Here is a 50,095-nt window from a genome sequence, read left to right as displayed (position 1 = left end):
GAATTTCCCTGGTACATTGTCCTTTTGAACCGTTCTAAAAGACAGGGAGGGCAATGTTCCTTAGTACATCGTCCTTTTGAACCGCTCTAAAGGACAAGCTGGGCGGGATTCCCGGGTAGCCAGATACAAAAAACATATTAATGAAAAAATATTTAAAATTTATACTATCTTATAATTCTACAAACATTTCCTTACAATCATTAAGACCTGTCCTTTAATTACTAGAATAAAAAAGCATCTCTTATAAAAGAAATGCCTCGAATTAAAAGAATTATGCCTAAATCGTTAGACTTCATATACAAATGCATTTTTTTGCTCTGTATTACATAGTAACTTTCAAAAGTAATATTATGTGGAAGTAGGTTGCTTTACTTAGAAAGTTACAGAAGAAAGGTACAAATTCCAAATCCTTAAATATAAAAACTTCAATTTGTTCATCTTGTTTTCGATATACTTCTAATATTCGCTGGTTTCCATTTATACACTAGGGTTTATTTTCTGTTAGATATGGACTTTGAAGTAGCATTAAGGGATTTTTATGATTCGGTTTTTTCTATTTTGGGTCCATATTTATTTTTTTAATAAAAATCAATTCTTCTCTCAAAAGATTAAAGGGACCAGAATATCAAAGTCTTGTGGAGATATACATCCAGTAACCTTCTAAGTCCCTTTGATCCATTTAAAAATAATAAAATATTCAATTCCTTATTAAGGGATTGGAAATTTCAATAAATTCAGGTCGTATTATTTTATTACAACTCTGTGTGCTTTGAAAAAGAAACTTGTTAAAATTAAGAGGAAACCGTTTTTCAAAAATATCCTTCGATTGTGAACGAGCAGTTCTATCTATACAATTTTAAATATTTAAAAGATCATCAAACTTTGTGATAACCTTATCATATTCCCCTACTTGTCCGAATCCATATTTAGCATATACAAATGGAATTCCAGCATATCTAGCTGCATTTAAATCTCCTTCTGTATCCCCTACATAAATGGGAGAAATTAAATTATTTCTGTTTATAATTAATTTAATATTTTCCCCTTTTGTAAGTCCGGTTCTTCCCGGATTTTCGTAATCAAAAAAATATTTTTCCAGGTTATGATATTCATAAAAAGATTCTATGTATCCATCTTGACAGTTGCTTACGATAAAAAGCTTATATTTCTTCGATAAAACGCTTAATACATACTCGACATTAGGATAAAGTTTTCCTCCTTGTTTCTGCAAATATCCCATTTCTAAATCACAACACTCCGTAACCACCTTCATGCGTAATTCCTCGTCTAGATAAGGAAACAGTTGTTTGCTAAGGTCTTGCAATTGTAATCCCATGGTGTCCTCTAAATCAGTGCGTGTTAATTCTCTTTTTATTTCACTGTAATTTTTAATACAACGATTCCATGCAAAAAGAACAGTGTCTATTGGATCCCAAATAGTCCCGTCTAAATCAAAAATTATACTATCCATAATAAATTCCCTCTCTCCCATGAATCTTCCAATAATAGAATAAGTAAATATAAAAAATCTCTTCTTATGGAGCTTTATTCTATGATTATATACTCGTTCTGGTTAAATGCAATTGTCACCTAACACTTCAGCAACAAACAAATTCACCTTGCTTGAAATACTCCTTTACTAAATTGCATACTAGCATAATAATAACTTCAATAAAAAAAGCGACAATCCTTCTTTAATCACTACGGTTTAAAGTAATGTTTTTGAACCTTTCTTAGTTTGGAAACTGGACTAACAGCTCAGTAAATAGAAATAGCACAATTAATCGGAGCAAATAACAACAGTATATTTTTCTTTCAAAATAAAGTGTAAATACATTATTCTAATAGCCACTACTAATTTTTTCTGTTCTGTTAATATTTCCGAATTCTCCATGAAACATTCTAATTCTTTCGTTTCTACTTTACCAAAAATGGCTAACGACTCATAACCTAAGCCAATGTTATTATGTATTATCTGTATGCCAGCTTCAAGAACTGCAAGTCGAAATACCAATCTTTAATTCTTGTTACATACCCATATGCCAATTTTACACCATTCGTCTATTTTTATTTCCAACCTGACAATGAAAAAAATTCAACGCAAGGATTGGTTGATTCTTTATATAACACTAAAATATTTCTAATTTTCAAAACTCCTTCAAATGATTCCTTTCCGTAAAAGGATAATAACCTTTAAAAGAACAGACTGGATGATTGAAATTCCATATTATGCAAATAATATTTTTATCATCAGAAACTAATTTTTAAGGAGGTTAACATGAATATTATTAAAGATATGAGAAAGAACGGAACCTTATTTGGTGCTTTCTTATTAGGTATTGGACTGATTGGTATGCTAGATGGAATCATCTTTCACCAAATCCTCCAGTGGCATAGCATGTATATGTATACAAACCGTTTTAATCAAATTGTCAGTGATGGGCTTTTCCATTTACTTGTGACAATTGTGATCTTTTGGGGAGCCCTTGTTTTATGGAAGACCAGTCCGAATGATCAAAGTAGTTTAGTATTCATTAGCGGTTTACTCTTCGGAGGTGGATTATTTAATTTTATTGAAGGAATCATTGATCATCATATTTTGCGGATTCATCATGTAAAACCTGGTCTATATCAGGATTTTTACGACCTCGTATTTGATATTGTTGGATTAGCCATGATTTTAATTGCAATAGCGCTTTATAGCATTGGCAAAAGAAAACAAATCCCTGTTGCAGCTGTTAGATAATTCACTATTTAATCCCCTATAACGGCTATTTTATTATGGAAGGGAATAGAAAAATCAGCTTGCCCGCAAAGGTGTAAGAAAAGATGATTTCATTCATTTTTTTCTTAAAAGAACACCCTTTTTCAAGCTAGTGAAAGCTATTTTTTGCCTAGAGAGAAAATAGCTTTCACTAATGTCAATAAAGGAAAAGAAATTTAAATCAATTGTTTTCTTCAATGGACCTTTTAATATTCTCCTTTAATTACAAAAAATGATCCCCGAATAGTTCCAGCCAGTTTAGACTTCTGCCTAGCAAACTTAAACTTACCCTCTAACTCTTTTGGTACCTCCATCCCCTCAGAAAGTTTAAAACCTACGGCCCGTTTCTTCGGGTCATCAATTGTGTACATAACGTTAACACTAAGACCATCCTCATAAAAGACGTATGCCATTTTGATATTTTCCACTTGGAAACTGGATGTTTCTAAAGGCTTGGCAGCAAATTCAATATCACGTTCTTCCTTCAAAATTCGGTTCACATAATCAAGGGTCTCCCTGCTTTGGCTAGCCGGTACAACTGTAAATTCATGCTTGTATTTGTTCATATAGTAACGGGCTTCATTAGCACGTAAACCAGCAAGCGCTTCTGCTACAGGTGAAGACTCTAACCCTACCGTAGACACATTTTTAAAATCAACGATATAAGACAATTTTATCTCTCCTTTTATTTATTTTCTCACAACTGGAATCCATATTTCGCCAAACACTAAGCCGTTTTTCTGCCCCATCTCAACCGTTGCATTTGGCCCGCCCACATAGGCAACATCCTTTACTTCTCCCAAGACTTGGCCAAAGGCAATGCCAGTTAGTTTATTACTCAACTCTTCCGCTGTTTTCGCTTCTCCTTTTACAACTAGGTATTCTCCTTTAGGAAATTGGATAACTCTGGAGGCTTCTGGTACGGAGGCATCTGTCATGACGCCTGCATAATGCATCATCTTATTATTCACTGCTTCGTTCACGGCAAAAATATAATCATTTGTGGCAACAGCTTTTAACGTTTCAAGCCTCCCATCTTGTTTGACGGATTCCCAAAAGTCTGCCTTTTCTTTAGTTATGCCAGCATAGTCTGTGTAATCGCTCTTTAGCTCTGTTCCAATACCTAATACAGTAAAGCTATCTTTTTCTTCTAGAGTATAATTTGTCATTTTCAAAACCTTCCTTTTTTTGTATTAATCAAATGACTTTTCTTATTCATTTGATGGTTATATAATAACGTTAAATCATGTCAAAAAGTGATACTGTTTAGGAGTGCCAATGAAAAAAGTTGAACGTATTAATATTATCATGCGATATATCAACAACCGCTCGCATTTTACCATTTCTGAAATTATGCGAGAATTTAACATCTCCCGTTCTACCGCTATTAGAGATATCAGAGAAATCGAGGCAATGGGGATGCCACTTGTCGCTGAGGTTGGAAGGGATGGTGGATATTTTGTCATGCATAATTCTGTCCTTCCAGATGTTCGTTTTACTGACAATGAGGTTAAAGCTCTTTTTATTGCCTTTATGGCCACAAGAAATCAACAACTTCCTTATCTTAAAAGTCGTCATTCTTTAGCGGAAAAATTACTTGGCCTCATCTCAGAAAACCAGCAAGAAGACCTTGTCATTTTAAATCAAATTTTGCTTTTTGCAGGGACCAACCCAAATAATCCCGACTTACTTGATTTATCAGACCTCCCCCATCCCATGTTAGAAAAACTCATCCAAATCCTTCTTATGGATAGATATGTATTGCTTACAATCGAAAAGGATAAAGTAATAAACTCTTATCCCATTTATATATTGCATCTATACCAAGAAAAAAGCCTTTGGATGATTGAAGGTTTCGATCTAAAGGAAGAAAAAAAGGAAATTTTTCCTGTTGATCAGATCATCAATGTTCATCCCTGCCCACTGAAAAAAAGATTAAGTAAGAATAAGATATTAGAAAAAATAAATCAGCAGGAAAAAGTTATTAACCTAATCCTTGAACTTGGACCAAAAGCGATTGCCCAATTCAAAAAGTACCATCCATTAAATGTCTCAATTTCCTATACGAATCCTTATCAAACGACAGCCATTCTAGAGACTTTTATTAATGTTGACAATCTCGAGGAATTGAACGAAATGACAAATTGGCTGCTTTTTTTAGGTAGAGATATCAAGGTAAGGAAAATCCCAGAAAAAGTTTTGGAGGAAGTACAAGAAAGATTACACTTGTATCACCCATGATTATTGACTTTTCCTGATATTTCTATACCATAATCTTTTCTATTTTATTAGTAAAAGTTCCTGCTTACTAATAACTATTTGCATAGATTTGAAGTGAAGATGTTATAATGGCCATAATTTTTCTTATGTGGTCAGATAAGAGATACATCAGGTGCAGCTTGTGCTCATTTTGTAGAAAGATATCCAAATGAAATGCCTATGGATTTCAATGTTCTTTCTATGGCACTACTAGCAAAAGGTATTTATCATCGGTTTATTTTTGACTGAAAACTATAAAGTAATTGGCACCTTCGAAACTAGGCGGTGCCAGTTTCCGAAATCTTATTGTCTACACAATTAGGGCATCTGAATTCTTTAAAACTGTGTTGGGAGTAAATAAACTATATTTCTTTTCATAGCTTGAAAGCAACCTATTTATAATTCTAGTTCAAAGCTTTCGTACTCTCTTCCTTTCTCGTCCAATTCATTCTTAACTTTAATAAAACCTAAACCTTCAAACATTTTTCTGGAAGCTTCGTTATAAGTATAAATCTTATTAACTTTTAACTTTTTCCAATTCAGTTCTTTTGCTCTTTGAATTAACAGAGCTATAACTCGTTTACCATATCCCTTTCCTCTAAAGTCTTGCTCACCTATGACAATAGGTACCATTTCTCTTGATAAGGTAACATCTCCAATGGGAAGCCATTCTTCGTTATGACATATCTCAATCATATACAATTCCCCCACTTGGCTTAGATGACTATACATTCTACTAATAGTATGTATGTCATACGGTTCGGTACCATCACCCTCAGAAAAATATAAAACCTCTTTATCTTGATACCAAGGGATTGCGCAATGAACATCTTCATGATGTTGAACTGAACGAATTTGTAATTCCTTGTCTTTTAAAATTTTCATTTCTTACTCCCTCACTTAATTCCGTATATCTTGCCTATCTAATGTCTGTTATTAATCACTTTTTACAATTCTATTTGATCTCCCTCATTATCCTTTATTTAACGTTATTAATTGACTCATCTCTCACCTTGTTTTTATAAAATTATTCTTCTACTGTTATTTTTTCGCTCTATTTGTTCTTAATCCTCCTTCCATAAAATTCAATATTTAACACAACGCAAAAAAAGACTTTCAACCCTTAAAAGAGCAAAGACTTCTTTCTACTTAAATGAATATTTAATCATTATCAATAGAATACACTTCTACTTAACCATACAGATTTCCCCTTTATCATCAAACGCATGTTTAAAATCAAAAGCATATGGAGTTGATCCCTGCTGAATATAATAGTTGTATCTCTTGAATGCCTCATTCCATGAGACATCACTTACCCTTTCTGACCACCACAATACATATGGAAGGTGCTTTTCCTTATATGGCAACATCCACTTTTTCCTATCCTGCAAAGCTTTCCTATGTTTACCTGTATAAGTAAACTCATATAATGATTGGAGACTTTTCCATACGGTTAGTGTAATAATAGGAAAACCTTCTTCCTCTACTAGTTCTTTTGGAAATGTAACTCTATTTGAAGAGAATATATCTATAAGTTGACCTGAACTAGATGCCTGAAGATATATGTCATTTCCTACTTCAAAAAATTCACGAGAGGCTGGGTGATCATAGGCTTGTTTTAACCTTCCAACCGTATAGATTGACACTAAAGCCACAAAGAACACCTCCATATATATTTTTTTACCTATATATATTCATGGGATAAAGGTTAGTATACCTGTTTTTTATGCAGGCACTATTAGCGAGGTTTTAACAGAAGCAGCAAAAGAAGCCAAATCATTCAACCTCTCTTTCTATTCATTTGTTTATTCCTTTTTCATCACCCACTATAGTAGAATTATGACCCATCATCATATGAAGTTAGTTATTCGCATGTTTAGATTCTCTTTATGAAACATCATACCAGAACCACAGATTATGAAGAACGAAAACTCTTTTTGGGGAAGAGAATCAGGTCTCCAATTAATATATCCTTTTTCGGATAACTTCTCTCCAATCTCACCTAAATCCACAGTCTTTAAGGACTATTTATATCAGTTAAGTTATTATTGGTAAAAACAGGAATGACTCCTTAGTCATTTTCCAAATAATTATGTGTGCTTTAACATCCACATTAATAAGCTATGCAGTAACATCTAACCTACCATTCTCTATCGTTATAAAATCTAGTAGACATACGGGAGCTTGTTGAGGTGTAATTAAAACTGAAGGAGCTTCTTATAAAAGAAAAGTGAACGACATATAAGATGAAAATAATCAGACCGGAAAGTTGGTCTGATATTTACTTTTCTATCATTTTTTTCGCAGGTGAATTCTTTTTCAAACTAAAATCATAATGAGTTGCATTTTCGTATTTCGGATCTAAATAACTGGATTTTTCATCACTATTTGAAGCATTTTTGAACTTAGAAAAAGACGTATACTCTTCGTCTTTCCAAACCCAGATGCCAGCTTTTCTACTTTCTTTATGAAATATATTTCTTTGTAATATATTATTTTGATTGGTTTTAAAATAATTCACGATAAACAACCTAGATGGTCCAGCAGTCATGATATTTCTTTCAATTACATTATTTTTAGTATCATGTTGTAATAAAATCTGTCCCCCTTCTAGCTTCTTCGTGTCATTCCGATATAAAATATTTTGAGATATAATAGAATTTTTGGTCCCTCCGCGCTCCTTATCATAACCTCCAATCGATATTCCAGTATAAAAATTATTATAAATGGTGTTGTTATTTATATGAATATTATCAGCATACTTTCCGGCATGTTCTGAGGTTGCTTCTATTCCAATATCGCATTTATAAATCGTATTCTCTTCAATGGCTATATTTTTTCCACCATCTACGTAAATACCGCCAGCACTATAATCCTTTCCGTAGGCTGGATTACCGTAAGAGGAAATTTCATAAACGTTGTTATTTTTCACCACACCATTACGAACATAATCCACATTTTTATCTTTAGAGACGCCTTCATATCCAATCAAGTCAATCCCGATATTATCACTTCGGCGAACTTTGTTATTTACAACTTTGAAACCGTCAATATTTCCATTAAGCACAAGCGATTCACTTGAACCAAGTTTTAAATCTTGCACCGTATTATTCACAATCTTTATATCTTTCATTGAGCCGGTACCGTATACAGCGATTCCGTGCCCATTCCCTTCATCGGCATGAGTTTCAATATGTTGGACATGGTTATTTTCTAAAACAATATGTTTGCTATTGCCTGTCACATAAATTCCCATTACTGTTTCATTGGTTAAATTAGTAGTCAAATCCTGTATCATTAATCCGTGAATCGTTACATAGTTTTTATTATGTATCGTCACCAAGGCGGTATTCCCCTCTACATCTTTTAGATTCTTTCCACTGAGGGCAACCTTTTCCTCTTTATAAGCTTTAAAGATAACTGGTTTTGACTTTGTGCCGCTATGTTTCACAACAAGCTTTTCCTTGTAAGTACCTCTTCTTAAGAAGACCGTTGTACCTGCTGTTGCTTCCGCGGTTGCTTTTTCTATTGTACGAAAGGGCTTTGATTTAGAACCCTCGTTATGATCATTGCCATTTAAAGCTACATATAAAACCTTATCCTTCTGTGCATGAATAATAGCGAAAACGAAAACACCAAGTATAATACCTACAGACAAAAGGACAATCATTATTTTTTTCATTCCATTATTCCTCAATTATTTTCAAAAAGTAGTGTAAGTAATGAAACAATATCCTAATCTTAGTAAAAAGAGATTGAAACGAAAACATTTCAATCTCTCTTCTTTTATATCTTTATGATCTCATTCTTCATCCATGAATGGATATGAAACTTCTGCAGTTGGCGCAAAGTTTTCTTTAATAACACGAGGACTTGTCCAACGAATCATGTTAAATACAGAACCTGCTTTATCGTTGGTACCAGAACCGCGAGAACCGCCAAACGGTTGTTGATCAATCATCGCACCAGTTGGTTTATCATTGATATAGAAGTTTCCAGCTGCACCAGATAATCGGCGTTCTAAGTAAATAATCGCTTCACGATTCTGAGCAAATATTGCACCTGTTAATGCATAGATAGAAGCTGTATCTACAGCATTCAATGTTTCTTCTAATTTATCATTTTCATATACATAAATCGTTAATACTGGTCCAAAAATTTCTTCAACCATAGTTTTGAAGTTTGGATTGGTTGTCACAATAATGGTAGGCTGTATGAAATATCCAACAGAGTCATCATACGTACCACCTGCAATAATTTCTGCTTCTTCAGAAGCGGCAGCGTAGTCGATATAGCCTGTAATAGAATCAAAGGCTGCTTTATCGATGACAGCTCCCATGAAATTTCTAAAGTCTTGTATATCCCCTACTTTAATTTTCGCAGTTTCTTCTACTAAACCAGATTTCACTTCTTCCCAAAGACTAGCTGGAATATAAGCACGGGATGCAGCTGAACATTTTTGGCCTTGGTATTCAAAAGCACCACGAACAAGGTTCGCTACCACTTTATCAACTTGTGCTGATTCGTGAACAAATACAAAGTCTTTTCCGCCTGTTTCCCCAATTAAACGAGGATATGATTGATAATTTGCTATGTTTTCTCCAACTGTTTTCCAAATAGTTTGGAACGTACTTGTTGACCCTGTAAAATGGAAACCTGACATACGTGGGTCTGTTAATACCACTTCTGATACTTGTGAACCACGAGAAGGCACAAAGTTGATAACTCCTTTTGGTAATCCTGCCTCTTCTAATACACGCATAAAATAGTAGTTTGATAGTAAAGAAGTGGTTGCGGGTTTCCAAACAACTACATTTCCCATAATGGCAGGTGCTACTGGTAAGTTTCCTCCAATTGATGTGAAATTAAATGGAGAAATTGCCAATACAAAACCATCTAATGGGCGATAATCTGTACGATTCCATATATTCTTCATACTACTTGGCTGAATTTGATAAATTTGATTTGCACAATCAACATCATAGCGTAAGAAATCTACTAATTCTTGTGCAGCGTCAATTTCAGATTGGAAAGCAGTTTTGGATTGTCCTAACATCGTAGAAGCATTGATTAAATCACGGTATGGACCAGAGATTAAATCAGCAGCCTTTAAGAAAATAGATGCACGATGTTCCCATGGCATATTTGCCCATGCTTCTTTGGCAGCCATTGCCGCTTCCACTGCATCGCGCAATTCTTTTTCTCCAGCTTGTGAATAGTTTGCTAAAACATGTTGGTGATCATGCGGCATAACCACTTGTTTCACTGTATCTGTCTTTATATCTTCTCCATTAATTATCACAGGGATATCAACCACGATATTAGATTGGCGTTTTAATTCTGCTTTTAATGTTTCCCGTTCCTTTGTACCTGGAGCATAGGAATTGCCTGGCTCATTCGTTAGTGTTGGGATTTTGAAAATTCCGTTACTCATTTTTCCACGTCCTCCTGTTTTAAAACTTTGATTCATAATACAAACAAAATTGTTTGTACCCATAAAGTATAACATGTATTCTATTAATGCGCTTTCTTTTGTTCCACATTAGAGAGAATTCAGATTTTTTAGTCTGATCTATCTGCGAATGGGACGTAAAAAATACATGATATAAACGATTTCCTAAACAAAAAAATGGCGTATGCCAATGGATACGTCATTTGTTATAAAACACTCAAAGTACGGTATGCTTTGTTCATCTGTTTTACCAATTCTCTATGACCGACCGATCCCCTTTACTATTTCCCTTCTTCATAAAACGTTTTACAAGTTCCTCTTCTACTTCACATAGCGAAATATCTTGATTAGCTAACAATACAAAACTGTGATATAAGAGATCACTGCATTCATTGATTACCTCTTCTTTGCTATGATTCTTCGCTGCAATCACGATTTCCCCAGCTTCTTCTATCACTTTTTTTCCAATCTTATCAATTCCCTTATCAAACAAATAATTCGTATAAGAATTTTCTACCTTTTCTCTTTTCCTTCCCTCTACCTCTTGCATCACCTCATAAAAGATGTTACCAGAAAAAGAGTGATTCTCCTTTTCTTTTATTGTTTGATAAAAGCAGGATTTTTCTCCTGTATGACACGCAGGTCCTTTTGGATCTACTCTAATTAAAAGGGTATCGTTATCACAATCTATTGCAATAGACTTAACAACTTGCTTATTCCCGGAGGTTGCTCCCTTGTTCCAAAGGCACTCCCTTGAACGAGAATAAAACCAAGTCTCATTTGTTTCCAATGTTTTGTTGTAAGACTCCTCATTCATATAAGCAAGCATTAAAACCTCATTTGTTTTATCTTCGACGATGATAGCTGGAATTAATCCTTTTGTAAAATCAGGCTTCACGTATATTCACTCCGTTTTCTTGACAGATTTGTTTCACTTTTCGAATGGAATAGGTGCCTTCGTGAAAAATAGAAGCAGCTAATGCAGCTGATACATTTGTTTCCACAAATACCTCTGAAAAATGTTCGAGCTTTCCACAACCTCCAGAAGCAATGACCGGTATTCTTATTTCCGATACAATGGCTTTTGTTAAAAGAAGATCATAGCCCTCTTTCACACCATCACAATCCACGCTCGTTAATAAGATTTCCCCAGCGCCCAGTTGCTCTACTTTTTTAGCCCATGCGATTGCATCAAGTCCAGTATCTTTGCGGCCGCCATGGGTCATCACATGCCATCCATCCTGGTATTTCTTTGCGTCAATCGCTACTACAATACACTGTGAGCCAAATCGAATAGCTGCCTCCTGAATAAGAGACGGATTTTGAACAGCCGCAGAATTTATCCCGACTTTATCTGCGCCTGCTTTTAAAAGCTGTGTCACATCCTCAATGGATCTTACCCCACCGCCAACTGTAAAAGGAACAAAAATATTTTCAGCAGTCCTTTTCACCGTATCTATCATGGTATTCCGGCCTTCATTGGTGGCAGAAATATCTAGAAAAATAATTTCATCTGCTCCATTTTCGGAATAGTATGTAGCCATTTCGACCGGGTCACCCATTTCTCTTAGCCCAACAAAGTTTGTACCCTTTACCACTTTGCCATCTTTCACATCCAAACATGGAATTATTCTCTTTGCGATCATTACTGACCAGCTCCCTGTAATGTAATCATGCCATCGTATATCGCTTTCCCCACAATAGCTTCCGCAATTCCAATTTCATGTAAAGCTTTAATATCCTCATCATTGCGAATACCGCCGGATGCGATAACGGTACATTGAACTTCATCGTTTAAACGTTGCAATTGTTCCAAATTGGGACCAGTTAAGGTACCATCCCGAGAAATATCCGTAAAAACAATCGTCTTCGCACCTAAATCCTCCATTATTTTTGCAAATTCAAGATAGTTTACATCTACAACCTTTTCCCAGCCTCTGGTCGCAACCTTTTCATTTTTTGCATCGATCCCAATTGCAACCTGATTACTATATTGCTTTAGTACATTGGTTAAAAATATCTTATTCTCGATTGCTGCAGTTCCAAGCACGACTCGTGATACACCAGCATCTATATAATTTTTTACAGATTGCATTGTGCGAATCCCACCACCTACCTGAATGGGAACAGAGGAGATTTGAACTAAGCGCTTTATTAACTCGTATTGCTTTGGAGCACCGAGTCTCGCTCCATCTAAATCAACAATATGTATAAGCTCTGCTCCGTCCTCCATGAACTTTTGCAATTGGATGAATGGATCATTTTCCATAACCGTTGATTGATTAAATTTCCCTTGATATAATCGAACACATTTTCCATCAATTAAATCGATTGCTGGTATGATTTTTGTCATTGTTTTCCCTCCACCCCTAAGAACATTTTTAGTAATTCCAGTCCAACTTTCCCGCTCTTCTCTGGGTGAAATTGCATTCCAAATACATTTTCTTTTTGAACAATCGCAGGAATCTTCACTCCATATTCCGTAGTTGCAACAATATATTCTGCATTGGTATTTGCCTGATAGGAATGGACAAAATATACATGCTCGCCTTCAAAATTGCTGAAGCCATTTCTTTCGTCTTGAATATGCAATTGATTCCATCCTATATGGGGCAGTATATTGTCGGTGTCGATTTTTTTAATTTGTCCAGGTATTAAATCAAGACCTTCCTTTCTACCACCTTCATACCCTTCTGAAAATAAAAGCTGCATGCCTAGACAAACACCTAAAACCGGTTTTTTACTTGCCAAATCTCGAATAACACTCTTTAAGCCACGTTTCTCTATTTCATCAATAGATGCTTGAAAGGAGCCTACTCCCGGCAAAATAATATGAGAAGCTTGTTTTAATACATCTGGTTGATCGGATACAACGGTTTGAATCCCAAGTCTGGCTAATGTATTTCGAACACTTGCGATATTCCCCATTCCATAATCGACAATCCCTATCATTCTATTATCCCCTTTGTAGAATTAACGCCTTTAATAGTTGGATCAATGGCAATCGCTTGAGATAGCGCGCGACCCAAAGCCTTAAAAAGAGACTCTACTTTATGATGCGTATTTTCTCCATACATCACTTTCGCATGAAGGGTAATCCCAGATTGAAGTGCAAAGGCTTGGAAAAATTCCTTCACTAATTCTGTATCAAAATTTCCGAGTTTAGGGTTTTGCAAGACAGCATCAAAATGCAAATAAGGTCTTCCGCTAATATCTAAGGCTATAAAACCAAGCGTTTCATCCATTGGTACATATGCAGAGCCATATCGTACAATTCCTTCCTTTGAACCGAGGGCACTTTTTATTACTTGGCCTAAAACAATCCCTACATCTTCTACAGTGTGATGACTATCAATATATAAATCTCCCTCTGCTTTCACTTCAAGCCCTATCTGCCCATGTCTTGCAAATAACTCAAGCATATGATCAAAAAAGCCTATTCCTGTATTGATTTCTACCGTTGTTGGATCATCTAAATTACATGAAATTTGAATGAATGTCTCATTTGTTTTTCTTTTTTTAGCAGCTGTTCTCACGTTTACCATTCCTCTCATCCCTATTCATTTTGCATTCTGATTTGAACTGCTCGGGCATGACCAGCTAATTTTTCTTCGGTCGCAATGGATATAATATGTTCTGCGGTACTACCTAACGCTTTTTCAGAGTAATAAAGATAAGTTGTTTTTTTGATAAAATCATCGACAGATAACCCAGAAGAAAACCTAGCATTTCCGGATGTTGGCAAAACGTGGTTTGGTCCGCCAAAATAATCTCCTACTGCTTCCGGTGTGTGTTCCCCTAAGAAGACAGAGCCTGCATTTTTTACTAAACCTAACCATGATAATGGATTTTGGACGACAATCTCCAAATGCTCAGGAGCCAATTGATTAACAAGATCAAATGCTAAGTGAAGATTCTTTACCACCACAGCTGCACTATTATTTAAAAGAGACGGCGCCGCAATTTCCTTTCTAGGTAATACAGCCAACTGTTTTGCTAGTTCAACTAATACTTCTTCTATCAACTTGTTTGAAGTAGTAAAGAGAAATGTTCGCGCATTTTTATCATGCTCTGCCTGTGCGATCAAATCCGCTGCGATATACGCAGGTGTAGCATTTTCATCCGCAATAATAGCCACCTCAGAGGGTCCTGCGATCAAATCAATTCCCACATCTCCATAAACAATTGATTTTGCAGCAGCTACATAAGCATTTCCTGGTCCAACAATTTTGTCCACCTTTGGAATAGTATCAGTACCATAAGCCAATGCAGCAATCGCTTGAATACCGCCAATCTGATAAATTTTACCCACTCCTGCAATATCAGCTGCAACTAAAAGGACAGGAGAAATTCCCTCTTCACTGTGAGCCGGAGTAACCATGATGATTTCTTCTACACCCGCAATGGAGGCCGGGATAGCATTCATTAAAACAGTGGAAGGATAACTCGCAGTTCCTCCAGGTACATAGATTCCTACCTTCTCAATGGGACGGAATAATTGACCGGAGATGATATCTTCAGACATTTCCATTATTCGTGATTGAGTGATCTGTTTACGATGAAAATCCTGAATATTAGCTGCCGCTTTCCGAAGGGATTCTATAATATTTGGCGATACCATATTCCATGCATGTTTTCTCTCCTCTTCTGAAACTTCCCACTTCTCTGGAACATAAGCATCAAACTTCTGTGCATACTTCTTTAATGCTGAATCCCCATCAGCCCTAACTTCCTTAATAACATTCATTGCCGTTTCCATTATTTCTGGATTCATCGATATTTTATTATTTGCTACTAAGAACTGCTTCACAAACTCCTCGATTGTTAATCTTGGAATCAATTTAATACCCCCTGTCCCTGCAAAGCATCAAGAAACGGAGAAATAGATGCTTTTTTTATTTTTAATGAAGAACGGTTTGCAATACAACGTGCACTTAAGGGATGAAACTCTTCTTTGATAATTAGACCATTTTCAGCGAGAGTTGTTCCCGTTTCCACAATATCGACAATGGCATCTGATAGTCCCAATACTGGTGCTAATTCAACTGACCCTTCTAGTTTGACAATATCAACAGACTCTCCAGTACTTCTAAAATATTCATTTGTGATGTTTGGATACTTTGTAGCTATTTTTCTTTTCGACATGGTCTCTTTTTTGTTTGCCACTTCCGCAAGGGCAAAACGACATTTGCCAAATGGCAATGGAAATAAATCAAATACATCCGGCTGATATTCAAGTAGAATATCTTCTCCAATAATCCCAAGATCCGCGATGCCATGTTCTACATATGTACCAACATCTACCCCTTTTGCGAAAAAGAATTGCAAATTTCCTGTTTCTACCCATAGCTTTCTGCCTTTATTTATTAAAGGCTCAACATCAAAGCAAAGAGAATTTAAATATTGTAAAAATTGCTCCTCCAGACGACCTTTTGTTAATGCAATACAAATTTTCACGCTTCTACCACCTCGAAATTTCCATTCATCTTTTTCACCAAGAGCACCTTATCATATGGGACAGATGGATCTACCTCATAGACAATTTCAACGATCGATTCTTTGCACTTACTTCGGTACCTTTCGGCAAAAGCAAGGGTATCATCTGTTGCAACAATACCAATTCTTTCTCTTTTCGAAGCTATTCCCATTTTGTTTGCAAGAATATCTACATCGAAGGCTAGACCAATTGCCGACATATTTGTTTCAAATTGATCGTACAGCTTATCATATCGACCACCGGAAAAGCATAAATCTCCATTGTCAGAAGAGTATCCTCGGAACATAATTCCCGAGTAATACGGCAAGTTTTTCACTCTGCCTAAATCCACCATAATTTCATGTATATTTACCTCTTTTAAAATAGTAATGATTCTATTTAAATGCTGAAGGATAGCAGAAAGCTTTGCATTCTCTGCCCATCTATGCTCATATTCTTTTAAAATATCAATAGAACCATATGCCCCAATCAGAAATACTAATTCAGTCGCTAAATTTTCATCCCCGTATTGGGTTACAATGGCAAATACCTCATCTTTTCGTTTGTTATGCATGGCCACACGAAGTCTCTGTTTTTCGGCTGCCGGTAATTTCAGCGATTTCGTTAGTTCCTCAAAGATATCCGTATGACCAAGTTCAACTGCATACTCATTAATATTTAATTTTTCTAATAGCTCTTTTGCTAAAAATAGGCACTCACTTTCTCCGAGAATTTCAGGAGTTTGGATTATTTCAATACCAATTTGCCGTTTTTCGATTCCTGGCTGGTCTTCTCGGAACACAGATCCTTGATATGCCCATTTCTTCTGTTTTGATTTTAATCGGACTAATGCTCTCGCTATTGCTGATGTCCAATCTGGGCGTAACACTTCGATTTCTCCATTTCGATTAAACCATTTCAGTAAATTTTGTAACTCCATTCCTACATATCTATTTGTAAAGGTGGATGCGTACTCCACCAGTGGAGTTGATATTTCAACAAACCCTCTGTTAGCAATAATGTCTCGAAATACTTCACAAACCATATTTCGATTACTGACAACATTTCCAAATTCATCTTGGCTTCCGCTAGGTAAAAACATCATTTCACTTCCTACTCATTTTCCTTTAATATATTATCACTCTAACAAACTAAAGGATTTTGTTTAATAAGAATATACCAAACAAAGAGTGTCGTCAATAATAAATGTAAAAAAGGAGTACATGGACAAAATATCCAGTACTCCTTTCCGTATTATTTTTGATGCAATATTTTATCTATTATCCCATATTCCATCGCTTCATCTGATGAAAGAAAATAATCCCGCTCAGTATCAGCTTTCACCTTTTCAAGATTTTGACCGGTAAAATTTGCAATCATTCCATTGATTTGGTCTTTTAATTTTAAAATCCTTCTTGCTGAAATATCAATTTCCGTTGCTTGGCCACGAGCACCACCTAGAGGCTGATGGATCATTATTTCACTATTTGGAAGGGCGAACCTCTTGCCTTTAGTCCCTGCCATTAAAAGCATTGCTCCAAAAGAAGCAGCAAGACCTATGCAAATCGTTTGTACATCTGGTTTTATATAATTCATGGTATCAAGTATTGCAAATCCTGCTGTCGTCGAACCACCTGGACTATTGATATAAAGTGAAATATCTTTATCAGGATCTTCAGCTGCTAAAAACAATAACTGTGCAACAACAGTATTAGATATTTGATCATTAATCTCATCGCCAATCATAATAATACGGTCTTTCAATAATCTTGAATAAATATCATACGATCTTTCTCCACGTGAGGACTGTTCAATTACATATGGAATCGTACTCAATGAGATTTCCTCCTTTTAATTATGCAGCCGCAAGTAAAGAGAAACTCATCGAACCTTTGCACATAGGAACTTGTTGATGGAACAATTTTTTATATTGTCTGATGAGGATCCGTGGCTGTTCTTGTCGTATCGATTGAATAATCGATTCACAAAACAACCTGCTTTGTTCACTCTCCGTATGAATTAACTTAAGCTCATCTACCCCATCCGTGAACTTTTTTAAATGCTGGCGTGTTCTAAATAAAGATGCTTTAATTGCGCCTTCTGTCATATTTAATTGTTCTGCAATATCACTCATTCCAAATTGAAAGATATCCTTCAACATAAATATAACAGTCTGTTGCGGAGTTAAATGGTTTACTAATAGCTCACAAATAGAATACACTTCTGGTAATATTTTCATTGGATCTGTAGATGGCTCCGATTTTAATGTTGCATTTTCTTTTGAACGTTTTCTAACTTCGTCAATCCAATGATTGTGAGCAATTTTATATAGTAATGCACGAGAAATATTGCTTTGATCTGCTTTTTGATGAATATATCTTTGATACATTTTTTCCATCGCCTCATGTGCTAGGTCCTCCGCATCCCAACCATTTCTGGTCAGCATTTGGCAGTACCTCTTTAATGCAGGATACATATTCATTAATGTTGCTATATTTTCTTCATGAATAGATGATTCAGTACCAAGCTTGGTATTCAAAGTGATCACTCCTTTTGAACCTCTATATTTTTAACGGATAATACATGTAAAAAGTTACGGGTAATATAAATTTACTCATTTATTTTATGTTCCAGTAATGGTTCATACATCATAATCGCATGATTTTCCACAACATATTCATCTTCTACTAGTTGATGCTGCTTGTTATATATTTTCCTATTTATTATATTATGCCGTACATATCCACCCCAATATGCTGGTGTAATTTGATGCTCTTTTTCATATATTTCATAGCTATATAAGGAAGGCTGTAAAGCTCTCCATTCCCCAACTAAATGTGTGTCTGTTAATGCTAAATATAGTTGAAATGGTCCTTCAGTATTGTTTTTAATTTGTAAATCTAAATAGTTATATGCGCAGGTTGCACCACTGCCAAAGGGCTGTGTACGATTGGAATCCGGGAAGACGTCATAGCTATGACGATTCCTTTCCGTAATCGTTAATGGGGTATGCAATGTCATCCAGTAGAGTAAATTAGAAAGTTGACAAAGTCCTCCGCCGATCCCTTTTTTAAAAGTACCATAGTGAAGAACCATGCCGTCTAAATACCCTTTTTTCCTCGTTGGTTTCCCGATGAGCTTCCAATACGAGAATGTCTCCCCTGGTTTGATTACAATCCCATTCAGTTGTTTAATTGCTATTTCTAAATTCTTGATTTTATTATGCTGATACCACATATCAACTCCACGTAGTTGCCTTAATAACACTGTCTGATGCTTATATACCGTATGAGGAAACCATTCGTACTGCCTTTTCTCTGCATATTTCTGCTTACCGAACATCCAAGTCAAATATCGTTTAAACGTATAATATTGTTTTCCTATAAAAATCCTGATATTTGTCCTTTTTTTAGGACGCAAACTTGTGAAATCCACCACAACCTCCCCTGAAATAGCCTATTTTTAGTACCAGATTAACAGGTCTTTCTAAACACATCAATGATATTTCTCAATTTTATGATTTTTTCGAATAACAGTTGACGAAATAAACGCATATACTGTATTATAACAGAATAAAAATAAATAAACTGTATTATATTAGATAAAAGGAGGAATTACTTTATGTTAGGAAACCCTGTTGAATTTTTCCGTAATTTGTCTAGAAAAATCTGTCCGGAATGTGGTGAGCATATCCACGAAGAACAGGCAGAGTCTTATATTATGGAGTGCGAGCGTTGTCTTGCAAAGAAAGAAGAGTAAACGTCCACGTTTACTCTCCTCTTTTCTGTAAAAAATGATCTCAATCAGCAATATGGAAGGAACCTCCCGCTATTTTTTTGTCAACCTTTCTACTATAATAAAGAGCAAACAAATATCGAAAGGAATAACAACATGACCGAAAAATTATTCTATCGTGAACCCAAAATGTTTGAATGGTCGACGGAAATAACTAGTATGCGAGAAATGAATAATAAAATTATCGTAACACTAGCAGAAACAGCATTCTATCCAACTGGCGGTGGACAGCCCCACGATATTGGGTACATAGATTCGATAAAAGTTCTGGATGTATTCGAGGAAAAAGATGAAATCTTTCATATACTTGAATCAAAACTAGAAAATAAAGTTGTCCATTGTAAAATAGATGTGAAGCGACGGATCGATCACACACAGCATCACACCGGACAACATCTTTTATCAGCAGTATGCATTGAATTGTTTGAAGCACATACACACAGTTTTCATCTAGGAGAAGTAACTGTTACGATTGATTTAGATCTTCCTGAGCTAAAAGGTAGTCAGCTAAAGGCAATTGAAGAGACAGCCAATCAATACATATATGAAAATAAAAAGGTAAAAACATATACTGTGACAGATAAGGAGTTATCTAGTATCCCATTAAGAAAAGTTCCAGATGTAACAGGTGAAATACGGATTGTCGAAATAGAAGGTATAGACTACTCGGCATGCTGTGGTACACATGTTGAACAAACAGCAGAAATAGGATTAATAAAGTTAATCAAAACAGAAAAACAACGGGGTGGAACAAGACTCCATTTTATTTGTGGATTTAGAGCAATTCAAGATTACCAGGAGAAACATAACATTCTTGCAGCACTTACTAAAAATCTGTCTACATCCAAAGAAGAAATTATCGCTCGTATAGAGAAATTAGAAAATGAAAAGAAAGAAATACAACGAAAATTAGATATCGCACAAAATGAAAATGCGAATTTTCTAGCACATGATCTATTACAATCCAACCAAGAAATAATTTTAATCCAGACTTTCTCTGAAAAGTCGATACAAGACTTACAAGTCCTTTCTAGACAGTTAATAGCAAAAACAGATAAATTAGTTGTTTTAGCCTCCCTACTCGATAAAAGATGTCTAATTCAGCATAATGGACAAAATCAATTTCATTGCGGGCAATTTGTAAAAGCCAATATTTCATCTTTCAACGGAAAAGGTGGAGGTTCTAATAACAATGCACAAGTAACTTTTACAAGTGAATCAGACATGTATGCATTTTTAGAATTAGTGAAAAATGCCGCAGAATTAAAATCCCCACAAATATAGCGGGGATTTTCCATTTATTTATTCTCTAATTTTGTAACTACTAATTCGCAAATTTCATGAGTTTCTAATGCATCTTTAGCAGATATTTTTGGAGTAGATTTATTTTTTAGGCATTGAATAAACTCATCTACAAGCTGATAAAAACCTCGTTTGTGAAGTGTCGGCTCCCAATCATTGCCAACTAGTTTTACTTCATTACGATCTTGATAAATAGTTATATCCGCTACATTTGTAGCTGTTCTTTTTTCATCAGGGCACATTACTTCCAATTTTTCTTCTGCGGTTCCACTGTCCCGGTTCATAATTCCAATTGCTGTACATTCTTTTGCTATAAATTGTACCACTGCATGATAAAGTTTGTTTCCTTCTTTTCTTCCAGAAACAACGATATCTTCAATTGGAACAGGAAATAAATATTTTATCGTATCAAGCACATGTATGTAATCATCATATACAAAAGTCCTAATATCATTTGGCAATGCCTTTCGATTTTTTTGCATAATGATCATATTAGGTTTTTGCAATTCCTTTAGTTTTTGGTAAGACGGTGCATATCTGCGATTAAAACCAACCATTAATATTAATTGCTCTTCTTCCGCTAACTCTACCAATTGTTTTGCAGACTGGTAATCATAGGAAATAGGTTTATCAACATATACATGAATGTGATTGGATAATAGCTCCTGGACGATATCAAAATGTGATTCCGTCGATGAATGTACAAAAGCTCCTTTTATTCCACTTTCTATTAGAGAATCAAGACTGTCATGTACATGATGAAAACGATATTGCGCAGAAATCTCAGACAGACGCTGCTTGTTTCTAGTAAAAAGATGAAATTCTACATCATTTCTTTCACCATATACTGGAAGATATGCTTTAGCAGCAATATCCCCTAGGCCAATAATACCTATCTTTAACATAGATTCACCCCGTTTCTGATAATTATTATTCTACAGGAAATTTATGAAAGTACGTAACCTTTTTTGTAAACTTTTAAAAGGTATCGTCACCTTTCCTCTTTTTCAACTATTTTCTAAAAACAAAATAGCCACCGCTTAGAACAGTGACTTTTTGGTGTTCCATCTTTTTTACTAAATCAACCTTATCCTCCAAAGAAGAAATCTAATATATTGGAAGCAGTAGAAGCATTTTTATTATAGAATTCAGAGTAGCCACAGTTTTTACAGAACACTACGGTAAATTGATTGTTTTGAATATCAAACATTTTAGATAATCCTGTACCTGTCATTGCCACATCTTTTTGACCAGCATCGGTGCTTCCGCATTTTATGCAGCCTTTCTTTTCATTCATGCCTTTTCACTCCTTTTATCTCTATGATATCTAATACGATTGGACATCCTTTTTAGTTTCATTATCTGTTATTACGGTATAAAAAAAAGAAGAGGCTAATCTATTAATAATAGATTAGCCTCCGGGTTCTTAATCAATGATCTTTACTTCTACGTTTCGAACACCCCATTGCTTAGCTTTTGAGTCAGATGGGATAAAAATGTCTATTCTATTTCCTTTAATCGCGCCACCAGTATCTGCTGCAGTAGCGTATCCATAGCCTTCTACATATACTTTCGAGCCTAATGGAATAACATTCGGATCAACTGAAATTACCTTTTTCTCTGGGTGTTTTTTAATATTAACCCCCGTAGCAGTGATACCGGAACATTTCTCACAGTTCGCCGTATAAGCGGTTGCTCTCATATGAATAACTTTTTTTACATTGTCAGTATTTTTATTTGCTGCCTGTTTTATTGCAGGTTTACTTTCCTTAGCGTGCTTTGTCACCACATTAGTTTTCTTTGCAGAAGAAGACTCAACTTTTTTTGTTGGATTTTCCTTAGAATTATCTTTCATATCTTCTTCTGGATAGACTACTAATTCGTCATTTGGATTAATTAAATCTGTGGTAAGTTTATTCCAGCTCATAATCTGATCCACGGAAACCTGATATTTATTTGCAATATCCCAAATAGTATCTCCGTTTTTCACTACATATGTTTCTTTATTTAATATGGTTAATTTTTGATCTGGATAAATTAAATCAGATGTTAGGTGATTCCATTTCATTAATGAATCAACATTTGTATGTTCTTCATTTGAAATGCTCCAAAGTGAATCTCCTAATTTAACATTGTATTCGGCAGCAAAAGTATTTCCAGTTATGAAGCCTGTTAGCGTAAATGCAGCGGCTATAGCTGTAAATGCTTTTTTCATTTTTTTTCCTCCTTTTGTTAGCAAACAAAATTCACTAACATGCCTCATACTAACACATGAAATTAACAGTACAATAACAACCGCATGTACATTTCATTACGTTCCTTTTTCATACAATGTAATAGTCTGTAACATTGTAATAAAAACAAATATTAAGAGAAATATAAGTGGAAACTAGACAGTGCCTATATACACAATTTAACCAATCGATAATGTAAAAAAATATTTACTCTATTATCACTCAGGCAAAAAAGCCCGCTCTATTAAGAGCAGACTCTATTCTTCCGCTATTTTTTTCAGTGGACTTTCAGCGGGTCCTTCTATTACATCCCCATGAATGGAGAATCTTGAACCATGGCACGGGCAGTCCCATGTACGATCCCCCGAATTCCACTCCACCTCACAGCCTAGATGCGTACAAGTGGTATCAACGATGTAAACATTTCCATCTTTATCACGGTATGCTCCTGCTCGTTTTCCATTGACATTTACAACAGAACCCTGATCTGCCTCGAGCTCATCAACACGCATTAACGGATATTCCACTTTTCCTTCAATTAAATGTTTAGCTACGTCTATATTAGTAGAAAGAAACGATTTCATACTTGTATTGCCAAACCTAGATGGTGCATATAGTTCTATGTAAGGATTTTCCTTTTCCAGAATCAAATCCTTTATCAAGTTAGCTGCCACCGTACTGTTCGTCATTCCCCATTTACGATAACCTGTTGCCACATATATATTGGGATGTCCATCCGTGATTTGTCCTACATAAGGTACTTTATCTAAAGTTGTTAAATCCTGTGCAGACCATCTAAATAAATAATCCTTGATGCCAAATTCCTCTTCGGCATACCTCTCCAAAGCTTGATAATATAATATAGTGGGTATCCCCTGCCCCGTTTTATGGTTTTCTCCGCCAATTAGCAGTAGCTTTTCATCGCCAAACATTGCTGTACGCAAGGAACGGGTAGGCTGTTCTGCGTTAATATACATTCCACCGGAAAATTCTTTCTCTGGTTTTATCGCAATAATATAAGATCGTTCCGCATACATTCGAGTAGGATAAAAACCCAGACCATCATAAAAAGGAAAATGGGTGCAGGCACAGACGTATTTACAATTGACAGTATGGCCACCACTTGTTCTCACTTTTAATTTTTGCTGTGTATCCACATCTGTTGCAGTCGTATTTTCAAATATCAATCCGCCGTTATCCTTTATGTATTCTAGTAATGGTTTTAAATATTTTATAGGATGAAAATGAGCTTGGTTTGTCATTTTTAGAGCTTTCTTAACTGGAAAACCTGCAGATACATGGTCCATGATTTCTCCCTTTATCCCCAGCTTTTCGTAAGCAATCATTTCATTTTTGAGTTTTATGATATAGTCGTCTGAATTAGTATAAATAATTGCATCTTCGTTTGTTAAATCACAGTCAATATTATGCTCATTTACTGTATTCCTAATAAAGGTTATTGCATCATTATTTGCCTCATAGTATAATTTTGCACTTTCGACACCCATTGACTGGATTAGTTCATCATATATTAATCCATGCTGAGCTGTTATTTTTGCTGTTGTATGGCCGGTTGTACCATTCAAAAGATTTCCCGCTTCTACTAATGCAACCTTAAATCCTTCTTTAACTAACAAATAAGCAGTTGTAATACCCGTAATCCCACCACCAACAACCGCTATATCCACTTCTATGTCCTCCTGCAATGAGGAAAACCTTGGAAAATTCATATTTTCTCTCCATAATGGTTCAGGAAACTGTGGTATATGTTTACGAAACCTTTCCTCACTTACCATCTTTTGTATCCTCCTATATGTAAACTTTTTATAAGTTTTCCCATTAATAATGAAAGTCATGTAGGAAAATCCTAAAATAAATAACTATTAATACAACGAATAGTTTTTTCTTGATTTGAAAAGCTTTAAATATAATCAAATCAAGAAAAGGGTGTTGAGAAAATGAACGATAAACATGATGAAATCTTAACGAATGCCCCTGAGAAACCAATTGTCACCATAAATACTCCTGCTGATAATGCAACTGGGAAAAAATATGCTCCTGGGGATTCCGTAAACGAATATGAGCATTTGAAAGATGCAAATACAATACTTGCAAAAGATGAAATCCAGCAACAAAATGAAAATTTATAAGAACATGCGTTAGCCAGTAAACACCCAGTTACGCTTTTGAATTAAAGATGCCATTTCCATATCTTCCATGATATAATCAAACAGATACTATATGTGGAGGTTATTTGGATTTGATTACTGTAAACAATGTAAGTTTACGTTATGGAGATCGTAAACTATTTGAAGATATTAATATTAAGTTCACCCCTGGCAATTGCTATGGCCTGATTGGTGCTAACGGTGCTGGGAAGTCTACTTTTTTAAAAATCTTATCCGGGGATTTAGAACCACAAACTGGTGACGTTCATATCACACCTGGAGAAAGACTAGCAGTGTTAAAACAAAATCACTTCGAATTTGAAGAGCATGAAGTACTAAAGGTCGTTATTATGGGGCACAAACGCTTGTATGAAGTCATGCAAGAAAAGGATGCCATTTATATGAAGGCTGATTTTACCGATGAAGATGGAATGAAAGCAGCTGAATTGGAAGGTGAGTTCGCTGAACTTAATGGTTGGGAAGCAGAATCAGAAGCTGCGATTTTACTAAAAGGATTAGGAATCGGTGAAGAACTTCACACAAAGAAAATGGAAGAACTCACAGGTGCTGAAAAAGTAAAAGTTTTATTAGCTCAAAGCTTATTCGGCAAGCCCGATATTTTATTATTGGATGAACCGACCAACCATTTAGATTTAAAAGCGATTGGATGGCTTGAGGAGTTCCTTATTAACTTTGAAAATACGGTGATCGTGGTATCCCATGACCGTCATTTCTTAAATAAAGTGTGTACCCATATTGCTGATTTAGATTTCAGTAAAATTCAGTTATACGTAGGGAATTACGATTTTTGGTATGAATCCAGTCAATTAGCACAAAAAATGATGCAAGAAGCAAATAAGAAAAAAGAAGAAAAGATAAAAGAACTACAAGCTTTTATTGCAAGATTTAGTGCGAACGCTTCTAAGTCTAAACAAGCCACATCTAGAAAAAAATTATTAGATAAAATAACCATCGATGATATTAAGCCATCTTCTCGAAAATATCCTTACGTTCATTTTACTCCGGAACGTGAAATAGGAAATGATTTATTACGAGTTGAAGGTTTAACAAAAACTATTGATGGAGTAAAAGTATTAGATAATATTAGCTTTATCATGAATAAGGATGACAAGATTGCTTTGGTAGGACAAAATGAAATTGCGAAAACGACCCTCTTTAAGATTTTGGCTGGAGAAATGGAACCTGACAGCGGATCTTATAAATGGGGTGTGACTACCTCACAAGCTTATTTTCCAAAGGATAATACAGAGTACTTTGAAAATGGTGATTTAAACTTGGTTGATTGGTTACGACAGTACTCCCCTGTTGACCAAAGTGAGAGCTTTTTACGAGGCTTCCTCGGAAGAATGCTATTCTCAGGTGAAGAGGTATTGAAAAAAGCAAATGTGTTATCCGGAGGGGAAAAAGTTCGTTGTATGCTATCAAAAATGATGCTGAGCGGATCCAATGTTCTTCTCTTAGATGAACCGACAAACCATTTGGATCTTGAATCCATTACTGCACTGAATGATGGATTGATTCGTTTTAAAGGTTCCCTAATCTTTGCTTCACACGATCATCAATTTATCCAAACCATTGCAAATCGCATTATAGAGTTAACACCAAATGGAATGGTAGACAAAGTCATGACCTACGATGAATATTTAGAAAATGATGATATTCAAAAACAGTTGTCAAAACTATATGCATAATCATTAAGGAATCAACACTATGTTGATTCCTGTTTTTTTAAATTAAAAATACCTTTTCATGCCTTCTACATATACATATAGATATATCCAATAAAGGTGTGATATAGGATGACAATATCAGGAAGTGACTATATAAAAAGAATTGATGCGTTAAACAATGAAATTTGGTTTAATGGGAATAAAATAACAGGAAACATATCTGAGCATCCTGCTTTCAAAGGGATTTTGAAAAGTAAGGCGCGTCTTTTTGATCTTCAACAGAATAATGATTATAAGGAGCTGTTAACTTTTAAATCTTCTAAAAATATTGAGGCAGGATTTTCTTTTCAACAGCCAACGACATTGGAAGACTTAAAAAAAAGAAGACTTGCTACTTCCTTTTGGTCAAGAACAAATGCCGGTCTGCTTGGAAGGTCACCTGACTATGTGAATACCGGGATGATGGCATTAGGTACCGCACATGAATTATTTGGAAAACATAATCCAAAGTTCGGCTCCAATATTCTGCGGATATATGAAAAGGCTATGCAGCAAGATCTTACTTTCACCCACACGTTTATTAATCCACAAGTTAACAGATCCACAAGTTATTTAGAAGATGACTCGAATATTATTGCAGCAAAAGTAGTCAAGGAAACTAAGGATGGAATTGTCATAAAAGGAGCACGTCTACTATCTACACAAGGGGGTATAACGGACGAGATTTTAGTAATACCTGCGGGAGGAAACTTTATCGATGAGTCCTATATATATGCCTTTAGCATCCCATCTAATACTCCAGGATTAAAATTCCTTTGCCGTGAATCTTTTGTACTAAGCGACTCTTCTTTTGATTATCCGCTTGGCTCACGCTTTGAAGAAATGGATACGATTGTTGTATTCGATGAAGTTATAGTACCATGGGAAAATGTATTTCTGTACAAGGATTATAATATAGCATTTTCCATGTTCCAAGATACTAATTTTAATACTTTATTACTCTACCAGGCTTTAACAAGAATGATTGTGAAGACAGAATTTATTCTTGGTCTTGCGGAAAACTTAATCGATGCCATAAATATCGGAGAATATCAGCATGTAAAGGATAAAGTCAGTGAGATTATTGTAACATTGGAGATTTTAAAAGGATTGCAACTTTCTGCAGAGATACAAGCGAAAGAAAATAATTGGGGAACATTGGTACCAGATGCTAAACCGTTAAATACGGCCATTTACTACTATCCACGTATATATCCAAGATTAGTAGAAATTATTCAGCTTTTAAGCGGAAGTAGTTTAATTACGCTTCCTACAGACAAAGATTTCCAATCACCCGTGCGGAACTATATCGACCAATATCTACAAGGAGCAAATTCTACCGCAGAAGATAAAGTAAAATTATTCCGCTTAGCTTGGGATTTATGTATGAGTCCATTTGGAACTAGACAAACTCACTTTGAACGATTCTTTTTCGGAGACCCAGTCAAGCTATCGATGGGATTATATAATGGGTATGATAAAAATCAATACATCGACTATATTAAAGAATTTTTATCGTAGTAGGTCAGGGACAGGTCCCTCGTCCCAATAAAATGGGACAAGGAACCTGTCCCTTCATCCCTTTTTCACGCTATGGATTGCTTCCATCATTTCTTGGTAGCTAGTGCATCTGCAAATATTGGACTCCATCCAGTCTTGTATCATTTGTTCATCTGCATCTGGGAATAAGGTCAGCAAAGAGTGAGCATTCATAATAAACCCTGGAGTACAAAATCCGCACTGAAAAGCATTTTTCTCGACATATGCTTTTTGGATAGGTGTAGTATTTAAGCCTTCGATTGTCAGTACCTCTTTATCAATCGCTTCAATGGCGAGCATAAGGCATGATTTTTGCGGCCAGCCATCCACATTAATGGTACATGCACCACAATCTCCATTACCGCACCCATATTTCGTTCCCGTTAATCCAAGCCCTTCCCGGATAACGGTTAATAAAGTATCTGCCGCTCGAAAATGAACCACCCTTTCTTCCCCATTCACATGTAAATAGCCATTGTAAAACTTAGAGCCGGTCATCTAATCTACCTCCAGCTTCTGAAAAATTTCAAGTAATGTTTTTTCTAGTAAAAACTTTTTATAGTCTGCAGATCCTTGTATATCATCTATAATTGGCTTCGGCCAACCCTCTATTACCTCTTTAATTCTATCCGTATAAGATAATTGCCGGTTGTTTAATCTATCATCAATGGCTTCGGATTGTATTGGGAGAAGTGATATACCGCTTACTGCAATTTTTAGTCTTCCATTTATTTTGACTGCATTTATGGTTAAAACTGGGTAACCAACTGTTCCAATAGTTCTTATTTTTTTTGCGTAAAAAGGTGCATGCAAATAAGCTTCATCTACTACTAATTGGACAAGCAATGTTCCCAAAGGTAATTGATACTCTTCATCAAATGCATCTTTAATAGAAGTTTGCTTAATTTCCCTTTCATTTGCAATAATAACATTGCTATTCGTTACTAGAAATGGAAGAATAGCTTCTTTAAAACGTATATTACTGCAAATATTTCCACCTAATGATATCTTGTTTCTAGCAGTATGGTCGGCAATTTCATTTGCTGTTTGACTTAATAACAGAAAGCTATCTTGATAAACTGCTTGCGTTAAAGAAATACAGGAGCCAAGATAGAACTTTCCATCTCTAATCATAAAACTATTACACTCTGGTATTCCATTTATATCAATAACTGCTTCTGTATATAATTGATTTAATCTTGCTAGAGTAATGATTTCAGTACCACCGCCAAAATACAATGGCTTTTTGCTGTATAATTGAAACTGTCGAAATAAACCCACTGCTTCCTCAATAGTATGGACTCTCCTATAATCAAAATTAAATGGTATCATGAATGATCTCCGTTCTTGCTCCGCCATAAATTTTCAGGGGTTAGCGGAAGTGTAAACAATTCCGTCTCCATTGCATTGGATAGACTGTTTGCTAATGCAGCAGGTATACCTATTATGCCATGTTCTCCTATTCCGCGAATCCCATAAGGAGAATCCAAAAACGGAGTTTCCACGAAATCTACTATATATTCCGGATTCTCTCCATATCTTAATAAATGATAAGTTCTTAGCTGAGGATTTAATACTTTCCCATCATAAGAGAAATCAAATTTTTCCCTTGAAGCAAAGCTTAATCCCATATGGGCAGCTCCCATCACCTGCCCCCTAGCAAGTAAAGGATTGATTAATCGTCCACAATCTATGACTGCATAGACCTTTTTAAGTTCGTAAGTGTAGTTTTCCTCATCATATTCCACTTCTACCGCTTCTGCACCGACCGTCCATTCTGGTCCAGGAACCCCTTTTCCTGTTTCTTGATCAATAGGAACAATATTACGCAGGATATATTTTCCTCTGCCGATAATTTCTCCTCCGATCGCACTCCCTTTTGGATATTTATAGCCATGAGCCAGTTCAGCCATTGGAATGCTCCGATCCGGATTTGCTCTTAAATATACTTTACCTCCCGCTACTTCTAAATCCTCTTCTTCCACTAATAATATTTTGGAAGCAACATGTTTAAATTGGTCGATGGCATCATTACAGGCATCCATAACAGCTCTTCCCACCATAAATGTCCCGCGGCTAGCAACTGTTTTCCAATGTTCTGGGGTAATTTCTGTATCTACCGGCATCTTAACATGTATCATACTGACATCCATTTTAAATCGCTCGGCAATAATTTGCGTTAAAGCCGTTTTAGTCCCCTGACCTATCTCCACCAACCCGGTATTAAGGTTCATGCTCCCATCATTATTAAAAGTAATAATAGCGCCTGAACCTGCATCTGAATCAATATTTGATGTTTTCCAAAGACAGCTTATTCCAAGGGATCTTACTTTTCCTGCACCCATTTCTTTCCGATACTCCATATTTGGACCTATAAGTTCTTTCAACCGTTTTAAACATTTTGTGACGTTACCTATATTACTGGCAGTTAATGGTGATTGTGTTGGCGTTGTATCTCCTTGTTTAATCGCATTACGTAACCGAAAATCAATTGGATCCATATTTACTTCCTTAGCTAAAATATCGATGGTTCGATCAGCTGCAAACGTAAGTTCAGAATGGCTAAATCCTCGAAATGAAGTGGAATATGGATGATTTGTATACATACAATAAGAATCACACCAAACATTTTCTATATTATAAGGACCTGTGCAATCAATTCCTGCAGATTTACTCATATCCACTCCTTTATCTGAATATGCACCACCATCAAACAAATAAGTGTATTTTGCCGCTTGAATTTTCCCATCTGCTGTACAGCCAATTTTAACAGTAGCAGTCAAACCAATATGAACCGGAGACATAATAAGATCTTCTTCTCTTGAATTCAGTACTTTTACAGGTGTTCCACCAACTGCTCTCGATGCAATATATGCAAGGTATTCTAGTTGTATCGCTGCTTTTCCTCCGTATGCTCCGCCAACTAAAGGAGTATGAACATCCACTTTTCCTTCTTGAATATTAAAAATACTTGATAGGGATTTTTTTATTAAATATGGTGCTTGTGAGGATGAATAAATATTAACTATACCAGAAGGAGTTATTTCAGCAATGGCGCATCTTGTTTCCATTGCTGCATGATCAGATTGCGTAAAGGAATAGCTTTTTTCTACTATAACATCACATCTGGAAAAGCCATCTTCAACATTTCCCTTTCTAATTTTTGTGTGATTTGCAATATTTGTTCCCGGTACGGGATAGACACCTTTCATTACTTTGTACTCTCCTAGCTTTTCGTGTACAAGGGGGGAATTTTGCTCCATTGCCTCTAGAGGAGATTGGATGACTGGAAGCGGTGAATACCTAATCTTTATAAAACTAGCTGCAAGTTTTGCCTGATATTTTTTCTCTGCTACGATCATAACGACTGGTTCACCAAAATAACGAACTTTATCATAAGCTAAAATAGGGCGGTCAAAAATATCTTCTCCGGTCAAAGGGAGATTTTCGCCAGTTATAATGGCTTTAACGCCATGTACCTTTTCTGCTTGAGAAATATCTATAGAAACAATCTTTGCATGTGCATGAGAGCTTAAGACAAATGCTGTCTCCAATACCCGAGAAAAGGGGACATCATTGACATACTTTGCATTTCCTGTTACCTTATCGAACGCTTCCTTCCTTATGATGCTTTTCCCCAATCCAGACATAAGGATATAACCTCCTGAACGAATAAATTATACCTTTAATTCTATATGCACTAATTTCAGTTAATATGTAAAACGAGCTTAACAATACAAGCACCTAATTTTTATAAAATAAAAACTCGCCGGATGGACGAGTTCTATTCGTTCAGAAGATGTTCTACCCGTTGAATCATATTGGACAATCTTTCTGAATTCTTTTTATACATTTGTTTCGCTTCTTTTGATTGGGTTGCAAGTGTGAATAGCTCCATATCTGCTTGACATTTTTTTAAAGTGGCAAGCAACAGTGCTCTTTCCTGTGATTTAGGAATTTGAATTTTATCATCATAAATATCTACCGTTAATTTACCGTAGGAATCGACCTGTCCAACGACTACATTATCCAGGGCAACATTTAACTTTTGCAACTCTGCCTCCAGCCATGCACGATTGTATCCTGTTAATCCTAATGGCTCATCTAATATTTTCCCCTCCACTATAACAGTTTGTGGTTCCTTTTCAGATGGAACCTTAAGATGAATATCTTTAGGAGTCAATGGTAGACTTTCTTTTTTCATTAAAACACTTAAATCCCCGCTAGGCTCCAATACAGCAAACTCAACATCTGCAATATTAAAGGCATTTTTCTTTCTCAGAAGTTCCATTAAATTATCTACACTATATTTTTCTTTATTAAGATTATCTTCTTGGATTTTTCCATCTTTGATGACAATCGTTGATTTTCCTCCAAAAATCTCTCTTAATTTTTTATTTTTCAAGGTGCTGATACTAATAATAAGAGGTATAATGGTCCAGACCAATAAACTGCAAACTCCGTAAAAAAAATTGTCCTTTACACCCGTGGAAGTTTGCGCTGCAATATTTCCAATCGTTATACCAACCACATATTCAAATAGGGAGAGTTGTGAAATTTGTTTTTTACCAAGAATCTTTGTGAGGATAAACAATACAATAAGTAAGGAAAAAGACCTGATTACAATATTTAGCCACTCCGGTAAGTTCATTTACACACTCTCCTTTCATTATCCCTTATATTGGGGTTCTTCTCTCTCCAAAGCGTAAACTCTACTTTGCAAATCTTGAATGATTTCTTCTGTTTCCATCATACAATCATGAAAGACTCGTTTCGCTTCATCATCTCTGGAAAGAAGAGCTAATCGGCTAAAATTATTTTTGGCGCCACTAAGGCTTGCTATACAATTTTTCACATCTGAGGCAATTGTCATTTTTCTTCATCCTTTTGCTTCAAGGTCTACTGGCGGAGGCTACTGTACGCTCCGCCGCAGTAGACCTTTAGAATTTATTGTTGTTTATATTGTGGTTCTTCTTGTTCAACCTCATTCATTCTTGGTGTTAAAGTATCAATAATAGATTGTGTTTGTTGAGCACAAGACTGATAAAGCTGCTTAGCTTGTTGATTATCGGTTGCCAAGGCAAAACTTTCTAAATTTGCTTGTGCACTTTTTAAGCCGGAAACGGTTTGTTTTATATTGTTAATTACTGTCACGGTTTTCCCTCCATTGTTAAGCTTATTCATTTGTTCATGTGAACGAAATTATTTTGTGAGTTCTTCCTTTTTTTTATGATTTGAAAAAATTCCCTATTAAATCTGTTTATTAAAAGTTAATTTTCCATATTCAAACTTTTCAATATAATATATAATAAAATTTGTTAGGGTGACGAAACGTTCCCACTATTCTTATTTTTATAGAGGAGGATTATACATGCAGAAAACCATTGAAAAACGATTGAAACGTTCAGAGGTTCCTGTTGAACATACTTGGAATTTAGGAGATTTATTTTCAACAGACGAACAATGGGAAGCAGAGCTTCACTCTATTGAAAACGATATTTCAAACGTGACTCAGTTTAAAGGTAAGCTTCACACGGGTGCAAAAGTATTATTAAATTGTTTAACTGCCGAGGAAAAACTCCAAATTCGTATCGTAAGAGTGGCTACATATGCAAGCTTAAGGTCTTCCGAGGATGGGTCAAATCCTGTTAACCAGGCAAATTCTTCTTTATTAGCAGGAATGCTGGCAAAATTAGGCGCCGCTATATCATTTATAGAAACAGAAATATTATCACTACCTGTAGGAACTGTAGAACAATATTTACAAGAAGAGACAGAATTAACAGTATTTAAAAATAAGCTCCAAGAATTATTAGACAAAAAGAAATATGTCCTTTCACCTGAAGTCGAAGAACTGTTAGCGTCCTTAAGTGAAATACATAATTCACCATATACTATTTATCAGCTTGGAAAATCATCTGATATGCAATTTGACTCAATCGATGACAATGGCACTGCATTACCAATGTCCTTTGCTCTTTATGAGGACCGTTATGAATTATCTCCTAATACAGAAATTCGAAGAAAATCGTATGATTCATTTATCAAAACGTTAGAACAATATAAAAATACTTTTGCTGGAACCTATGCTACAGAAGTAAAAAAACAAGTTGCTTTATCACGTGCTCGTAAGTATGCTTCTGTAACAGAGATGCTTCTACAACCACAACAAGTAACAGAAGAAATGTACAATAATCAATTAGATATTATTCAAACGGAATTGGCACCACATATGCAGCGGTTTGCTAAATTAAAGCAGCGTGAATTAGGATTAGATAAAATGTTATTTTGTGACTTAAAAGCTCCATTAGATCCTGAATTCAACCCTAAAACAACGTTTAGTGAAGCTGCTAATATGATTTTGGATGCCCTTGAGGTAATGGGGCCAGAATACAGCCAAATTATGAAAACTGCCTTATCACAAAGATGGGTGGATTTTGCAGATAATATTGGAAAGTCAACAGGTGCATTTTGCTCCAGTCCTTATGGAGTTCATCCATACATTTTAATTACATGGACTGACACAATGCGCGGTGCATTTGTCCTAGCACATGAATTAGGGCATGCTGGGCACTTCTATCTAGCAGGAAAAAATCAACGAATTGTGAATACTCGTCCGTCGATGTATTTTGTGGAAGCACCGTCCACGATGAACGAGTTATTACTAGCAAATCATATTCTTTCGAAAACAAATGATAAGCGTATGAAACGTTGGGTTATTTCAAGTTTATTAGGTACGTACTATCATAATTTTGTTACTCATCTTCTCGAAGGAGAATTCCAAAGAAGAGTATACAACCTTGCTGAAGCTGGAAAACCATTGACTGCAAAAGTACTCTGTGAGCAAAAATATGAGGCATTGGCGAATTTCTGGGGTGATGCTGTAGAATTAGATGAAGGAGCAAGCTTAACATGGATGCGTCAACCTCATTATTATATGGGTCTTTATCCATATACGTATTCCGCAGGTTTGACAGTATCTACTGCAGTTTCCCAAATGATTCAGGAGGATGGTCAACCTGCTGTCGACCGTTGGTTAGATGTCTTAAAATCAGGTGGTACTTTAAAACCGCTAGATTTAATTAAAAAAGCAGGCGTTGATATGTCTAAACCGGATGCAATTCGAAAAGCCGTTTCTTATGTTGGATATTTGGTGGATGAATTAGAAAAGAGCTATGAATAATAAACGTAAAAGTGTGTTGTTCATCATCGTATCTATTACGGAGACTTTAACTGAGATAAAGGAAACACAGCGAGGTATTTTGTGCTAGTGAAATAGGCATTTCAAAAGAAGTGTTTATTTTATAAATTATTAAACAAAAAAACACCCGAACACCCTTCATTCTTCGGTATTCGGGCGTTTTTTTGCTATTAGCAGTGCTACTTGAATCATGGTTAGTGGAAGGGAAGTTTTCTTTCGATATGCCATATATTTAGGTTCCCAAGAATCTGCGTATTTTTCTTTAAAATTTTTCAACCCTTTAAAATGGTAGATAAAACTCCCATGTAAGTATATTTGAGAAGCTAGCTTCTCCCCTAAAAAAGAGTACTTTGATAATCCGACATTTGCCAAAGGTGCCATGCCGATGTTAAATCGCTTATATCCCTTTTGACCAGCCCATTCAAATAGATGAAGAAACATAAAGTCCATAATTCCCGGCGGGACATTTGATAATTGACGCATCAGGTCCAAAGATAATGTTTCGTGATCATCATATTTCGGCATTAAAGAAGTAAAAGCAATGGGAACTCCCGCTTCGTTCTTCACAATAGCAATTGGCCCCAAATTTAAATAATCTTTATCAAAAAAACCAAGTGAAAAGCCCTTTTCCAACCTTCCTTGCAACCATTCCTCTGAAATAAACTGCAAACGTGACATCAACTCTTCTGAGAACGGGGGTTGTACAACATCAAAGGTAAAGCCTTCTCTTTCCAATTTATTTTTCACTGCTCTTAAATTTTTCATTTTCTTACCGGATAAAGAAAATTCCTCGACATTTACATATGCTTCTTCCCCTAGTTTGAAAAAGTCATAGCCATTTTCATGGAGCATCGGAAGCAATTCCTTATTCACCTCATAATATACAGGGGTGTAGCCATATAAATTGGCAACATCATGAAATTCTTCAATACAATCATGAAATTCTCTTTCGTCGCCAACCGGATCTCCAAGAACTATTAGCTTGTCCGCATATTTTTGAAAGACAAACAATACGTTTCCTGATTGGCTCCAATAAATCATCTTGTCATGTAAAAAGACTAAATGAGATAAAACAGTTCCGCCATATTTTTGCAAATGTTTCATAATTCTATCTTCCTCGTGAATAGAAGAACGAAACTGAGCTTCGTAAGGTTTTCTAAGCCAATACACAAAATAAATCACAGTCATTGCAATAATTAAACCTAAAATCGCACTTTTAAATAAATCGCCAGGATCTAAAATCATGTATTTTCGTATAAAGTAAGGAATTTTCATTTTCTCACTATGTTCCGGCAAATTCATAAATCCGATAAAAAGATACATTGCAATAAAGAAAACAATTACTACAAAATCTATTGCAGCTCTACCCCATGTTACAACAAAGTTAATACGGTAAAAGCTTTTTTTAGATAACCATAAGATAAACGCAACTACGATTAAAAAAACAGCCTGTTCATAATTAAAACTTTTCGTAATAGAAAGCATTGCTGCAAAAATTAACATGAACATGGTGAAATAATAAGCCCATTTTACCCTGTATTCAATTCCCCTTGATAAAAAAAGCAATAATAAACCGGCAGCAACAGATAACTGATGGGATAGATTCATGATTGGAAAAGAGAGAAACTCCCTTAAGAATTTAATTCTTTCCAAAACACCAGGAAGTGAAGCCGAGACTAGTAGAATGATTCCCGAGAAAAATACAAGTATCGTAATTATCCAATGGCTTATATTTCTTGCTAAAAAATGAATGACCTGCCTATACGGTTCATCTAATTCATTCCACAATTTCTTTACAAGCAAAATGGTTCCAATAATAAATGGAACTATATAATAACTGATTCTATAGAAAAGTAAAATTAGCAAAATACTTTCTGTCGGTATATGAATGCTTTCAAACCCAAGTAACATAACCAAATCAAATGAGCCAATTCCACCAGGAATCATACTTACTATTCCTGCGCATGAGGCAACTATAAATATCGGAAATAATTCCCGAAAACTAATATGTATATGGAGTATATTCGCAATAGACAAGAATAGTAAAATGGCAAACATCCATTCCAGTATGGAAATTAAAGCAAGTTCTAATATATGAACCGTCTGAAAATGCTGCCCATCATCCTTGTGTTCTCTCCATTTTGTCAAGAAAATAAGGAGAGGAGCATATAAACTTATTCCCCATACAGCTAATTTAATCCATTTCATTCCTGCCAAAAAGGTAGTTTGCATAATACCGAATGATACAACCCAGCTCAAAATGGAAAGTCCTACTAAGTAGAAAAGCGATATTTGAGCAATGTTTTTTACCAATTTCCCACGATTTTTAAATTTTCCTTTAAAAAAGTAGGTTCTTAAACTTAAACCTGCTACACCGCCAAAACCAATAAAATTGGAGTACGTATTTATTGTAAAAGAATATTTAGCCATTTCGAATTTTGGGACCCCAAGTTGCAGAATTCGGTTTAATACCTGGTCATACAATATCATCGGGGAAACAGCAATAATACCCAGTATAATAATAATGGTAAGATTGTGAACATTTATTTGATCTAGGTGATTTTTGATTAAATGTATATCAAAATTCTTTATCATTTTTCTCGATTCAAAAAAAATAAATAATAGAAGCAGTACTGGGAATAAGAATTTTAATATGTTTAATATCTTCTTATTCAGTTTCAATAAGTTGCACCCGCCTTCACTCAACCTATCCATTAGTATATACTAAAGCTTTCCTATTTTAAAAGTAAATCTTTAATAATTTGGATAATGCAGGAAGTATAAAACAGTAAAAAAAAGATAGCGAATGCTATCTTTTTTACATTGTCACTGTATTTTCTTCTTCAATTCTTCTTAATCTTTCTTCTACTTCTTCTTGTGTTAAACCATGTTCTTTTATATAAAGATTTCGAGGATGAACACGACATTCATGTGAACAACCGCGTAAATATTTATGTTCATTTTCTTCAGAGCAAAGGATTTGCTTATTACACTCCGGGTTTGCACAGTTCACATAACGCTCACAAGGCTCGCCTGTAAAATAATCCTTCCCTACAACAACATGCTCTTTTTGGTTGATTGGAACAGCAATACGCTCGTCGAATACATAGCATTTACCATCCCATAACTCACCTTTCACCTCTGGGTCCTTACCATAAGTAACAATTCCCCCATGAAGTTGAGCAACATCCTCAAATCCTTCACGCACTAGCCATCCTGAAAATTTCTCACAGCGAATGCCACCAGTGCAATAAGTTAATATCTTTTTGCCTTCCAACATTTCTCGATTAGCACGAACCCAATCTGGTAATTCCCTAAATGTTTCGATGTCAGGCTTAATAGCTCCTCTGAAGTGTCCAAGTTCATACTCATAATCATTTCTTGCATCTAAAACGACAGTATTTTCATCTTGCATCGCTTCGAAAAACTCTTTTGGACTATAATATTTACCAGTTAGTTCGTTTGGATTTATATCCTCTTCTAAACGTAATGTTACAAGTTCTTTGCGTGGTCGCACGTGCATTTTCTTGAATGTATGGCCATCCGCTTCATCTACTTTAAATACAATTCCTTCAAAACGAGGATCATTTTTCATCATATTCATGTACTCATCTGTTTTTTCAACCGGACCAGAAACTGTTCCGTTAATCCCTTCATGCGCAACAAGGATTCTTCCTTTTAAACCAAGCTCTTTACAATATTTTAAGTGCTCCGCAGCAAATTCTTCGGGATTTTCAATTTCCGTGTAAAAATAATACAATAATACTCTGTAAGGCTTTGTTTCAGACATGTTATTACCACCTATCGATTTATATTTGCAAGATATAAATGTATTTAGGCTGTCGTTTTTATATACACTTTTCTCTTACAAATAATTATTGTATAAAAATAATTCGAATTGTGCAAGGGAGAATTTGTGTATATTCTCACATAAATCCCCTGTTGCATTTTCCAGAGAATCAATGTTAATCAAATTTTAGACCCTTTAGTACGTCTGCAAATGGATTATTTATTGGCTCTTCATTCTTCCTTTGCTGATTTAAATATTTCTGTACAGAGCGTTTATCCATTTTTCCAGAAGACTCTTTTTTTCGTCGAGCTTCAAAAGCTGATAATTTCTCTCGATATCCACATTTACACGCGAATATTTGACCTTCCCCTTCCCCACGAAGTTCTAGTTTCTTTTTACATTGTGGGCAGCGTGCATTCGTTATACGTGCAACGTTTTTTCTATAACCGCATTCTCGATCTTGGCAAACAAGCATTTTCCCTTTCTTGCCGTTAACTTCTAACATTGGCTTTCCACAGTCTGGGCAAGATTTTGTAGAGATATTATCATGTTTATATTTTTTATTACTTGCTTTAATTTCCGCCACTATATCTTTCGTATGTTTCTTCATTTCATTGATAAATACACTTTTTTTCAGCTTACCCTTGGCAATAAGTTCAAGCTTCTGCTCCCACTCAGCTGTAGTTGCAGGCGACTTTAATTCCTCCGGTACTAAATCCAGAAGCTGCCGTCCTTTCGAAGTGATATAAATTTCCTTTCCGCCACGTTTTTCTATAAGGAAAGAATTAAATAATTTATCAATGATATCTGCGCGAGTTGCAACAGTACCAAGACCGCCAGTTGATTTTAACGTATTAGCTAGTTTTTTATCATTTGTCTCCAAATACTTGGTTGGGTTTTCCATTGCTGATAATAAAGTAGCTTCAGTAAAACGAGCAGGTGGCTTTGTTTGGCCAGATGTCAGAGCAATTCTTTCCGTCTTTAGTACATCACCTTTTTCAAGACGAGGTAATAATTGTTCTTTTATATCCTCTGTTGTTTCTTCATCATCATAATGATTTTCATACACTTCTTTCCAACCAGGGGAGATTACTGTTTTTCCTCGAGCGATAAACTTCTCATCACCAATTATTGCATGTATGGTTAATTGCTCATATTCATAGGCGGGATATAATACTGCTATAAATCGCTTTACTACAAGATCGTAAATTTTGCGTTCCTTATCAGAAAAATGAGAGAAATTCACAAATCCTTCGGTTGGAATGATGGCATGGTGATCACTTACCTTACTGTCATCAACAAATGCTCTTGTAGGTTTAATAGGCTTCTTTAATATTTTATTCGTTAAGGAACGATATTCCCCCGCACCACATGCCTTTAATCGTTCTGGAAGCGTACTAACGATGTCTGTTGATAAGTAACGTGAATCTGTTCGAGGATACGTTAGCACTTTATGTTGTTCATATAACTTTTGCATGATATTCAATGTTTCTTTTGCTGAATAGCCAAATATTTTATTTGCATCACGTTGTAATTCTGTTAAATCATAAAGGGCAGGTGCGAATTTTTTCTTAACTTGACGGTCGACGGAAATAATTTTGCCATTTTTACTTCCAAGTAATGTAACGATATTCTCCATTTTTTCTTTTTGAAAGCTTCGGGTATTTCCATTAACATCTTGCCAAGTTAATTTAATCTTATCTGTCTGGGCCTCAATGCCATAATAGTTTTGCGGCTTGAAATTCTTAATTTCGTCTTCACGTGCAGCAACCATCGCAACCGTTGGTGTTTGCACACGACCACAATTTAGCTGTGCGTTAAATTTAGTAGTTAACGCACGGGTTGCATTTAAACCGATATACCAATCCGCCTCTGAACGTGCCACTGCCGATTCATATAAATTTTCATAAGCTTTTCCGGGCTTTAAGTTATGAAAGCCATCTTTAATCGCTTTATCGGTTACAGAGGAAATCCATAGACGTTTAATGGGCTTATTAATTTTCGACTTTTCTATAATCCAACGTGCTACTAGCTCCCCTTCTCTCCCTGCATCCGTAGCTACAATGATTTCATTGACATCACTGCGGTTTAATTGAGCTTTTACAGCGTTAAACTGCTTTCCGGTTTGTTTTATAACTACCAATTTCATGCGTTCAGGAAGCATCGGAAGATCATCTAAATTCCATGTTTTATATTTATTATCATACATTTCTGGATCTGCTAAGGTTACTAAATGTCCTAAAGCCCATGTGACTACATATTTGTCACCTTCCAAAAATCCATTTCCTTTCTTCGTACACTTTAATACTTTTGCAATATCACGTGCAACAGAAGGTTTCTCAGCAATTACTACACTTTTTCCCATTTTTTGCGAACTCCTTTACTAACTATATAAAGTTAAATATAACATAATTTTTCACAAATCGTCTTATAGACGTCCAGAAGGATGCGTGCTACATAAAATGGAAAAAATTCACTTGAATGAGTGTTTTTTTATTTTAAAACATTTATAATAGGAGCATATCCTCACTAAAAAGGAGATGACAAAAATGTCAAAAAGCAAAGCAAAAAAAAGTGAGAAACTAGTAAGAGAAGGGAAAAGGAATCCATCGGAAAATAGAGGTATATATGCATTAACGGATATGAGGACACGAAAAACAAAAACGAAAAAAGAACTTCTTTCACAAGTGAAACATAAAGGGCGATTATCTTATAAAATATTTCAAGATGGATCGCTTTTTTATTTTGTTCAAAAATAAAAATTACATAAAATTAAAATGGAATAAGCAAGTTATTTCTAAACTTTCTTATTTTATTATAAAATATTAATATATAGCCTTTTAAAGTAAATTCCTTTTAACCACTCGTAAATTCCATTCCACTGTACCATTCATTTCAAAGCAATGGTTTTTATACCACATTTTTTAAAATTACTTAAATACATGATTGAAGGGAGAGAATCGATGTTAGCTGCAAAGGAATTATTTAGAATTAATAACCATAAACGTTTATCACGGCTTGCATTATTGAAAAGGATTATTTTTATTACCTTAGGTTCCATTATTATGGGGGTAGCATTAGAATTATTCCTCGTGCCAAATGCAATATTGGATGGTGGAATAACAGGCATTTCCATTATCCTTTCCCACTTTACCAACCTTCAGCTTGGATTGTTTATTTTCATCTTAAATATCCCTTTTTTCTTTATCGGATATAAACAAATAGGGAAAACTTTTGCCATCTCCACTTTATATGGCATTGCCGTCATGTCTTTAACCACCTATTTCTTACATCCTGTACCTAGTTTTACGGAAGAATTGTTTCTTGTTACCATATTCGGAGGAATTATTTTAGGTGCCGGGGTAGGTATTGTTATACGTTTTGGAGGTTCACTAGATGGCACAGAACTTCTTTCCATTTTATTAAACAAAAAACTCCCCTTTAGTGTTGGCGAAGTCATCATGTTTTTTAACATTATTATATTTACCTGTGCTGGATTTGTGTTCGGTTGGGATCGAGCAATGTATTCTTTAATAACTTATTTTATCGCCTCTAAAACAATTGATATTGTCATTCAAGGACTCGATGAATCAAAATCTGCTTGGATCATTAGTGACAATACGAACGAAATCGGGGATGCAATTCTTGCCCGTCTTGGTAGAGGGGTTACCTATTTAAATGGAGAAGGTGCCTTCACCGGAGCCGATAAGAAAGTAATATTTTGCGTTATTACTAGATTAGAAGAGGCAAAATTAAAATCCATTGTGGAAGAATTTGATCCACACGCATTCCTTGCAGTTGGAAATATATCGGAAGTTCGTGGTGGAAGATTTAAGAAAAAGGATATACATTAACATCAAAAAAAGAATCCAAGTGCTGGATTCTTTTTTTTTAGTGTTCTTCATTCAATCTCCTTACCTTTTCGTCAGAAGGCAAAAATAAGGTAAGCAGTCCGAGCAATGGTAAGAAACTACAGAAAATCATAACAAATTTTATACTAAAAATATCTGCTAGTGTTCCATATAGTACAGCTCCAATCGCTCCCATTCCAAATGCAAATCCAACAATTAATCCGGAAACCATGCCGATTTTTTGTGGCATTAATTCTTGTGCATACACAACGGTAACACTAAAACTAGACGTAATAATAAATCCAATTAGAAAGAATAGAGGGACAACTAAAAGTAACGGAACATATGGAAGTATAAGCGTGAGTGGTGCTGCTCCAATCAGGGAAAACAAGATTATATTTCGCTTTCCAAAGCGATCCGCTAATGGACCACCCAAGAAAGTACCGATAACACCTGCGATCATAAATATAAAAATAAAAATTTGTGCTTGCTTAATAGAAAGACCATAATCATCGATTAAGTAAAATTGATAAAAATTAGAAATACCGGCTGAATACCAGGAACGAGCAAATACTATAAAAACCAATAATATCATAGCCGTTTTCAATTTAGGATGAACAGACTTTTGTACAACTTCTGCTACTTTCTTCTTTGCTTTCTTCACGCCTACTGCAATTTGCCCTTTATACCAGTTAGAAACAAAGCTAAGGATAATAATGCCAATCATAGCAACCATTACAAAGGAAAGGACACCTTTTTGTCCAAATGGAACAAAAATAAATGCCGTAAATACCGGCGCAAGTGACTGACCAAAATTTCCGCCAACTTGATATATCGATTGCGCTAATCCACGCTTATTTCCAGCTGCCATATAAGCAACGCGCGAACCTTCCGGATGAAATACAGCTGACCCTATTCCAATAAAAAATACCGAACAAAGTATAACAAAAAAATTAGGTGAAAGGCCAAATCCAATTAAACCAACCATGGTCATGAACATACCGAATGGTAGTAAGAATGGTGTAGAGCGTTTATCTGCATAGTAACCAAATACAGGTTGCATGACGGATGAAGTCATATTCACCATGAACGCGATCCATCCTATTTGTGAATAGTTTAGATTTAAAGTTTTTTCCAATATTGGAAACATTGCAGGCACAACCGCTTGGATGGAGTCATTAAAAAAATGCCCAGCACTAATAGCGACCAAAATACCGTAAATGGTTGCTATTTGGAGATTGTTTTGTTGCTTTGCAGCGACCGTCATTTGCGTACCTCTCTTTCTCATGTATACATTATTAGCATTCCGAAATAATCCGATAAACTGATTATACATCGTTTTCTAAATAATGAAATAAAAATTTTCTATCCAAATCATCATACATACTTCACCCTATCATTTGGAAAAATGAAAATGGAGGTGAAAAAATGGCGAATCGGAAAAAAGACCCGTCAAAAGTAGGATTAAATTCACCGCAAGTAAAAGGGCAAGGAACAACCACTGAAGAAACTGGGACTATGAAAGCAGATGCTTCTCGTAAAAAACACGGAAGATAACGGTTATTATTTCAGTATGAATAATTTTCCATTAATGAGGAACCCTAAAGTGTTAAGAGGAGGTGTTTGTAATGGCGAAAATCGGTGTAGAACAATCATTATCTAATGTATCGCAGGTCCTCCGCGAAAAAGGATATGATGTTGTAGAGCTGAAAAATGAACAGGATGCAAAGGGCTGTGATTGCTGTGTTGTGACAGGCGGAGATGAAAATGTAATGGGTATTCAAAATGTGGTTATCCAAGGATCTGTTATCGATGCTCGGGGCATGTCAGCTGATGAAGTTTGTAAAGAGGTTGAAAGCAGAATTCAATAAGTATTTCAAGACTAAAGATTAATTTCTTTAGTCTTTTTCATTAATACCGATTTAGAAACAAACTTATATTACATTATGCAACATTATGAACTGTTTTCTAAATTTCAGATAAAAATGTAGTTAAAAACATTGATGTGATAATGACAGAAACTAGAAAGAAAATGGTGTCATGATTCTCTCTAAAAGGTGTGCATTTATACTCAGTTAGAAAACTTTTAAAAGCACACCGAAAAATAAGAAAGGGAACAACATCCTTCCTTATGCAATATGAAAAGCACCCCCTACCCTGGTGAACTTTCTGCCAAGGAAGGAATATATTCTTTTGAAGATAACCACAAGACTATTGAGTATATATTGAAAGAATTAAGAATGAGGCTCCATAACGATCCGCACCTTTTTACGCATATATTACATATCGACTTGTTTATGTAAGATTAAAAGCATTGGAAGAAGTACATTTCAACATTTCCATTTTGAAAACAACGTCTTTTAAATACTAAATGGTTAAATTCCCACATCCAGTTGTAATCGGATCAGGGGTTTATCATGCCTTTATCGATTTTTTCAATATTCGGATGATATTATCTATCGAATATGAATAGTTAAATAATGAAATAACCATTCCATAAATGTGGATTTTTGTTCAATCGAAAACACTGGAATTTCATACGTTCCGGTCAATGGAATCCATGTTATTACAGCTTGAACATTCGATAATTCTTTCAATAGAGGGAGATCCTCCTTACTTCTAATAATAACAGCTTTTGGTAACTGAGAATGTTTATACCCTTCAATTAAAATCAAGTCTAAAGAGAGATGACGATAAATATCCAAAATTTCATCCAGGGACCAATAGTTGAATTGGTTTTTGATAATTAACTCACCATTTCCTTCAACAGCTGCATAAACTGCCCCCGCCTGAAGATGCTTTTCACTGTCTTTCTCATTACTTTCTTTTGTGGGAGTTCCACTGTGGCCATGGTGTTTAATAGAACCAATTTTTAATCCAGCTTTTTTCGCACGTTCAGTTATTTCCTGAATAATCGTCGTTTTTCCGCTGTTTTGATATCCTACAATTTGGAAGATCTGCGTTTTTCCTTCCACTGTTCATCACTTCCTGACTGATCCTCTAGCAATAGAATATCTACTAGATCGCCATTCAAATACCCTCTTGTCCCACCGGGCAAAACGATTAAACAATCTGCCCATGCTACGGATGTCACAACATTTGATTTGTCCAATCCAACAGGCTCAACAAATATTCTTCCATTATCATAACTTAATCTACCGCGGACAAAGCGATTAAATGGGTTCGGTTTAGGAAAATCAGCATTTAATATTGCAGTTGCTTTTCGTAAGAATGGCTTGTTTGAGTAAAGCCAGTAACGAATGATGGGACGAACATATAATTCAAATCCTACATAGCATGCAGATGGGTTGCCGGAAAGACCAAAAAATAATTTGTTCTCGCATTTAGCAACGGTAGTAACACTTCCCGGGCGCATCGCAATTTTATTGAATAATACTTCAGCACCTATTTGTTTATAAATCTCTGGGAGATAATCAAAATCCCCCACTGAAACACCGCCGGTTGTAATAATAATGTCACATTCCTTCATCGCAGACTTCACAGCCGCTAGCAATGATTCCAAATCATCTGCACAATTTTCATACTTTTTAACGGAGGCTCCTGCTTTGATAATTTGAGATTCAATCATATATCCATTACTATTACGGATTTTACCAGGCGAAAGTGGTTCCTCCACTCTTAATAACTCACTTCCTGTTGCAATGACACCTATGACCGGTTTCTTCGCTACTGGAACCTTATGATATCCGAAAGTGGCCAAAAGCGCCTTCACGCCTGGATTAATCATCGTGCCCTGCTCTAATAGCTTCTGACCCTTTTTTGCATCTTCCCCTTGGAAAGAAATATTTTCTCCTGCATTTACTTTTCTTTTTATCGTAATGATTTTTTTATCAAGGGAGGTTTCTTCTTTCACAAGCTCTAGCATAATAACCGCATCCGCTCCCTGCGGAATTGCTGCTCCAGTCATAATCCGAATAGCTTGGAATTCTTGGAGGTGTTTCATACTTACTTGACCGGCACCAATTTCATCGACAACTTCAAATTGTAGTGGATTTTTACTGGATCCAGACAAAGTATCACAAGATCGGATGGCAAACCCATCATATGGGGAGCGATCAAATGGAGGAACATCATGATCAGCTATTAAAGGCGCCGCGAGAAATCTTCCGTCACATTCTTCAATAGATACCCACTCCATCTCCCCTCGCCTTTTTAATTCCATTATTTTCTCGGTTGCTTCTTTTACCCAAATGGGCTTTCGACGTTCTATCACTGTGAATCCCCCTTTATGTTTGTTTATACTTTCCAGTTCGATAATTAATAGTTTATCTGAATCACACTTTTTTCTAGTATAATATTTTCCCAAAAAAGCAGTATAGATTATACGACTTTTCATATATAGACAGTTTTATCCACCAATGTAGGACATTTCGATTTTTTTCTTCGGTGTTTGAAGATTATTTCTTTGATCTGAATATCTATCTGCACGCTTGCTCCAAATAGAAGTGATTTTGGTTTTTATTGTTTCATCAGATGAACGATCGCGAAGAAACGCTCTAAGATCAGTCCCATGGCTTGCAAAAAGACATGTGTATAGCTTTCCGTCTGCAGAAATTCTTGCCCTTGTACAGCTAGAGCAAAAGGATTCTGAAACAGAGGTAATAAATCCTACCTCCGCATTGCTTTCTTTAAAACGGTATCGTTTCGCCACTTCGCCGAAATATGCCGCATCAACAGGCTCTAATTCAAAATGAGAAGACAAGATCTCATACATTTCTTTTTTAGTGATTACCTTTTCCATATTCCAACCATTTGAATTTCCCACATCCATAAACTCAATAAAGCGCAATGAGATCCCTTTTTCGCGGAAATATGCTGCCATGGGGACAATTTCTTGATCATTTACCCCTCTCTGCACGACCATATTCACTTTAACTTCAAATCCCATTTCACAAGCTTTATCTATCCCTGCTAAAATTTCTCTTGACGAAACCCCTCTTCCATTCAGCTTTTTAAATATGTTATCATCTAATGCATCTAAACTAATATTCAATCGGCGCAGTCCGGCATCATATAAATCTTCGGCAAGACGGGAAAGCAATAAACCATTTGTTGTGAGCCCCATATCTGTAATTCCTTCAATTCGGGTAAGTTTCTCGATTAATTCAGGAAGACCTCTTCGAAGTAAAGGCTCACCGCCTGTTAATCTGATTTTTTTCACTCCTAAATCGGCAAACAATTTAGCAAGTCTCTCAATCTCTTCAAATGATAAAACCTCATTCTTTGATAAAAAAGGGAAATCAGGACCAAAAATTTCTGCAGGCATACAGTACTGACAACGGAAATTACATCGATCCGTAACGGAAATTCGCAAGTCGTGCAACGGTCTATTGAACTGATCGGTAATCATAGCATTCAAAACAACATCCCCTTTGATGCAGATTTTTTTCTATCATATTTGTAAAGCAACACAATCAATATGAGCATTTTAATTGTATATCCCATTGTATCTAAAGCATATCATTGCATTGTACTTGACGGAAATTAAATCATTGGAAAATCGATTATTTTTTAACTACTTCACTATTCTTTTTTCTTTCTTATCTCTTTATATAAAATTACTTAAAACAACTATTATTTATAATATAATAAATAATTTTACATTAGCACTCCACCTATATTTTTTACATAATAACATTGCAGAAAAGATTTTAATGGAATATATTATCAGAGGTATATATGCCGTTAAGAAATTCCCGTTGCTCTTATGGAAAATATTATAAAGTAACCCCTACTGAAAACGCAGAAACTCCAATTCCTATTATTTTCCGATTATCAAATCAGTAATGCTTTGTCACCAGTAAAATTAAAAATAAAAAACTTATTATAAACAACTTGCTGGCACCATAACTATTTGACCAATATCCAATTGGAACTCTTAAAATGGAGCCTAAGTCAAGTGCGTATTTGTTAAATGGCATTAATGAAAAAAGCATGTCTCATACCATAAATCCACTGACTAAACAACTATAGGTTTGTAATGGGAGTTGTATTTTGCTTGCTTTGCAGTCAATTGTGATTCACACCTGTAACATAAAGATTGTGTTATTTGGCACCAAACGAAAATTTAATAAGAATTTTTGTGAAAAGCATATTGGAAATCGCGAAGAGGAAGATGTGTACATAGAAGATGGCTTCATAAAAAAGGTCATTCGATCAACACATTAAGAACCTGTACAGACTCATGCACATTTTGTGTGACATGAGAAGCTCAGAATTTGATGGTCAATCAAGGGAAAAGGGATGGAACTGCACCACGAATTAAAGAAGATAAATAATCATGCAGGTTATTAAGTAACAGGAGCAAAACTGCCTGATTTCTTACCAACTGTTTTAAAATCTATATCAAGTGCGTGAAATAATCAACGAAGAAATTCTCCCCTGATCTACAAAAATTGGCGCATTAATTCCAATCCCAGCAATGTATTTATGAATATCTAATAAAAAGGAGGAATGTATCCATTAAAAAAACTAAAAAAGACGAGGCTGGGACAAAACCCACCTCTAAGATGA

The 50,095-nt window shown here is 35.4% G+C and carries 48 protein-coding genes; 12 read left to right on the top strand and 36 right to left on the bottom strand.

What is annotated here, in order from left to right; translation table 11 throughout:
- Positions 1-856: 856 nt before the first annotated feature.
- Entirely contained in the window at positions 857-1,471 is a 615-nt protein-coding gene (locus CWO92_RS22685) for an HAD family hydrolase (protein ID WP_101356487.1), read from the bottom strand.
- A gap of 309 nt (positions 1,472-1,780) precedes the next feature.
- Positions 1,781-2,014, bottom strand: coding sequence for an HTH domain-containing protein (locus tag CWO92_RS22680; protein WP_101356485.1), 234 nt, complete (start codon positions 2,012-2,014; stop codon positions 1,781-1,783).
- A gap of 264 nt (positions 2,015-2,278) precedes the next feature.
- Between CWO92_RS22680 and CWO92_RS22675 the strand changes: the two genes are divergently transcribed.
- On the top strand, positions 2,279-2,746 hold the full coding sequence (locus tag CWO92_RS22675; RefSeq protein ID WP_101356484.1) for a DUF2243 domain-containing protein: 468 nt from the start codon (positions 2,279-2,281) through the stop codon (positions 2,744-2,746).
- A 224-nt stretch (positions 2,747-2,970) separates the two neighbouring features.
- Here the strand turns inward: CWO92_RS22675 and CWO92_RS22670 are convergent, their stop codons facing one another.
- Positions 2,971-3,435: a DUF8821 family protein gene (locus CWO92_RS22670; protein ID WP_101356483.1), complete on the bottom strand. Its 465-nt coding sequence runs from the start codon at positions 3,433-3,435 to the stop codon at positions 2,971-2,973.
- Between the two features lie 18 nt (positions 3,436-3,453).
- Positions 3,454-3,933 carry a GyrI-like domain-containing protein gene (locus CWO92_RS22665; RefSeq protein ID WP_101356482.1) on the bottom strand — a complete coding sequence of 160 codons (480 nt, stop codon included), beginning with the start codon at positions 3,931-3,933 and terminating at the stop codon, positions 3,454-3,456.
- Positions 3,934-4,042: 109 nt separating this feature from the next.
- On the opposite strand from CWO92_RS22665, the gene CWO92_RS22660 reads away from it, so the two are divergent.
- Positions 4,043-5,005: a helix-turn-helix transcriptional regulator gene (locus CWO92_RS22660; RefSeq protein ID WP_101356481.1), complete on the top strand. Its 963-nt coding sequence runs from the start codon at positions 4,043-4,045 to the stop codon at positions 5,003-5,005.
- Positions 5,006-5,419: 414 nt separating this feature from the next.
- Here the strand turns inward: CWO92_RS22660 and CWO92_RS22655 are convergent, their stop codons facing one another.
- The 15 genes from CWO92_RS22655 to CWO92_RS22585 all read right to left on the bottom strand — a co-directional run bounded on the left by CWO92_RS22655 (position 5,420) and on the right by CWO92_RS22585 (position 19,386).
- On the bottom strand, positions 5,420-5,908 hold the full coding sequence (locus CWO92_RS22655) for a GNAT family N-acetyltransferase (protein ID WP_101356480.1): 489 nt from the start codon (positions 5,906-5,908) through the stop codon (positions 5,420-5,422).
- A gap of 302 nt (positions 5,909-6,210) precedes the next feature.
- Positions 6,211-6,678 carry a DUF3291 domain-containing protein gene (locus CWO92_RS22650; protein ID WP_101356479.1) on the bottom strand — a complete coding sequence of 156 codons (468 nt, stop codon included), beginning with the start codon at positions 6,676-6,678 and terminating at the stop codon, positions 6,211-6,213.
- 626 nt (positions 6,679-7,304) lie between these two features.
- Complete coding sequence (locus CWO92_RS22645) at positions 7,305-8,705, bottom strand: right-handed parallel beta-helix repeat-containing protein (RefSeq protein ID WP_101356478.1); 1,401 nt, start codon at positions 8,703-8,705, stop codon at positions 7,305-7,307.
- A 120-nt stretch (positions 8,706-8,825) separates the two neighbouring features.
- Positions 8,826-10,457, bottom strand: a complete 1,632-nt coding sequence (pruA, locus tag CWO92_RS22640; RefSeq protein ID WP_101356477.1) for an L-glutamate gamma-semialdehyde dehydrogenase — start codon at positions 10,455-10,457, stop codon at positions 8,826-8,828.
- A gap of 265 nt (positions 10,458-10,722) precedes the next feature.
- Positions 10,723-11,373, bottom strand: coding sequence for a bifunctional phosphoribosyl-AMP cyclohydrolase/phosphoribosyl-ATP diphosphatase HisIE (gene hisIE, locus CWO92_RS22635; RefSeq protein ID WP_101356476.1), 651 nt, complete (start codon positions 11,371-11,373; stop codon positions 10,723-10,725).
- Positions 11,363-12,121 carry an imidazole glycerol phosphate synthase subunit HisF gene (gene hisF / locus CWO92_RS22630; RefSeq protein ID WP_101356475.1) on the bottom strand — a complete coding sequence of 253 codons (759 nt, stop codon included), beginning with the start codon at positions 12,119-12,121 and terminating at the stop codon, positions 11,363-11,365. Before hisF ends, hisIE begins: the two co-directional genes overlap by 11 nt.
- Complete coding sequence (hisA, locus tag CWO92_RS22625) at positions 12,121-12,828, bottom strand: 1-(5-phosphoribosyl)-5-[(5-phosphoribosylamino)methylideneamino]imidazole-4-carboxamide isomerase (protein ID WP_101356474.1); 708 nt, start codon at positions 12,826-12,828, stop codon at positions 12,121-12,123. Before hisA ends, hisF begins: the two co-directional genes overlap by 1 nt.
- A complete protein-coding gene (gene hisH / locus CWO92_RS22620) occupies positions 12,825-13,427 on the bottom strand; it encodes an imidazole glycerol phosphate synthase subunit HisH (RefSeq protein WP_101356473.1) in 603 nt (200 codons plus the stop codon). Before hisH ends, hisA begins: the two co-directional genes overlap by 4 nt.
- A complete protein-coding gene (gene hisB / locus CWO92_RS22615) occupies positions 13,424-14,020 on the bottom strand; it encodes an imidazoleglycerol-phosphate dehydratase HisB (RefSeq protein WP_101356472.1) in 597 nt (198 codons plus the stop codon). Before hisB ends, hisH begins: the two co-directional genes overlap by 4 nt.
- A gap of 11 nt (positions 14,021-14,031) precedes the next feature.
- Complete coding sequence (gene hisD / locus CWO92_RS22610) at positions 14,032-15,297, bottom strand: histidinol dehydrogenase (RefSeq protein ID WP_437177572.1); 1,266 nt, start codon at positions 15,295-15,297, stop codon at positions 14,032-14,034.
- A gap of 14 nt (positions 15,298-15,311) precedes the next feature.
- On the bottom strand, positions 15,312-15,932 hold the full coding sequence (hisG, locus tag CWO92_RS22605; RefSeq protein WP_101356470.1) for an ATP phosphoribosyltransferase: 621 nt from the start codon (positions 15,930-15,932) through the stop codon (positions 15,312-15,314).
- Positions 15,929-17,056 (bottom strand): ATP phosphoribosyltransferase regulatory subunit, encoded by a 1,128-nt coding sequence (locus CWO92_RS22600; RefSeq protein ID WP_233269728.1) that lies wholly within the window; start codon positions 17,054-17,056, stop codon positions 15,929-15,931. The genes hisG and CWO92_RS22600 overlap by 4 nt, the downstream gene beginning before the upstream one ends.
- 149 nt (positions 17,057-17,205) lie before the next feature.
- The gene (gene clpP / locus CWO92_RS22595; protein WP_101356468.1) at positions 17,206-17,787 is read right to left on the bottom strand and encodes an ATP-dependent Clp endopeptidase proteolytic subunit ClpP; all 582 of its coding nucleotides are present in this window, start codon (positions 17,785-17,787) and stop codon (positions 17,206-17,208) included.
- Positions 17,788-17,806: 19 nt separating this feature from the next.
- Positions 17,807-18,490, bottom strand: a complete 684-nt coding sequence (locus tag CWO92_RS22590; protein ID WP_101356467.1) for a sigma-70 family RNA polymerase sigma factor — start codon at positions 18,488-18,490, stop codon at positions 17,807-17,809.
- A 71-nt stretch (positions 18,491-18,561) separates the two neighbouring features.
- The gene (locus CWO92_RS22585) at positions 18,562-19,386 is read right to left on the bottom strand and encodes a VanW family protein (protein ID WP_101356466.1); all 825 of its coding nucleotides are present in this window, start codon (positions 19,384-19,386) and stop codon (positions 18,562-18,564) included.
- 186 nt (positions 19,387-19,572) lie between these two features.
- Here CWO92_RS22585 and yhfH point away from each other — a divergent pair, with 186 nt between their 5' ends.
- Together yhfH and CWO92_RS22575 are read left to right on the top strand one after the other, a co-directional pair.
- A complete protein-coding gene (yhfH, locus tag CWO92_RS22580) occupies positions 19,573-19,710 on the top strand; it encodes a protein YhfH (RefSeq protein WP_101356465.1) in 138 nt (45 codons plus the stop codon).
- Positions 19,711-19,842: 132 nt separating this feature from the next.
- Positions 19,843-21,030, top strand: coding sequence for an alanyl-tRNA editing protein (locus CWO92_RS22575; protein ID WP_101356464.1), 1,188 nt, complete (start codon positions 19,843-19,845; stop codon positions 21,028-21,030).
- Positions 21,031-21,044: 14 nt separating this feature from the next.
- On the opposite strand, the gene CWO92_RS22570 is transcribed toward CWO92_RS22575, so the two are convergent.
- The 4 genes from CWO92_RS22570 to CWO92_RS22555 form a co-directional block, all read right to left on the bottom strand.
- Positions 21,045-21,953, bottom strand: a complete 909-nt coding sequence (locus tag CWO92_RS22570) for a Gfo/Idh/MocA family protein (protein WP_101356463.1) — start codon at positions 21,951-21,953, stop codon at positions 21,045-21,047.
- A gap of 182 nt (positions 21,954-22,135) precedes the next feature.
- Positions 22,136-22,345 (bottom strand): zinc ribbon domain-containing protein, encoded by a 210-nt coding sequence (locus tag CWO92_RS22565; RefSeq protein WP_101356462.1) that lies wholly within the window; start codon positions 22,343-22,345, stop codon positions 22,136-22,138.
- A 129-nt stretch (positions 22,346-22,474) separates the two neighbouring features.
- Positions 22,475-23,263, bottom strand: a complete 789-nt coding sequence (locus CWO92_RS22560; protein ID WP_101356461.1) for a LysM peptidoglycan-binding and 3D domain-containing protein — start codon at positions 23,261-23,263, stop codon at positions 22,475-22,477.
- A 276-nt stretch (positions 23,264-23,539) separates the two neighbouring features.
- A complete protein-coding gene (locus CWO92_RS22555) occupies positions 23,540-25,078 on the bottom strand; it encodes an FAD-dependent oxidoreductase (protein WP_101356460.1) in 1,539 nt (512 codons plus the stop codon).
- A gap of 162 nt (positions 25,079-25,240) precedes the next feature.
- Here CWO92_RS22555 and CWO92_RS22550 point away from each other — a divergent pair, with 162 nt between their 5' ends.
- The 3 genes from CWO92_RS22550 to hpaB all read left to right on the top strand — a co-directional run bounded on the left by CWO92_RS22550 (position 25,241) and on the right by hpaB (position 28,701).
- On the top strand, positions 25,241-25,432 hold the full coding sequence (locus CWO92_RS22550; protein ID WP_101356459.1) for a hypothetical protein: 192 nt from the start codon (positions 25,241-25,243) through the stop codon (positions 25,430-25,432).
- Between the two features lie 110 nt (positions 25,433-25,542).
- Positions 25,543-27,162 carry an ABC-F family ATP-binding cassette domain-containing protein gene (locus tag CWO92_RS22545; RefSeq protein ID WP_101356458.1) on the top strand — a complete coding sequence of 540 codons (1,620 nt, stop codon included), beginning with the start codon at positions 25,543-25,545 and terminating at the stop codon, positions 27,160-27,162.
- Positions 27,163-27,270: 108 nt separating this feature from the next.
- Complete coding sequence (gene hpaB / locus CWO92_RS22540) at positions 27,271-28,701, top strand: 4-hydroxyphenylacetate 3-monooxygenase, oxygenase component (protein ID WP_101356457.1); 1,431 nt, start codon at positions 27,271-27,273, stop codon at positions 28,699-28,701.
- Between the two features lie 54 nt (positions 28,702-28,755).
- Here hpaB and CWO92_RS22535 read toward each other — a convergent pair whose 3' ends face one another.
- The 6 genes from CWO92_RS22535 to CWO92_RS22510 all read right to left on the bottom strand — a co-directional run bounded on the left by CWO92_RS22535 (position 28,756) and on the right by CWO92_RS22510 (position 33,873).
- On the bottom strand, positions 28,756-29,217 hold the full coding sequence (locus CWO92_RS22535; protein ID WP_101356456.1) for a (2Fe-2S)-binding protein: 462 nt from the start codon (positions 29,215-29,217) through the stop codon (positions 28,756-28,758).
- Positions 29,218-30,051, bottom strand: coding sequence for an FAD binding domain-containing protein (locus tag CWO92_RS22530; RefSeq protein ID WP_165786754.1), 834 nt, complete (start codon positions 30,049-30,051; stop codon positions 29,218-29,220).
- Positions 30,048-32,369, bottom strand: coding sequence for a xanthine dehydrogenase family protein molybdopterin-binding subunit (locus CWO92_RS22525; RefSeq protein ID WP_101356454.1), 2,322 nt, complete (start codon positions 32,367-32,369; stop codon positions 30,048-30,050). The genes CWO92_RS22530 and CWO92_RS22525 overlap by 4 nt, the downstream gene beginning before the upstream one ends.
- Before the next feature lie 134 nt (positions 32,370-32,503).
- The gene (locus CWO92_RS22520; RefSeq protein ID WP_101356453.1) at positions 32,504-33,370 is read right to left on the bottom strand and encodes a DUF421 domain-containing protein; all 867 of its coding nucleotides are present in this window, start codon (positions 33,368-33,370) and stop codon (positions 32,504-32,506) included.
- 18 nt (positions 33,371-33,388) lie between these two features.
- A complete protein-coding gene (locus CWO92_RS22515; RefSeq protein ID WP_101356452.1) occupies positions 33,389-33,592 on the bottom strand; it encodes a DUF1657 domain-containing protein in 204 nt (67 codons plus the stop codon).
- A gap of 74 nt (positions 33,593-33,666) precedes the next feature.
- A complete protein-coding gene (locus tag CWO92_RS22510) occupies positions 33,667-33,873 on the bottom strand; it encodes a DUF1657 domain-containing protein (RefSeq protein WP_101356451.1) in 207 nt (68 codons plus the stop codon).
- Between the two features lie 217 nt (positions 33,874-34,090).
- On the opposite strand from CWO92_RS22510, the gene pepF reads away from it, so the two are divergent.
- Positions 34,091-35,902, top strand: a complete 1,812-nt coding sequence (gene pepF, locus CWO92_RS22505; protein ID WP_101356450.1) for an oligoendopeptidase F — start codon at positions 34,091-34,093, stop codon at positions 35,900-35,902.
- 156 nt (positions 35,903-36,058) lie between these two features.
- Here the strand turns inward: pepF and mprF are convergent, their stop codons facing one another.
- The 3 genes from mprF to CWO92_RS22490 all read right to left on the bottom strand — a co-directional run bounded on the left by mprF (position 36,059) and on the right by CWO92_RS22490 (position 42,075).
- Entirely contained in the window at positions 36,059-38,602 is a 2,544-nt protein-coding gene (mprF, locus tag CWO92_RS22500) for a bifunctional lysylphosphatidylglycerol flippase/synthetase MprF (RefSeq protein WP_101356449.1), read from the bottom strand.
- Between the two features lie 136 nt (positions 38,603-38,738).
- On the bottom strand, positions 38,739-39,710 hold the full coding sequence (gene trhO / locus CWO92_RS22495; protein ID WP_101356448.1) for an oxygen-dependent tRNA uridine(34) hydroxylase TrhO: 972 nt from the start codon (positions 39,708-39,710) through the stop codon (positions 38,739-38,741).
- A 175-nt stretch (positions 39,711-39,885) separates the two neighbouring features.
- On the bottom strand, positions 39,886-42,075 hold the full coding sequence (locus CWO92_RS22490; protein WP_101356447.1) for a DNA topoisomerase III: 2,190 nt from the start codon (positions 42,073-42,075) through the stop codon (positions 39,886-39,888).
- 184 nt (positions 42,076-42,259) lie between these two features.
- Here CWO92_RS22490 and brfA point away from each other — a divergent pair, with 184 nt between their 5' ends.
- Positions 42,260-42,469, top strand: a complete 210-nt coding sequence (gene brfA / locus CWO92_RS22485) for a ribosome rescue factor BrfA (RefSeq protein ID WP_101356446.1) — start codon at positions 42,260-42,262, stop codon at positions 42,467-42,469.
- Positions 42,470-42,673: 204 nt separating this feature from the next.
- Positions 42,674-43,564: a YitT family protein gene (locus CWO92_RS22480; RefSeq protein ID WP_233269934.1), complete on the top strand. Its 891-nt coding sequence runs from the start codon at positions 42,674-42,676 to the stop codon at positions 43,562-43,564.
- A gap of 37 nt (positions 43,565-43,601) precedes the next feature.
- On the opposite strand, the gene CWO92_RS22475 is transcribed toward CWO92_RS22480, so the two are convergent.
- Positions 43,602-44,828, bottom strand: a complete 1,227-nt coding sequence (locus CWO92_RS22475; protein ID WP_101356444.1) for an MFS transporter — start codon at positions 44,826-44,828, stop codon at positions 43,602-43,604.
- Between the two features lie 161 nt (positions 44,829-44,989).
- Between CWO92_RS22475 and CWO92_RS22470 the strand changes: the two genes are divergently transcribed.
- Complete coding sequence (locus CWO92_RS22470) at positions 44,990-45,118, top strand: YuzL family protein (protein WP_101356443.1); 129 nt, start codon at positions 44,990-44,992, stop codon at positions 45,116-45,118.
- Between the two features lie 71 nt (positions 45,119-45,189).
- Positions 45,190-45,432 carry a YkuS family protein gene (locus CWO92_RS22465; protein ID WP_101356442.1) on the top strand — a complete coding sequence of 81 codons (243 nt, stop codon included), beginning with the start codon at positions 45,190-45,192 and terminating at the stop codon, positions 45,430-45,432.
- Between the two features lie 585 nt (positions 45,433-46,017).
- On the opposite strand, the gene mobB is transcribed toward CWO92_RS22465, so the two are convergent.
- The 3 genes from mobB to moaA all read right to left on the bottom strand — a co-directional run bounded on the left by mobB (position 46,018) and on the right by moaA (position 48,932).
- Positions 46,018-46,536, bottom strand: a complete 519-nt coding sequence (gene mobB / locus CWO92_RS22460; RefSeq protein ID WP_101356441.1) for a molybdopterin-guanine dinucleotide biosynthesis protein B — start codon at positions 46,534-46,536, stop codon at positions 46,018-46,020.
- Entirely contained in the window at positions 46,503-47,795 is a 1,293-nt protein-coding gene (locus tag CWO92_RS22455; RefSeq protein WP_101356440.1) for a molybdopterin molybdotransferase MoeA, read from the bottom strand. Before CWO92_RS22455 ends, mobB begins: the two co-directional genes overlap by 34 nt.
- 135 nt (positions 47,796-47,930) lie before the next feature.
- Positions 47,931-48,932 carry a GTP 3',8-cyclase MoaA gene (moaA, locus tag CWO92_RS22450; RefSeq protein ID WP_101356486.1) on the bottom strand — a complete coding sequence of 334 codons (1,002 nt, stop codon included), beginning with the start codon at positions 48,930-48,932 and terminating at the stop codon, positions 47,931-47,933.
- Positions 48,933-50,095 lie beyond the last annotated feature (1,163 nt).

Origin of the sequence: Heyndrickxia camelliae (assembly GCF_002844575.1) — a bacterium.
GTDB classification, from domain to species: Bacteria; Bacillota; Bacilli; order Bacillales; family Bacillaceae_C; genus Margalitia; species Margalitia camelliae.
Note: the sequence above shows the minus strand (reverse complement) of the source record. Positions and strands in the feature narration are given on the sequence as shown.

Bases quoted from the DNA above. Each gene is read 5' to 3' on its own strand.
- CWO92_RS22490 (WP_101356447.1), bottom strand. From the start codon at position 42,075: ATGGGAAAAAGTGTAGTAATTGCTGAGAAACCTTCTGTTGCACGTGAT.
- CWO92_RS22530 (WP_165786754.1), bottom strand. From the start codon at position 30,051: ATGATACCATTTAATTTTGATTATAGGAGAGTCCATACTATTGAGGAA.
- yhfH (WP_101356465.1), top strand. From the start codon at position 19,573: ATGTTAGGAAACCCTGTTGAATTTTTCCGTAATTTGTCTAGAAAAATC.
- hisF (WP_101356475.1), bottom strand. From the start codon at position 12,121: ATGATCGCAAAGAGAATAATTCCATGTTTGGATGTGAAAGATGGCAAA.
- CWO92_RS22685 (WP_101356487.1), bottom strand. From the start codon at position 1,471: ATGGATAGTATAATTTTTGATTTAGACGGGACTATTTGGGATCCAATA.
- moaA (WP_101356486.1), bottom strand. From the start codon at position 48,932: ATGATTACCGATCAGTTCAATAGACCGTTGCACGACTTGCGAATTTCC.
- trhO (WP_101356448.1), bottom strand. From the start codon at position 39,710: ATGTCTGAAACAAAGCCTTACAGAGTATTATTGTATTATTTTTACACG.
- CWO92_RS22560 (WP_101356461.1), bottom strand. From the start codon at position 23,263: ATGAAAAAAGCATTTACAGCTATAGCCGCTGCATTTACGCTAACAGGC.
- CWO92_RS22465 (WP_101356442.1), top strand. From the start codon at position 45,190: ATGGCGAAAATCGGTGTAGAACAATCATTATCTAATGTATCGCAGGTC.
- CWO92_RS22660 (WP_101356481.1), top strand. From the start codon at position 4,043: ATGAAAAAAGTTGAACGTATTAATATTATCATGCGATATATCAACAAC.
- hpaB (WP_101356457.1), top strand. From the start codon at position 27,271: ATGACAATATCAGGAAGTGACTATATAAAAAGAATTGATGCGTTAAAC.
- pepF (WP_101356450.1), top strand. From the start codon at position 34,091: ATGCAGAAAACCATTGAAAAACGATTGAAACGTTCAGAGGTTCCTGTT.
- hisB (WP_101356472.1), bottom strand. From the start codon at position 14,020: ATGGTAAACGTGAGAACAGCTGCTAAAAAAAGAAAAACAAATGAGACA.
- hisH (WP_101356473.1), bottom strand. From the start codon at position 13,427: ATGATAGGGATTGTCGATTATGGAATGGGGAATATCGCAAGTGTTCGA.
- CWO92_RS22535 (WP_101356456.1), bottom strand. From the start codon at position 29,217: ATGACCGGCTCTAAGTTTTACAATGGCTATTTACATGTGAATGGGGAA.
- CWO92_RS22470 (WP_101356443.1), top strand. From the start codon at position 44,990: ATGGCGAATCGGAAAAAAGACCCGTCAAAAGTAGGATTAAATTCACCG.
- CWO92_RS22665 (WP_101356482.1), bottom strand. From the start codon at position 3,933: ATGACAAATTATACTCTAGAAGAAAAAGATAGCTTTACTGTATTAGGT.
- CWO92_RS22570 (WP_101356463.1), bottom strand. From the start codon at position 21,953: ATGTTAAAGATAGGTATTATTGGCCTAGGGGATATTGCTGCTAAAGCA.
- CWO92_RS22565 (WP_101356462.1), bottom strand. From the start codon at position 22,345: ATGAATGAAAAGAAAGGCTGCATAAAATGCGGAAGCACCGATGCTGGT.
- CWO92_RS22520 (WP_101356453.1), bottom strand. From the start codon at position 33,370: ATGAACTTACCGGAGTGGCTAAATATTGTAATCAGGTCTTTTTCCTTA.
- CWO92_RS22645 (WP_101356478.1), bottom strand. From the start codon at position 8,705: ATGAAAAAAATAATGATTGTCCTTTTGTCTGTAGGTATTATACTTGGT.
- CWO92_RS22555 (WP_101356460.1), bottom strand. From the start codon at position 25,078: ATGGTAAGTGAGGAAAGGTTTCGTAAACATATACCACAGTTTCCTGAA.
- brfA (WP_101356446.1), top strand. From the start codon at position 42,260: ATGTCAAAAAGCAAAGCAAAAAAAAGTGAGAAACTAGTAAGAGAAGGG.
- CWO92_RS22480 (WP_233269934.1), top strand. From the start codon at position 42,674: ATGTTAGCTGCAAAGGAATTATTTAGAATTAATAACCATAAACGTTTA.
- CWO92_RS22655 (WP_101356480.1), bottom strand. From the start codon at position 5,908: ATGAAAATTTTAAAAGACAAGGAATTACAAATTCGTTCAGTTCAACAT.
- CWO92_RS22600 (WP_233269728.1), bottom strand. From the start codon at position 17,056: ATGATGTTTTTACCTAGCGGAAGCCAAGATGAATTTGGAAATGTTGTC.
- hisA (WP_101356474.1), bottom strand. From the start codon at position 12,828: ATGACAAAAATCATACCAGCAATCGATTTAATTGATGGAAAATGTGTT.
- CWO92_RS22525 (WP_101356454.1), bottom strand. From the start codon at position 32,369: ATGTCTGGATTGGGGAAAAGCATCATAAGGAAGGAAGCGTTCGATAAG.
- CWO92_RS22475 (WP_101356444.1), bottom strand. From the start codon at position 44,828: ATGACGGTCGCTGCAAAGCAACAAAACAATCTCCAAATAGCAACCATT.
- CWO92_RS22675 (WP_101356484.1), top strand. From the start codon at position 2,279: ATGAATATTATTAAAGATATGAGAAAGAACGGAACCTTATTTGGTGCT.
- CWO92_RS22575 (WP_101356464.1), top strand. From the start codon at position 19,843: ATGACCGAAAAATTATTCTATCGTGAACCCAAAATGTTTGAATGGTCG.
- CWO92_RS22515 (WP_101356452.1), bottom strand. From the start codon at position 33,592: ATGACAATTGCCTCAGATGTGAAAAATTGTATAGCAAGCCTTAGTGGC.
- pruA (WP_101356477.1), bottom strand. From the start codon at position 10,457: ATGAGTAACGGAATTTTCAAAATCCCAACACTAACGAATGAGCCAGGC.
- CWO92_RS22550 (WP_101356459.1), top strand. From the start codon at position 25,241: ATGAACGATAAACATGATGAAATCTTAACGAATGCCCCTGAGAAACCA.